The organism is Acidovorax sp. 59 (assembly GCF_002754175.1).
Taxonomy (GTDB): Bacteria; Pseudomonadota; Gammaproteobacteria; order Burkholderiales; family Burkholderiaceae_C; genus Acidovorax; species Acidovorax delafieldii.
Window position 1 is genome coordinate 3,129,470 of sequence record NZ_PEET01000001.1, and the last position, 57,671, is coordinate 3,187,140.

The 57,671-nt window shown below is 66.4% G+C and carries 43 protein-coding genes (2 of these 43 running past the window's edge); 23 read left to right on the forward strand and 20 right to left on the reverse strand.

Translation table 11 applies throughout. The features are described from left to right. A protein-coding gene (locus CLU87_RS14220) for an inositol monophosphatase family protein (RefSeq protein WP_099730859.1) crosses the window boundary here: on the forward strand, nucleotides 1-583 show its 3' portion. The gene continues 374 nt to the left of window position 1, outside the view; 583 of the gene's 957 nt are visible here — the last part of the coding sequence; its start codon lies beyond the left edge, outside the window; the stop codon is at nucleotides 581-583. Nucleotides 584-788: 205 nt separating this feature from the next. Here CLU87_RS14220 and CLU87_RS14225 read toward each other — a convergent pair whose 3' ends face one another. From CLU87_RS14225 to CLU87_RS14235, 3 genes are read right to left on the reverse strand one after another with little or no spacing between them, the layout of a single operon-like run. Next, complete coding sequence (locus tag CLU87_RS14225; protein ID WP_099730860.1) at nucleotides 789-1,919, reverse strand: two-component system response regulator; 1,131 nt, start codon at nucleotides 1,917-1,919, stop codon at nucleotides 789-791. A 24-nt stretch (nucleotides 1,920-1,943) separates the two neighbouring features. Continuing rightward, the gene (locus CLU87_RS14230; RefSeq protein ID WP_099730861.1) at nucleotides 1,944-6,812 is read right to left on the reverse strand and encodes a PAS domain S-box protein; all 4,869 of its coding nucleotides are present in this window, start codon (nucleotides 6,810-6,812) and stop codon (nucleotides 1,944-1,946) included. A 45-nt stretch (nucleotides 6,813-6,857) separates the two neighbouring features. Next, nucleotides 6,858-9,404: a bifunctional diguanylate cyclase/phosphodiesterase gene (locus CLU87_RS14235; RefSeq protein WP_233193789.1), complete on the reverse strand. Its 2,547-nt coding sequence runs from the start codon at nucleotides 9,402-9,404 to the stop codon at nucleotides 6,858-6,860. 199 nt (nucleotides 9,405-9,603) lie between these two features. On the opposite strand from CLU87_RS14235, the gene mutS reads away from it, so the two are divergent. The 9 genes from mutS (at nucleotide 9,604) to CLU87_RS14280 (ending at nucleotide 23,708) form a co-directional block, all read left to right on the forward strand. Then, complete coding sequence (gene mutS, locus CLU87_RS14240) at nucleotides 9,604-12,222, forward strand: DNA mismatch repair protein MutS (protein WP_099730862.1); 2,619 nt, start codon at nucleotides 9,604-9,606, stop codon at nucleotides 12,220-12,222. A 233-nt stretch (nucleotides 12,223-12,455) separates the two neighbouring features. Beyond that, entirely contained in the window at nucleotides 12,456-13,283 is an 828-nt protein-coding gene (locus CLU87_RS14245; RefSeq protein WP_056067065.1) for a proteasome-type protease, read from the forward strand. 81 nt (nucleotides 13,284-13,364) lie between these two features. After that, the gene (locus tag CLU87_RS14250) at nucleotides 13,365-14,186 is read left to right on the forward strand and encodes an alpha/beta fold hydrolase (protein WP_099732185.1); all 822 of its coding nucleotides are present in this window, start codon (nucleotides 13,365-13,367) and stop codon (nucleotides 14,184-14,186) included. A 174-nt stretch (nucleotides 14,187-14,360) separates the two neighbouring features. Next, nucleotides 14,361-15,182, forward strand: a complete 822-nt coding sequence (locus CLU87_RS14255) for a carotenoid biosynthesis protein (protein WP_099730863.1) — start codon at nucleotides 14,361-14,363, stop codon at nucleotides 15,180-15,182. Further along, the gene (locus CLU87_RS14260) at nucleotides 15,179-16,702 is read left to right on the forward strand and encodes an oxygenase MpaB family protein (RefSeq protein WP_099730864.1); all 1,524 of its coding nucleotides are present in this window, start codon (nucleotides 15,179-15,181) and stop codon (nucleotides 16,700-16,702) included. Before CLU87_RS14255 ends, CLU87_RS14260 begins: the two co-directional genes overlap by 4 nt. 38 nt (nucleotides 16,703-16,740) lie before the next feature. Beyond that, nucleotides 16,741-18,501, forward strand: a complete 1,761-nt coding sequence (locus CLU87_RS14265; RefSeq protein ID WP_099730865.1) for a diguanylate cyclase — start codon at nucleotides 16,741-16,743, stop codon at nucleotides 18,499-18,501. Between the two features lie 5 nt (nucleotides 18,502-18,506). Further along, the gene (locus CLU87_RS14270) at nucleotides 18,507-20,297 is read left to right on the forward strand and encodes a diguanylate cyclase (RefSeq protein ID WP_099730866.1); all 1,791 of its coding nucleotides are present in this window, start codon (nucleotides 18,507-18,509) and stop codon (nucleotides 20,295-20,297) included. Further along, entirely contained in the window at nucleotides 20,294-22,090 is a 1,797-nt protein-coding gene (locus CLU87_RS14275; RefSeq protein ID WP_099730867.1) for a diguanylate cyclase, read from the forward strand. Before CLU87_RS14270 ends, CLU87_RS14275 begins: the two co-directional genes overlap by 4 nt. Nucleotides 22,091-22,220: 130 nt before the next feature. Further along, the gene (locus CLU87_RS14280) at nucleotides 22,221-23,708 is read left to right on the forward strand and encodes an FAD-binding oxidoreductase (protein ID WP_099730868.1); all 1,488 of its coding nucleotides are present in this window, start codon (nucleotides 22,221-22,223) and stop codon (nucleotides 23,706-23,708) included. Between the two features lie 44 nt (nucleotides 23,709-23,752). Here the strand turns inward: CLU87_RS14280 and CLU87_RS14285 are convergent, their stop codons facing one another. The 3 genes from CLU87_RS14285 to CLU87_RS14295 all read right to left on the reverse strand — a co-directional run bounded on the left by CLU87_RS14285 (nucleotide 23,753) and on the right by CLU87_RS14295 (nucleotide 26,976). Then, a complete protein-coding gene (locus tag CLU87_RS14285) occupies nucleotides 23,753-25,078 on the reverse strand; it encodes a diguanylate cyclase domain-containing protein (protein WP_099730869.1) in 1,326 nt (441 codons plus the stop codon). A gap of 169 nt (nucleotides 25,079-25,247) precedes the next feature. Next, entirely contained in the window at nucleotides 25,248-26,141 is an 894-nt protein-coding gene (locus CLU87_RS14290; protein ID WP_056748128.1) for a MipA/OmpV family protein, read from the reverse strand. A gap of 10 nt (nucleotides 26,142-26,151) precedes the next feature. Continuing rightward, nucleotides 26,152-26,976, reverse strand: a complete 825-nt coding sequence (locus CLU87_RS14295; protein ID WP_056067100.1) for an undecaprenyl-diphosphate phosphatase — start codon at nucleotides 26,974-26,976, stop codon at nucleotides 26,152-26,154. 216 nt (nucleotides 26,977-27,192) lie between these two features. Here CLU87_RS14295 and CLU87_RS14300 point away from each other — a divergent pair, with 216 nt between their 5' ends. Genes CLU87_RS14300 through CLU87_RS14330 form a run of 7 tightly spaced genes read left to right on the forward strand, consistent with a single transcriptional unit; the run spans nucleotide 27,193 to nucleotide 31,963 of the window. Continuing rightward, complete coding sequence (locus CLU87_RS14300; protein ID WP_056067036.1) at nucleotides 27,193-27,603, forward strand: DUF2306 domain-containing protein; 411 nt, start codon at nucleotides 27,193-27,195, stop codon at nucleotides 27,601-27,603. Between the two features lie 40 nt (nucleotides 27,604-27,643). Next, nucleotides 27,644-28,213 (forward strand): DUF6622 family protein, encoded by a 570-nt coding sequence (locus CLU87_RS14305; RefSeq protein WP_099730870.1) that lies wholly within the window; start codon nucleotides 27,644-27,646, stop codon nucleotides 28,211-28,213. A 37-nt stretch (nucleotides 28,214-28,250) separates the two neighbouring features. Next, nucleotides 28,251-28,544 (forward strand): 2TM domain-containing protein, encoded by a 294-nt coding sequence (locus CLU87_RS14310; protein WP_099730871.1) that lies wholly within the window; start codon nucleotides 28,251-28,253, stop codon nucleotides 28,542-28,544. A 37-nt stretch (nucleotides 28,545-28,581) separates the two neighbouring features. Further along, the gene (locus tag CLU87_RS14315) at nucleotides 28,582-29,658 is read left to right on the forward strand and encodes an alpha/beta hydrolase family protein (RefSeq protein WP_369804320.1); all 1,077 of its coding nucleotides are present in this window, start codon (nucleotides 28,582-28,584) and stop codon (nucleotides 29,656-29,658) included. Nucleotides 29,659-29,715: 57 nt separating this feature from the next. After that, nucleotides 29,716-30,006 (forward strand): 2TM domain-containing protein, encoded by a 291-nt coding sequence (locus tag CLU87_RS14320; protein ID WP_056748347.1) that lies wholly within the window; start codon nucleotides 29,716-29,718, stop codon nucleotides 30,004-30,006. After that, a complete protein-coding gene (locus CLU87_RS14325; RefSeq protein ID WP_056748135.1) occupies nucleotides 30,003-31,091 on the forward strand; it encodes a sensor histidine kinase in 1,089 nt (362 codons plus the stop codon). The genes CLU87_RS14320 and CLU87_RS14325 overlap by 4 nt, the downstream gene beginning before the upstream one ends. Beyond that, nucleotides 31,088-31,963 carry a LytTR family DNA-binding domain-containing protein gene (locus CLU87_RS14330; RefSeq protein WP_099730873.1) on the forward strand — a complete coding sequence of 292 codons (876 nt, stop codon included), beginning with the start codon at nucleotides 31,088-31,090 and terminating at the stop codon, nucleotides 31,961-31,963. Before CLU87_RS14325 ends, CLU87_RS14330 begins: the two co-directional genes overlap by 4 nt. A 16-nt stretch (nucleotides 31,964-31,979) precedes the next feature. On the opposite strand, the gene CLU87_RS14335 is transcribed toward CLU87_RS14330, so the two are convergent. From CLU87_RS14335 to CLU87_RS14390, 11 genes are all read right to left on the reverse strand, one after another. Then, the gene (locus CLU87_RS14335; protein ID WP_099730874.1) at nucleotides 31,980-33,443 is read right to left on the reverse strand and encodes an efflux transporter outer membrane subunit; all 1,464 of its coding nucleotides are present in this window, start codon (nucleotides 33,441-33,443) and stop codon (nucleotides 31,980-31,982) included. Further along, nucleotides 33,440-36,613 carry an efflux RND transporter permease subunit gene (locus tag CLU87_RS14340; RefSeq protein WP_099730875.1) on the reverse strand — a complete coding sequence of 1,058 codons (3,174 nt, stop codon included), beginning with the start codon at nucleotides 36,611-36,613 and terminating at the stop codon, nucleotides 33,440-33,442. Before CLU87_RS14340 ends, CLU87_RS14335 begins: the two co-directional genes overlap by 4 nt. 838 nt (nucleotides 36,614-37,451) lie before the next feature. Then, nucleotides 37,452-40,562, reverse strand: a complete 3,111-nt coding sequence (locus CLU87_RS14350) for an MdtB/MuxB family multidrug efflux RND transporter permease subunit (protein ID WP_099730877.1) — start codon at nucleotides 40,560-40,562, stop codon at nucleotides 37,452-37,454. Between the two features lie 54 nt (nucleotides 40,563-40,616). Then, complete coding sequence (locus tag CLU87_RS14355) at nucleotides 40,617-42,392, reverse strand: efflux RND transporter periplasmic adaptor subunit (RefSeq protein ID WP_099730878.1); 1,776 nt, start codon at nucleotides 42,390-42,392, stop codon at nucleotides 40,617-40,619. 150 nt (nucleotides 42,393-42,542) lie between these two features. After that, nucleotides 42,543-43,184: a LysE family translocator gene (locus CLU87_RS14360; RefSeq protein WP_099730879.1), complete on the reverse strand. Its 642-nt coding sequence runs from the start codon at nucleotides 43,182-43,184 to the stop codon at nucleotides 42,543-42,545. Nucleotides 43,185-43,327: 143 nt separating this feature from the next. Beyond that, a complete protein-coding gene (locus tag CLU87_RS14365; RefSeq protein WP_099730880.1) occupies nucleotides 43,328-43,948 on the reverse strand; it encodes an ABC transporter ATP-binding protein in 621 nt (206 codons plus the stop codon). A 30-nt stretch (nucleotides 43,949-43,978) separates the two neighbouring features. Further along, nucleotides 43,979-44,896 carry an EamA family transporter gene (locus CLU87_RS14370; protein WP_056748148.1) on the reverse strand — a complete coding sequence of 306 codons (918 nt, stop codon included), beginning with the start codon at nucleotides 44,894-44,896 and terminating at the stop codon, nucleotides 43,979-43,981. Further along, complete coding sequence (locus CLU87_RS14375; RefSeq protein ID WP_099730881.1) at nucleotides 44,893-45,903, reverse strand: SDR family oxidoreductase; 1,011 nt, start codon at nucleotides 45,901-45,903, stop codon at nucleotides 44,893-44,895. The genes CLU87_RS14370 and CLU87_RS14375 overlap by 4 nt, the downstream gene beginning before the upstream one ends. Next, a complete protein-coding gene (locus tag CLU87_RS14380; protein WP_082565127.1) occupies nucleotides 45,900-46,835 on the reverse strand; it encodes a bile acid:sodium symporter family protein in 936 nt (311 codons plus the stop codon). Before CLU87_RS14380 ends, CLU87_RS14375 begins: the two co-directional genes overlap by 4 nt. Before the next feature lie 4 nt (nucleotides 46,836-46,839). Beyond that, nucleotides 46,840-48,189, reverse strand: a complete 1,350-nt coding sequence (locus tag CLU87_RS14385; RefSeq protein ID WP_099730882.1) for an NAD(P)/FAD-dependent oxidoreductase — start codon at nucleotides 48,187-48,189, stop codon at nucleotides 46,840-46,842. A gap of 33 nt (nucleotides 48,190-48,222) precedes the next feature. After that, nucleotides 48,223-49,053 carry an SDR family oxidoreductase gene (locus CLU87_RS14390; protein WP_099730883.1) on the reverse strand — a complete coding sequence of 277 codons (831 nt, stop codon included), beginning with the start codon at nucleotides 49,051-49,053 and terminating at the stop codon, nucleotides 48,223-48,225. 89 nt (nucleotides 49,054-49,142) lie between these two features. On the opposite strand from CLU87_RS14390, the gene CLU87_RS14395 reads away from it, so the two are divergent. The 6 genes from CLU87_RS14395 to CLU87_RS23350 all read left to right on the forward strand — a co-directional run bounded on the left by CLU87_RS14395 (nucleotide 49,143) and on the right by CLU87_RS23350 (nucleotide 53,594). Beyond that, a complete protein-coding gene (locus CLU87_RS14395; RefSeq protein ID WP_099730884.1) occupies nucleotides 49,143-49,895 on the forward strand; it encodes an IclR family transcriptional regulator in 753 nt (250 codons plus the stop codon). Between the two features lie 45 nt (nucleotides 49,896-49,940). After that, a complete protein-coding gene (locus CLU87_RS14400; RefSeq protein WP_099730885.1) occupies nucleotides 49,941-50,309 on the forward strand; it encodes a hypothetical protein in 369 nt (122 codons plus the stop codon). A 162-nt stretch (nucleotides 50,310-50,471) separates the two neighbouring features. Next, on the forward strand, nucleotides 50,472-51,440 hold the full coding sequence (locus tag CLU87_RS14405) for an MBL fold metallo-hydrolase (RefSeq protein WP_099730886.1): 969 nt from the start codon (nucleotides 50,472-50,474) through the stop codon (nucleotides 51,438-51,440). Further along, entirely contained in the window at nucleotides 51,418-52,086 is a 669-nt protein-coding gene (locus CLU87_RS14410) for a histidine phosphatase family protein (RefSeq protein ID WP_099730887.1), read from the forward strand. The genes CLU87_RS14405 and CLU87_RS14410 overlap by 23 nt, the downstream gene beginning before the upstream one ends. A gap of 333 nt (nucleotides 52,087-52,419) precedes the next feature. Further along, entirely contained in the window at nucleotides 52,420-53,316 is an 897-nt protein-coding gene (locus tag CLU87_RS14415) for a transglutaminase family protein (RefSeq protein WP_099730888.1), read from the forward strand. A gap of 107 nt (nucleotides 53,317-53,423) precedes the next feature. After that, nucleotides 53,424-53,594: a hypothetical protein gene (locus CLU87_RS23350; protein WP_008902830.1), complete on the forward strand. Its 171-nt coding sequence runs from the start codon at nucleotides 53,424-53,426 to the stop codon at nucleotides 53,592-53,594. A gap of 87 nt (nucleotides 53,595-53,681) precedes the next feature. On the opposite strand, the gene CLU87_RS14420 is transcribed toward CLU87_RS23350, so the two are convergent. From CLU87_RS14420 to CLU87_RS14430, 3 genes are all read right to left on the reverse strand, one after another. Further along, nucleotides 53,682-56,219: a PAS domain S-box protein gene (locus tag CLU87_RS14420; protein ID WP_099730889.1), complete on the reverse strand. Its 2,538-nt coding sequence runs from the start codon at nucleotides 56,217-56,219 to the stop codon at nucleotides 53,682-53,684. Between the two features lies 1 nt (nucleotide 56,220). Next, nucleotides 56,221-57,033, reverse strand: coding sequence for an ABC transporter substrate-binding protein (locus CLU87_RS14425; protein ID WP_099730890.1), 813 nt, complete (start codon nucleotides 57,031-57,033; stop codon nucleotides 56,221-56,223). 70 nt (nucleotides 57,034-57,103) lie between these two features. After that, on the reverse strand, nucleotides 57,104-57,671 hold the 3' portion of the coding sequence (locus CLU87_RS14430; RefSeq protein ID WP_233193875.1) for an HD-GYP domain-containing protein. It continues 128 nt past the right edge of the window; the window shows 568 of its 696 coding nt (coding positions 129-696); its start codon lies beyond the right edge, outside the window — the gene reads right to left on this strand; it ends in the stop codon at nucleotides 57,104-57,106.

Genomic DNA, 57,671 nt, shown 5'->3' on the forward strand with positions numbered 1-57,671 from the left:
CCGCAACGACCTGTTCACCGCCACCAAGGGCCGCGGCGCCTACCTGAACGAGCGCCGCATCCGCGTCTCCAAGCGCGCCCAGCTCAAGGACTGCCTGATCTCCACCGGCTTCCCCTTCCGCCCGGGCGACAACTTCAAGAGCTACCTGAACATGATGGCCGACGTGATGCAGCGCACCGCCGGCCTGCGCCGCCCCGGCGCCGCTGCGTTGGACCTGGCCTACGTGGCTGCGGGCTTCACCGACGGCTTCTTTGAAACGGGTCTGTCGATCTGGGACGTGGCAGCGGGCTCGCTGCTGGTGACCGAGGCCGGCGGCCTGGTGGGCAACTTCACGGGCGAGGCTGAATTTCTGGAGCAGCGGGAATGCTTGGCAGGCAACCCCCGCATCTACGGCCAGCTGGTGCCCATCCTGGGCAAGTACAGCAAGTTTGCGAGTGCTGGCGACAAGGCGGCCGTGCGCCAGGCGGCGACTCCCGACACGCCCGAAGCCAACAACATTCCAGAGACAGAAGGCGCTGCGGACGCAGCCGAATCGGCGGCGCTCCAGGCCGACTCAGCCAAGGGTGAAGACGCGCCGTTCTGAACATCTCAACTACCGCGCCTCACCGTCAAGCCAGCACACGATGACCGCTGAAAATATCTGGTAGCAGGACCGCGCAGTAGGCGCGCTCGTTACCAGAGTAGCCGTGCAAGGGCCGCCCCGCCGCACTGGCTGCGTCCCCCTTCCCGAATTGCGCAGCAATTCGAGAGAAGGGGGAAGGCGCGAAGCGACTAAGGGGGATGCCTCCCTACACCGGGTCTGGATACTTCTGCGCGATGCTGCGGAAGTCTTCTGCAATGTCCACAAACGCGTCCACCATGTCGGGGTCAAAGTGCGTGCCCTTGCCCCGCACGATGGTGTTACAGGCCTGGTCGTGCGAAAACGCAGGCTTGTACACGCGTTTGCTGATGAGCGCGTCGTACACGTCGGCCACCGCCATCAGGCGCGCCGACACCGGGATGGTGTCGCCCGCCAGGCCCTGCGGGTAGCCAGAGCCGTCCCACTTCTCCTGGTGGCTGTAGGCGATCTCCTTGGACACGCTCAAAAAGGCCACGCGCATGCCCAGGCGCCGCTCGGCCTCGTCAATGGCATTGCGGCCCAGCGTGGTGTGGGTCTTCATCACCTCGAACTCCTCCACCGTGAGCTTGCCGGGCTTGAGCAGAATGCTGTCGGGGATGCCGATCTTGCCGATGTCGTGCAACGGGGCCGACTTGTACAGCAGCTCGATCATGCGGTCGTTCAGCACATGCTCAAAACGCGGGTGGTGGCGCAGGCGTTCGGCCAGGGTCTTCACATACAACTGGGTGCGGCGGATGTGATTGCCCGTCTCGTTGTCGCGCGTTTCGGCCAGGGAGGTCATGGCCATGATGGTCACGTCCTGGATGGCCTGCACCTCCAGCGTGCGCATGGCGACCTCCCGTTCCAGGTAGGCGCTTTTGTCGCGCAGAAAATCGGCCGTGGCCTTGAGCGCCAGGTGCGTGTTGACGCGCGCGAGCAGTATCGGCGGACTGATGGGTTTGGTGATGTAGTCCACAGCACCCAGGGCCAGTCCCATGCGCTCGTCGTCGGTGTCGGAACGCGCCGTCAGGAAGATCACCGGGATGTCGCGGGTGGCAGGCGCCTCCTTGAGGCGACGACAGACCTCGTAGCCATCCACCTCGGGCATCATGATGTCCAGCAGGATCAGATCGGGCGGCGTGGCCGACTGGGCAATTTTGAGGGCCTTCTCCCCATGGTTGGCCACCTTCACCACATAGTGCTCCCGCAGCAGACTGCCCATGAGCGTGAGGTTCTCGGGCGTGTCGTCCACCACGAGCACGGTGGCAATCGGCTTGTCAACCAAGGTCGTCGGGCTGGAGGCAAAAGGCGCGTTGTCCATGCAAATGTCCTGCGTGAATGCCGTTCAGGGGGTTTCGAGGGCCGGGGATTCAGAGCCCGGCACCGCAGCCAGGGCTTCCAGCGCCTGCTCGAAATCGAAATTCAGGGTGTGCTTTTCAACGACCTGGAAGGCGCTGCCCAGCGCCGCTTTGAGCACCACACCATTGTGTTGGAAAAATTCAGTGGCTGCAGGATCGTCCTGCTCCAGCAGGCGGCGCAAGTGCTGCCCTGCCTCGGCGGGCGTCATGCCGGCCCCCGGCGCCCTCGCATTGGGCGCCAAACCTGACTCAGGTGTCGTGCCCGCCTGCACGGCCTGCAGCACCCAGTCCTGCAGCCCGTGCAGCAGGGGCTGCAGCGCAGCCCGCAGCTCGGCCAGCAGCGGCACGATGGCCTCGTTGCCATGGCGAAAGCGCAGCGCGTGCTCCAGCGCCTGTGCGCGGTCCGACACGGCCTGCGCGCCAATGTTGGCTGCCACCGACCGCAGCGTGTGGGCCAGGCGCTCGGCCAGTGCAACATCGTGCACCGCGAGCGCACGCTGCAGCTCTGGCAACACCGGAGCCTGCCCTTGCACAAAGCGGCGCAGCATCTCGGCGTACAGCCCTGTCTTGCCCAGCGCGCGCTGCAGGCCCAGTTGGGTGTCCAGCCCCGGCAGATCAGGGACATCCACCGGCAGCCACCCTGCGGCCGCTGCACTGGAGGCCGCTACCGGCGCGGCCACTGGAGCCGCACTGCTGCGAGCGGGCACAACCGCCGCACCGAGACCCTGGCGGGGGCGGATCCAGCGTGCCAGCGCGGCCCACAGGGCCGCAGGTTCGATGGGCTTGGCAACATGGTCGTTCATGCCCGCCGCAAAGCAGCGCTGGCGGTCCGCCTCCATGGCGTTGGCCGTCATGGCGATGATGGGCAACTGCGCGTAGCGCGGGTTGCCGCGCAGCAGTCGTGTGGCCGTCTCGCCATCCATGATGGGCATCTGCATGTCCATCAGCACGGCGTCGTAGTGCTTGCGCTCGATGTGGTCGATGGCGATCTGCCCGTTCTCGGCCACGTCGACGGCGAAGCCCGCGTCCAGCAGCAGCTCCATGGCCACCATCTGGTTGAGTTCGTTGTCCTCGACCAGCAGCACGCTGGCGCCCCGGATGTCCAGCGGCAGCTCGTCAGCAGCGGGAGCGGGAGTGGCCGCACGGCGCCCCTCCGTGCCCGATGCCTCCAGCGGCTGCATCAGGGTGTCGAACAGCAGCGAGGCATTCACCGGCTTGATGAGCACGGTTTCGATGCCCTGCGCACGCGCGGCCCGCATCACGTCTTCGCGCCCGTAGGCCGTGACCATCAGCATCTGCGGCACCTTGGGCATGCCCAGGCTGCGAATGTGGCCCGCCAGCTCCACGCCGTCCATGCCTGGCATGTGCCAGTCCAGCAGCAACAGGCCAAACGGCTGGTGCTGTGCCATGGACTCGCGCAGCCGGTCCAGCGCCTCCAGGCCCGAATGCGCCTGCTCCACCACAAAGCCCATCGCCTGCAGCATGTCGGACAGCACCGTGGCTGCGGTATGGTTGTCGTCCACCACCAGCACCCGGGTGCCCCGCAGGTCGGGCGGAGGTAGCAGCACACGCGCCGCTGCCCCACGCTCCAGCGGCACCGACACCCAGAAGGTGGAGCCCTTGCCGAAACGGCTCTCCACGCCCACCTCTCCGCCCATCAGCTCTGCCAGGCTCTTGCAGATCGCCAGCCCCAGGCCCGTGCCACCATAACGGCGCGTGGTCGAGGTGTCGGCTTGCTGGAAGCTCTGGAACAGGCGCCCCATCTGCTCGTCCGTGAGCCCGATGCCGGTGTCGCGCACCTCGAAACGCAGCCGGACCTGGTTGCCCATCTCCTCCAGCAAGCGCACGGCAATGCTGATCTCTCCGGATTCGGTGAACTTGATGGCGTTGTTGGCGTAGTTGATGAGGATCTGGCCCAGGCGCAGCGCATCGCCCACGAGGTTAGGGGGCACATCGCTGGCCACGTCGCAGACCAGCTCCAGGCCCTTGGCACCGGCCTTGTAGCCCACCACATCGGACACGCTCTCCAGCATGCGGTCGAGCAGAAACGGCTGACGCTCCACCACCAGCTTGCCCGCCTCGATCTTGGAGAAGTCCAGTATGTCGTTGATGACCCCCAGCAGGTGCTGGCCTGCCTGCTGGATCTTGCTCACGTAATCGTGCTGGCGTGGACTCAGGCCCGACTTGAGTGCCAGGTGCGACATGCCGATGATCGCGTTCATGGGCGTGCGGATCTCGTGGCTCATGTTGGCCAGGAAGTTGGACTTGAGCGCGGTGGACTCCTCAGCCAACTCCTTGGCACGGCGCAACTCCTGTTCAGCACGCTGGCGGTCGGTGATGTCCACGAACGTGCCAATGGTGCCGCCGGGTGTGCCATCGGGGCGTGCAAAGCCATGCAGCCAGAACAGCGTGTGGTGCAGCTCGCCGTCGGCATAAGGCAAATCGACCTCGCGGTGCACCTTGCGCTCGCCCTCCATGGCCTTTATCGCGTCCTGCTCGAAGCGCGTGCGGGTTTCCTGCGGCAGATAGTCCAGATCCATCACTGTCTTGCCGATGAGCGCCTCGCGCGAAACGCCAAAGGCGTGCTCATAAGCGCGGTTCACGCCGATGTAGCGCCCGTCCGCGCCCTTGTAGAAAAGGGGCACAGGGATGGCGTCGATCAACGCCTGCTGGAAATCGAGCTGCCCGGCCACCTGCTCCTCCAGGAGCTTCTGGTCGTGGATGTCCACATTGACGCCCACCACCCGCACCGGCTGGCCCTGGGCGTTGCGGAAAATGCGCGCGGCCTCCAGAAACCAGCGCACCTCGCCATCGGGGCGCACGATGCGCCAGGAGTCGCGCAGGTAGTCCTCGGTGCCTGCAAGGCAACTGTCGAAATAAGCGCTTGCCTGGTCGCGGTCTTCCGGGTGCAGGCAGTTGAGCCAGAAGTCGCGCCCGTCAGGCTGGGTTCCAGGGGGCAGGCCCATCATCTGGGCCAGCTTGTCCGACCAGAGGATCTCGCCGGTGACCAGGTTCAGGTCGAACACCCCGATCTTGCCCGCTTCCTGCGCCAGCTCCAGGCGTTCTTGGGCCTGCTGGATCACGCGCTCGGCACGCCGCTGCTCGCTGACATCTTCAATGACCCAGATCGAGGCAGTGCCAAAGTCGTCCATCTTGACGCTGCGGCCCGCCAGGCGCGCCTCGAACTGGCTGCCATCCAGCCTGCACAGGGTAGCGGTCTCGCGCAAGGCCTGGCCCGAGGCCAGTGCCGGCGTGACGCGGGCAGTGAACAAGTCGGCATGGCCCGTCCCGCCAAACAGCACCGACACCCCCAGACCCAGCAGCTGTGATGCGGTGCCGCCCATGAGATCCACAAATGCCGGGTTGAACTGGCGGAACTGTCCGTCGCACACCATCACGATGGGCGGTGCGTTGTCGAAGATGGCGGTTTGCTGTTCCAGCAGTTCGTTGAGCAGGCGTTCGCGACGCTCCAGCTCCTTTTGCGCCTGGATGCGTTCGGACACGTCCTCGTGCAGGCCCACGATGCCGATGCGCTTGCCCCGCCCATCAAACACTGGCGATAGCGTGGCCTCGTCGTGGTAGATGCTCCCGTCCTTGCGCCGGTTGACGAACTGGCCCTGCCAGGACTTGCCCGACAGCAGCGCGGACCACATCAGCTGGTAGGTCTGTGCGGGCGTCTGTCCGCTGGCCACCAGCGATGGCTTTTTGCCACGCACCTCGTCCAGCGAATAGCCCGTGTTGCGCTCGTACTGGGGGTTGACCCAGTCGATACGGCCGTCGCCATCGGTGATGACCACGGACACCGGGCTGCTCTCCAGCGCCGTACCCAGCACCCTGAATCGCTCCAGTGCACTGGCCACCCGGGCACGACTGCGCAGCAAGTCCAGCAGCAGCAGGCCCAGCAGGCACAGCAGCACAAAGGCCACCGCCCCAATGCGCGCGCGCTGCGTCGACGACATCAAGGCGCTGATATCGTCCAGCGCCACCAGCTGCCACTCGCCCCCCGGGTCGTGCCAGTCAATGGCCCGGCGTTCGACAGCGTAGGTCACGCCGTTGATCTGGACATCTCCGGTATCGGCCGCAAAGGGCAACGCTGAAGCCACGCCATTGTCGAAATGCCGGCCGAACTGGCGTGTGGCGCGGATGGCATCGATACGCGCCTGCGTGAGCGGCGGCGCTACCGCGAACTGCCATTCGGGGCGCGTGGCGGCAAACGCCACGCCCTGCGGCGATAGCAGCACCATGGGCAGGCCCGCGCGCTTGAGCAGCAGGTCCACCGGCTCAAAACCCACCTTGAACATCACCACACCGATGATGTTGCTCGATGGCGTGTCGCTTTCATAGAGTGGCGCTGCGTAGTACAGCCCACGCTCCTGGGTATTGCTGCCAATGGCGGCATACACACTGTTGGCGCCCTGGATGGCCTGCTGGAAGTACGGGCGGAATGCAAGGTTCAAGCCCGTGGATCGTTCGCCAGGCGTCTCGTGCGCTACCACGGTGCCATCGGCAGACATTACGTACACGCCTTGCACCAGAAAGCGCCCGCGCGCCACGGCCAGGCGGGACAGTGCCTCGGGGTGGTCAGGGGGCAAACGGCCCAGCGCCATGTCCTTGAGCAAAGGCTCGCTCAGGCCCATCAGCGATACCGCCCCGAGCATGGAGCCGCCAGTGGTCTGGGCTTGCAGGGCATCTGCCGTCTGGTGCAACACGCGTGAACGCTCGGTCGCCCGCTCGCCCGCTCGCCAGTGCTGTGCACCCTGCACCACCAGCACTGCGCCGATCAATGCCAGGGCCACCACCACCAGCAGGCCACGGATGCCGGGGGCGTTACGGTCCACAAGCTTGTCAAACCACATGCCTACGCCCTTGCCACGCAGGCCAGCCACACCGCAGACGTACCGTCAACCATCGGGATACAGCAATGCATCGATAGCCTCCGCCGGCCCAGGCCTTCCAAACAGATACCCCTGGAACCCCTCGCACCCGTGCAGCCTCAGGAACGACAGCTGCCCCGTCGTCTCCACCCCCTCCGCCACCACCTCCAAATCCAGGCTCTTGGCCAGCGCCAGGATCGTCCGCACGATCGCCGCGTCGTTCGGGTCCGTCAGCACGTCCCGCACGAAGCTCTGGTCGATCTTCACTTGGTCCAGCGGCAGGCGCTTGAGGTAGGACAGGGACGAGTAGCCGGTGCCGAAGTCATCGAGCGCAAACCCCACGCCTTCGCTCTTGAGCTGCACCATGCGCGCGATGGTGTCTTCGATGTCGCCCAGCAGCAGGCTTTCGGTGAGTTCGAGCTTGAGTTGCCGGGGGTCTGCGTTGTGGTTCTTCAAGGTTTGCAGCACTTCGGCCACGAAGCCAGGTTGCCGGAATTGGCGGGCGCTGACGTTGACGGAGATGGACAGGTGGGCGGTGTCCGGGTGCTGGCTCCAGCGCTGCAGTTGTTCGCAGGCGGTCTGGAGCACGTATTGGCCCAGGGGGAGGATGAGGCCGGTCTGTTCTGCCAGGGGGATGAAGTCGCCGGGGCTGATCATGCCGCGCTGGGGGTGGCGCCAGCGCACCAGGGCTTCTGCGCCCAGCAGGCGGGCGTGGTGGTCCACGACGGGCTGGTAGTGCACGAGCAATTCGCCCCGGGCCAGGCCCTGGCGCAGGTCGGCTTCGAGGTTGGAGCGGGCGTTGACGGCTGCCTGCATGTCGGGGTCGAAGAAGCGCTGGGTGTTGCGTCCTGCGGCTTTGGCCTGGTACATGGCCAGGTCGGCGCGCTTGAGGAGTTCGTCCACGGTGAGGCGTTCGTCGCCAAAGAGGGTGATGCCGATGCTGGGGGTGCTGTAGTGCTGGGCGCCGTCCAGGTCAAAGGGCTGGTTCAGGCTGGCCAGGAGTTTTTCGGCGACGGTTTCTGCCTGGGTGGCGGCGTTTTGCAGGTCGGGGGCCAGGGCTTCGAGCATGACGACGAATTCGTCTCCGCCGAAGCGGGCGACAGTGTCGGCTTCGCGCACGCTGCCCACCAGGCGGGCAGCAACCTGGGCCAGGAGCTGGTCGCCCATGTCGTGGCCCAGGGTGTCGTTGAGGTCTTTGAAGTTATCGAGGTCGATGAACAGCAGGGCCCCGAGGTTCCTGGTGCGCTGGCAGGCGGCGATGGAGCGTTGCAGGCGGTCCAGCAGCAGGCGGCGGTTGGGCAGACCCGTAAGCGCGTCGTAGAACGCCAGGCGTTCGATCTCCTGTTCGGCCAGCTTGCGATCGGTGATATCCATGGTGAACCCATGCGACACCACCGAGCCATCGGATTCGCGGTGCGGAATGGCATTGGTCATGTGCCAACGCACGCTGCCGTCCGGCATGCGCACGCGATACTCACACTGCCAAGGCACCAGCTTGCGCACCGACATCATGGCCGAGCGCTGAACCAATGGCAGGTCTTCAGGCACCACGCGGTGCATAAGCACGCCATGGTTGGCCGTGACCTCGTGCGGCTCCACACCCATGAACTCGCGCACGGCATCGCTGATGTACTGCACGCTGGTGCCACCATCGGTATGCAGCCGGTATTCGTAGATGAAGCCGGGGATGCGGCTGGCAATGCGCTGAATGAACAAGAGTTGTTCGCGCAATTGCTCCGCAGCGCGGTGCTCGTCCGTCACATCCTGCACCACCCCCATGACGACCTGCACGCCATCGCGCGGCAGCGTGCGTTGAACCCGCGAACGCATCCAGCGCACCTCGCCATCTGGTCGTCGCCAGCGGTACTCCACATCCAGGCCAGATCCCCGTTCTCGGATCTTGTCGAACACGTGCCGGTCTTCCGGCAGGATGCCACTGACCGCGCGCTCGGGGTCCACCCATTCCTGCTGCTCAAACCCGGCGATGTTGCACAGCCCTGGCGACCAGAGCAGCACCGTTTCGCCCGGGTCTTCAATGCGCCGCCAATGGCCAGTGCGCGCCAGGCTCTCCATGGTGTTGAACACGTCGGTCTGCTCGCGCAACTCGCGCCGCACTTCTTCCAGCGCACGCTCGGATGCGGCCAGTGATACCCGCAGATTTTCGGCTTCAGAGGCATCGCGCACCGTGACCACGATGCAGTCATTGGTCACGCGGCGGGCCGACAAGTCCCAGGCCAGCAACAGCCGACCTGGCTCGCGCACCACCTGGCGGCACTCCAGCGGAGCCCCCACGCGCACCACGCCGAGCAACTGGTCCAGCAGCGGCGTGTTGGCCAGCAGGTCAAACACCTCCGACGCATCCACGCCCGGATGCCGTACCGCTCCCAGCCCTGGCATGCGCCGTGCCGCCGCGTTGGCGGCCAGCAGCAGCAGGCGGCCGTCTTGCAGACGAAACTCCATGAGCGCCACCGGCACCGCGTCCACCAGCGCTTGAAGGCGCGCCTGCGCCATGGGCTCGATGAGGCCTTCCCCGGTAGGGGCGAGGAGGTCGGTCAACAGTTCGGACGAAATCACGGTCGCTCTGAAGCCTCTGAATCCTGGGGTTGAAACACCAACTCTCGACGGAGGGTGGCTCCGTTCAGGGTCAAGCTGCCAGCATACAGCCAAGAGTATGTCAAAACGTAACATCTTGGCAGAACGCAGTGGAATTGCCCAGGGGGAAACCCGATGATCGAACTGCTACAGTCCACGCCTCATTCCTGCCACCCCCTGCATGTCCGACACGCTCGAACACCACACACCCATGATGCAGCAGTACCTGGCCCTCAAGGCCGGGTACCCCGAGACGCTTCTGTTCTACCGCATGGGCGACTTCTACGAGGTCTTCTGGCAGGACGCCGAGAAGGCCGCGCGCCTGCTCGACATCACGCTCACACAGCGCGGCCAGTCGGGCGGCCAGCCGGTGGTGATGGCCGGTGTGCCCTTCCACGCTCTGGAGAACTATCTGGCGCGCCTGATCAAGATGGGCGAGTCGGTGGCGATTGCCGAGCAGGTGGGCGAGGTGGGCGCCAACAAGGGCCCGGTGGAGCGCAAGGTGGTGCGCGTGGTCACACCCGGCACGCTGACCGACACCGAACTGCTGTCCGACAAATCCGAATCGCTGCTGATGGCCGTGCACCAGGCGCCCCGCGCGCGCTGTGGTTTGGCGTGGCTGAGCGTGACGCAGGGCCGCGTGTACCTGGCCGAATGTGCGCACGACGAACTGGGCGCCTGGCTGGCCCGCGTGGCGCCCAGCGAACTGATCTACAGCGCAGGCGTGACCGAGCGCTTTGAACAACAACTGCAGGTGCTGCGCCAAGGCGGCGCCTTCACCTGCCCCATGAGCCTGCGACCCGACTGGCAGTTCGACAGTGCCCTGGGCGAGCGCAAGCTGCTCGAAAACCTGGGCGCGGCCAGCCTCCAGGCCTGGGGTGCACACGAATTGGGCGAGGCCCACGCCGCCGCCGCCGGGCTGCTGACCTACGTCGAGCACACGCAGGGCCGCACCCTCACCCACGTGCACAGCGTGCAGGTGCAGCGCAACGACGACCTCATCGACCTGCCCGCCACCACGCGCCGCAACCTGGAGCTGGTCAAGACCCTGCGTGGTGACGATGCACCCACGCTGTTCTCGCTGCTCGACACCTGCATGACCGGCATGGGCAGCCGACTGCTCAAGACCTGGCTGCTGGAGCCGCGCCGCGACCGCGCCGAGGCACGCCAGCGCCTCTCGGCCACCACGGCCTTGCGTGGCGCGGGCGGTGCAGGCGGCGGCGCGGGCCCCTGGTCCACGCTGCGCGGCGAACTCAAGGGCGTGAGTGATGTGGAACGCATCACCGCCCGCATTGCGCTGCGTCAGGTGCGCCCGCGCGAGCTGGTCGCGCTGGGCAAAACGCTACAAAAATCAGAGCTGCTTGCGCTGAACGGAAGGGCACCAGAGCCCTTTTTGATGCAAATTTTCAGCCACCTGCAACCACCCGAGGGTTGCATGGCACTGCTGCAGACCGCGATTGCCGAAGAGCCCGCCGCCCTGGTGCGCGACGGCGGCGTGATCGCCAACGGCTTCGACACCGAGCTGGACGAGTTGCGCGCCATCCAGACCAACTGCGACGCCTTCCTGCTGGACCTGGAAACCCGTGAGAAAGCCCGCACCGGCATCCCCAACCTGCGCGTGCAGTTCAACAAGGTGCACGGCTTCTACATCGAGGTCACCAGCAGCCATGTCGAGAAGGTGCCTGATGACTACCGCCGCCGCCAGACGCTGAAGAACGCCGAGCGCTTCATCACACCCGAACTCAAGGCGTTTGAAGACAAGGCCCTGTCGGCTAACGAGCGCGCCCTGGCCCGCGAGAAATGGCTGTACGAGCAGATCCTGGACCAGCTGCAGCCCCACATTCCGCAGCTGACCCGGCTGGCGCAGGCGCTGGCCACGCTCGATGTGCTGTGCACGCTGGCTGAGCGATCCCTCACCCTGAACTGGTGCGCGCCGCAGTTTGTGCCCGAGCCCTGCATCGAGATTGAAGGCGGACGCCACCCGGTGGTGGAGGCGCGACTGGCCGAGACATCGAGCGGCAGCTTCATTGCCAACCACACGCGGCTCAACGCCAACACGCGCATGCAGGTCATCACCGGCCCCAACATGGGCGGTAAATCGACCTACATGCGCCAGGTCGCGCTCATCGTGCTGCTCGCCAGCATGGGCAGCCATGTGCCAGCCGCCAGTTGCCGCCTGGGGCCCATCGACGCCATCCACACCCGCATCGGCGCGGCCGACGATCTGGCCAACGCGCAGTCCACCTTCATGCTGGAGATGACCGAGGCTGCGCAGATATTGCACGCCGCCACGCCCCACAGCCTGGTGCTGATGGACGAGATCGGCCGGGGCACCAGCACGTTCGACGGCCTGGCGCTGGCCAGCGGTATTGCCACCCATCTGCACGACAAGACCCGCGCCTTCACGCTGTTTGCCACGCACTATTTCGAGTTGACCGAGCTGCCAGCAAAAGCGCGCCACGCGATCAACATGCATGTGAGCGCCACCGAGTCCGGCACCGACATCGTGTTCCTGCACGAGATCCAGCCCGGCCCGGCCAGTCGCAGCTACGGGATTCAGGTGGCCAAGCTGGCGGGCATGCCATCGCCCGTGCTGCACCACGCCCGCCATGCGCTGGCCGCGCTCGAAGAGCGCGCGGGCGAGGATGAGTTGCAAGTGGACCTGTTCGCCGCGCCCGAGGTGCCCGAGAGCGCGGGCGCCAGCCCTCTCGAGGCCGCGCTTGCAGGCATCAACCCCGACGCCCTGAGCCCCCGCGAAGCGCTGGATGCGCTGTACCAGCTCAAGAAGATGGCAGGCTGAAGCGACGCCCACCCCAGCTGCGCTGCAGGCTGCTGACCGGGCTCTGGGCACACCGCCAGCGCATTTTTGAGTCCCAGGGGCATCAGGCGCTAGTGCTATATGTCCTGATTGCTATCAATTTTGAATATCCGCACCCCGCAACAGCTGGGAGCCGCCTGCAGGGCACACAGGCCGCCCATGCCACAGGCGACTAAACTCGCGGGTTACCTCCAAACAACAACCCCCATTGCTCCATGACGTACTGCGTCGCCATCAAACTCAACGCCGGGCTGGTTTTCCTGTCCGATTCCCGCACCAATGCCGGCCTGGACCAGATCAGCTCATTTCGCAAGATGATGGTCTACGAGAAGGCGGGTGACCGCTTCATGGTGCTGCTGTCGGCGGGCAACCTGTCCATCTCGCAATCGGTGCGAGAGATCTTGCAGACCGAGCAGATCAAGGACGGCGAGTCGGGCGAAGCCATCACCATCTGGAATGCCAAAAGCATGTTCGACGCCGCCCGCGTGCTGGGCGCCGCCGTGCGCCACGTGCACGAGCGCGACGGCGCGGCGCTCAAGCGCTCGGGCGTGGACTTCAATGTGTCCATGGTGTTTGGCGGCCAGATCAAGGGCGAGGGCATGCGCCTGTTCCAGGTGTACTCGGCAGGCAACTTCATCGAGGCCACGTCCGAAACACCATACTTCCAGGTTGGCGAATCCAAATACGGCAAACCCGTGCTCGACCGCGTGCTCACGCCCGAGACCCCACTGGACGAGGCTGCCAAGTGCGCACTGGTGTCGATGGACAGCACGCTCAAGTCCAACCTGTCGGTGGGCCTGCCGCTGGACCTGGTGGTGTACGAGGTGGACCGCTTTGCCACCGACAAGGTCATCTGCATCGACGAGAACAACCCGTACTTTCGGATGCTGCACGACAGCTGGGGACAAAAGCTGCGCCAGGTGTTCGACAGCATCGAGGACCCCGCCTGGACCGGCGGCGCTACCGAGGTGCCGATCATGGTCAGCCCGGCGCGCAGCAAGCCACTCAAGAAGATCACCAACCATACCGACCGGCTGATCTGACGCCCTGCAGGCCAGCGCACCCCACGGCACCCGGCCGCGTGCGCGCCTGCACCCCGGCCCTGCCACCCCGCCATGCCCCCCATGCTCCCCATCGTTTTCTCCCACGCCAACAGCTTTCCGGCCAGCACCTACCGCGTGCTGTTCAAGCACCTCAAGACCCGGGGTTTTGAAGTCAGCGCGGTCGAACGCTATGGCCACGACCCGCAGTACCCGGTGACCAGCAACTGGCCACACCTGGTGCAGCAGCTGGCCGACTTTGCAACGGTGCAGGTGCAGCGCCTGGGCCAGCCGGTGTTTCTGGTGGGACATTCGCTGGGCGGCTTTTTGAGCGTGATGGCCGCCGCCCGCCACCCCGAACTGGTGCGCGGGGTACTGCTGATCGACTCGCCCCTTATTGGCGGCTGGAAGGCCAACGTGGTCAGCGTGGCCAAGCGCACCCAGGTGGTGGGTTCGATATCGCCGGGCCGGGTGAGCCGCCAGCGGCGGTTCAGCTGGGCCAGCAACGAAGAGGCGCTGGAGCACTTTCGCAAGAAGAAGGCTTTTGCACGCTGGCACCCCGATGTGTTGCACGATTACATCACCCACGGCCTGCAAGACCAGGACGGCAAGCGGGTGCTGGGCTTTGACCGCGCGGTGGAAACCGCCATCTACAACACCCTACCGCACAACCTGGGCCGCCTGCTCAGCAAGCACCCGCTGCAGTGCCCGGCCGCCTTCATCGGCGGACGCGATTCCGAAGAGATGAAGCAGGTCGGCATGGCCATGACGCTGCGTGTCACCGAGGGCCGCACCATGATGCTGGACGGCAGCCACCTGTTTCCCATGGAGCAGCCCGTGGCCACTGCAGCCGCCATTGAAGCAGCGCTGCTCAACCTGGCCATGCTCACGCCCCGCCAGACTTAAGTCGTACTGGCAGATCCCCGCGCAGGGTCGCCTGCGTTCCGCCATACCACCAAATTCGGACCGCAGGGCGCGAAAAAACGCCCCACACCGCCCCCGGATCAGGGCAAACAGGGGACACACACGCCGCGCCAATCCCCTACACTGGCGAGATTGTTACAGCGTGATACACCCGACATGTCTGCACAGCCCCCGACGGCCGGGCGCCTGCCCGCGCTCAGCTTTGCCTTGCTGGCCGCCTTTGTGATCGCAACAGCGGTGCGCACCCACAATGACACCACCATCGCCATCGTCATCGCCTCGGTGCTGATGTTTGCCTGCTGCTGGACCAGTGCAGCGCATCTGCTGGGCACCCGCGCTGCCCTGCAGTTTGTGTTGATCGCGGTCAGCCTGGGCTGGTTTGCCGAACAGATGGGCTCCAGCCGGGGCTGGTTCTTCGGGCACTACACCTACACCGATGTGCTGGGCCCCCGTCTGCTGGACGTGCCACTGGTCATTCCGATGATGTGGTTTGCACTGACGTATGCGGGCTATGTGATCAGCAACCTCATCGTCTGGCAATCGGCGGTGGACGGCGCTCCTGGCCTGGGCAATGCCGCCATGCTGTCATTTCTGGCAGCCATGATCGTGACCGCGTTCGACCTGGGCGCAGACCCCTACTTTGTGTACACCCTCAAGGCGTGGATCATGGCCAAGACCGATGGGGCCTGGTTTGGCGAAACCGTGCAGGGCTTTTTCGGCTGGGTGTTCGTGGCCTTTGTGATCATCTTCAGCTTTCGCATGTCGGTGCGCCAGCTCCCCTTGCAACCCGCCAGCCCCTTCCTGCGACGCCACGCCATGGTGCCGCTGACCATCTACGCGGCTGGCATGGTGTTCCAGATGATTCTGGGCAGCCCGGTGGAAATCCGGACCATTGCAGCCTTTGCCATGGGGATTCCGCTGCTCTGCGCGCTGGCGGGCTTCCAACGCTGGCGCGCACCGGGTAAGGTCGCGGCATGACCAGCAAGCCCCACAACCCTCTGCTGCCAGCTGCCGATCTGGCACCCATGCAGCACCACGCCGACCCTCTGGCCGACGCTACGATTGCCAGGATCCTTGGGCCCTGGCCCCCCGGCGACGTCGCCGCCGACGCTCCGCAATGGGCGCACATCAACACGGTGAACCTGCTGTTCAGCCAGTGGACCGACAACGCCACGCTGGCCACCTGGCAGGCAACCGAAGGCCCGGTGCAGGTGGGGGATGGTGACAAGGCCGCCAAAGGCTATGTGACCGCCGAGATGGCCAAGGCGCTCAACGACTATGTGCAGGCGGCGCAGGTGCTGCCGCCCTGGGCCGATGCCCGCAAGATCGAGCGCGCCGAAAAACTCTTCATGGACCACGGTGCGCTGTCTTGCATCCTGCTGTTCTGTGCCAGCCTGCCCGAGTGTTATGTGGTCCCGGACCTGTCGAGCGTGTTGCACACGACCGGCCAGCTGGAACAGAACACCGAATACCGCATCCGTTCCACAGCGGCCATGATCTTCCCGGTGATGCTGCACGGAGGCCTCAGCCCACGGGGTGCCGGTGTGGCACAGGTGCTCAAGGTGCGATTGATCCACGCCACGGTGCGCAATCTCATCCTGCACGGCAGCCCCGAACATGCAATCGCGCAATGGAAGGCCGGCGGAGACGGCCTGGTCGTGCCACGCGCAGCCCCCGCTGGTGGCGGCCGGTCCGTGATGTACCAGACCCTGTATGCACGTGGCTGGAACCTGGCCGCCAAAGGTCTGCCCTGCAACCAGGAGGAGCTGGCCTACACGCTGCTGACCTTCGGCTACGTGTTCCTGCGCAGCATGCGTCGGCTGGGTCTCGGTCTGCCGCCCGGGGACGAAGAAGCCTACCTGCACGCCTGGAACGTGGTGGGTCACGTGCTTGGCATCGACCGCTCCCTGATGGTGGAAACGATGGCGCAGGGCGATGCACTGATGGCACTGATGCAGGCCCGTGGCCGCGCAGAGCCGGTCACGCCCGACCCGCGCCCGGCCCTGGGGCAGGCCCTGATGCAGACCATGGCCAACGCGCTGCCCTGGCGCGTCGTCAAGCCCTTCCCGCAGCTCATGACCCGCTACCTGTGCGGGCGAGAAACCGCCGAGGACCTGGGGTTGAACCAGCCCGTGCCCTGGCTGTCGGCCCTGCTGTTCTGGTGCGTTCTGCTGCTGGCCCGCGCCATCGATGCGGTGGTGGGTTTGCTGCTGCCGCGTTTTTCGATCGTGCGCATGCTCACGCGGGCGCTTGGCTACCACTTCATGAGCCGGGTGCTGATGAGCCAGACGCGCCCGCTGCAACTGCCCACCGAACTGCTCAACCAGGTGGACACCGTGGTGCACAGCTGGAGCGACGACCCCCATGCCCCCGGCTGGCTCAACCGCATCGAGGATCGGCTGACCACCTCTGGCAGCTGGAGCCGGGGCCTGGCTGGCAAGGCAAAGCCCGCGCAGGCGGGCCAGACAGGCCAGGCACAGCAAGCCACATCGCCCTAGCCACCACGCCAATGCAACCGCTGCCGCGCAACCTTCCGATGCTGGCCCGCTTGCGGTGCATGTGTTGCGGCGTGGCAACGTGGGTGCTGTGTCTGCTGGTACTCCTGGCTGCAACCTTGCCCCGGAGCGCACAGGCGGGCGAACCCTTGGTGCTCGCACAGGACAGGCCGCAGGTGGATGCCTGGGAGGCCATCACCCTCAAGGCCGACCCCACCTACGAGCTCTCGGTACAGGACATGCTGGACCGCCTGGACGAGTTCAAGACTCCAGCACGGAGCAACAACTCGCTGGGCGTACACAAGGCGGCCATGTGGCTGCATATCCCCCTGGTTGCGCCCGAGGCGCCGCGCACCCCGTGGGTGGTCAACATTGGCTACAGCTCGCTCAGGGCCGATTTGTACCTGGCCCGGGGTGGCAAGCTGCTCCAGCAGGCCCGAGCACGCCAGTCCGATCCAGCGCAGCTGACTGGCCGCACGCCTGCGATGGCCTTTGACCTGCAGCCGGGGCAACGTTACGACCTGCTGATACGGGTCCAGGCCACCGGCCCGCTGATTCTGCCCATCACGGTCAGCGAAATGCCCATTCACCTGCGCCAGGCCCTGCGCGAGCAGATGCTGCAGGGCCTGCTCAACGGGCTGGCCTTCTGCCTCTTCGCGTACAGCCTGATCCAGTGGGCCACGCAGCGTGATCGCATGTTCGGCTTTTATGCGTTGGTGGTGCTGGGCAGTGCGGGCTTTTCGCTGCAGTTCTTTGGCGTCGGCCCGCAGTATCTGTGGCCCGATAACCCGTGGATGGACCGGTATTCGGGACCGGCAGCAGGGCTGATGGCGCTGGCGGGATCGTTTCTATTCCTGGGCCACACGCTGGCCGGCGACACTCCTGGCAGCCGGTATGCGCGCACCATGCGGTTGGGCGCGGCAGTCACCGCAGCGGTCTGTATCGCGTTGGTAGTGGGCTGGTTGACCGTGCCCCTTGCCATTGCCTTCATGAGTCTGGCGGGGGCACTGCCCTCGCTCATCAGCCTGCCTGCCGCCATGGCGCGAATGCGGCACAAAGACCCCATTGGCGCCACCCTGCTGGTGGCGTGGATCGCCTTTGGCGTGGCCGCCGGAACGATGGTGTGCCTGGTGCAAGGCTGGATTCCTGCCAATTTCTGGACACTGCACTCGTTCCAGATTGGCGCCACGCTGGACATGCTGCTGTTCTTCCGCGTGATGGGCCTGCGCGCCCGCGCGGCCCAGGCGCAGGCCCAGGAGGCCATGCGCGAGCGGGATCTGATGCAGTCACTGGCCAACACCGATCCGCTCACCGGCCTGAGCAACCGGCGCGGCCTGCAGCACGCATTGCACGCCGCGCTGGCCCACTGTTCACCCCAAAGGCTGGTAGCGGTCTACTTGATGGACCTGGATGGGTTCAAGCCTGTCAACGACGCGCACGGCCACGATGTGGGCGACGACCTGCTGGTGGCCGTGGGCCACCGCCTCCTGGCCAATGTGCGGCACCAGACCGACCTGGTCGCCCGGCTCGGCGGTGACGAATTCATCATCATGGCCCGCGACCTGGCCACGCCCGAGCAGGCGGAGGACCTGGGCCGCTCGCTCCTGCGGGCCTTTGAGCACCCTTTTACGCTGAGCCATCTGCGCATCCAGGTGGGCCTGACCATCGGGTACGCGCTGGCCCCCCTCGACAGTGACGACCCGCAGGGCTTGCTGCGGCATGCAGACGCCGCGATGTACGCGGGCAAACAAGGCGGCAAGCACTCCGTGCGGCGCATCCCCCCCAGGGCAGCACTGGCATGACGACGATGCATCGCAACGCCCTGCTCCCCGGCCGGCCGACACCCTGGCGCCCCCTGCTGTGGCTGCTGGTGCTGGCACTGTGGCAGGTGCTGGCTCTGCCCACCGCGCGGGCCGCTGAACCCAGCCCACTCGTGCTGCCAGACGACGCCCGCCCGGTGAACGTGTGGTCGGTGGCCACGTTGCTGGCCGACCCATCTTTGCAATGGGGCGTGCAAGACGCACTGGAACGGTTGCCTGACTTTGCAGAGCCCCCCAGCCGTGGCGGCAGCCTGGGTGTGCGCAAGGAGGCCATCTGGCTTCGCGTGCCGCTGATGTCGCGCGTGGCGTCGGGCAATGAATGGATCGTGAACATCGATTTTGCGGTGCTCAACGAAGTCGACATCTACCTGACCCAGCAAGGCCGGCTGACTCAACACGCTGCGCTGGGCAACCTGCGCCCCTATTCCGAGCGCCCGCTGCGGGGCCGCACCCCAGCGATGACGCTGGACCTGGCGGCCGACACTCCCTATGAACTGCTGATCCGGGTACAAACCTCGGGCGCGATGATCGTGCCCATCACCCTGAGCAAGGCACCCTACCTGGTGCACCGGTCGCTGCGTGAGCAGATGTTCCAGGGCGTGCTGGCCGGGCTAGCCCTGTGCCTGGTGGTCTACAGCTTCACCCAGTGGGTCAGCCAGCGCGAAAAGCTGTTTCTCTACTACTGCATGCTGGTGGTGGGCAGTGCCGGGTTCTCGCTGCAGTTCTTCGGTGTGGGGACCCAGTTCCTCTGGAGCGACCGGCTCTGGATCGAAGTTCACGCAGCAGGGGCGGCGGGGCTGCTGGCCATTGCGGGCTCGTTCCTGTTCATGGGCCATGCGCTGATGGGCCACATGCCACACAGCCGGTTCCTGAGGGTGATGCAGGCGGGAGCAGTGCTGAGCCTGGTGCTGCTCGCGGCCTTCCTGGTCGATCTGATCAACACCCGGACCACCACCGCCATCATCAGCGTCCTGGGCCCCCTACCCTCTCTCATCAGCCTGCCCATCGCCGTAGCGCGGGCACGCCGGGGGGATTCCGTCAGCACCACGTTGCTCGCGGCCTGGGTTGCGTACTTCACGGCGGCCGTGACCATGGTGTGCCTGGTGCAAGGCCTGCTGCCGGTCAACTTCTGGACGCTGCACTCCTTCCAGCTCGGCGCTGCGGCGGACATGCTGCTGTTCCTGCGGGTGCTGGGTCAACGCTCCGCCGCCTTGCGCCACGCGGCCTCTGAAGCGCTGCGCGAGCGCGACACCATGCGCTCGCTGGCCTACACCGACTCACTGACCGGGCTGTGCAACCGCCGCGGCATGCAAATGGCGCTGCAATCGGCGCTGGCGCAGGCCAGCCCCCAACGCCTGGTAGCGCTCTACCTGATGGACCTGGACGGTTTCAAACCGGTCAACGACACCTACGGCCACGATGTGGGCGACGACCTGCTGGTGGCGGTGGGCCACCGGCTGGAGGCCAATGTGCGACAGCACACCGACCTGGTGGCAAGGCTGGGCGGGGACGAATTCATTGTCATGGCGCGCGAGCTGGCCACCCCCGAACAAGCCCAGGAATTGGGGCGGGCCTTGCTGCATGCATTTGAAAAGCCGTTCCGGCTGAGCCACCTCTCCATCCAGGTGGGCCTGACCATCGGCTACGCGCTGGCACCGCTGGACAGTGACGATGCACAGCACCTGGTCCGGCTCGCGGATGCAGCCATGTATACAGGCAAGGAGAGTGGCAAACACTGCATCCGCCGCAACCCGGGCGAACTGGCGCTGGCCTCATGACGTACACGCGCTTGAGTGGGTTTGTGCATCGCCCGGTTCTTGCCAGCTGGTGGCGAGTGGCCTGCCTGCTGTCGGCACTGTGTCTTCTGCTGGCAGCCCTACCGACCAGTGCGCGGGCCGCCCCCCTCGATCTGCGGGATAACCTGCTTTCCATCGAGGCCTGGCCCGCCGTCACTGTGCTGCCAGACCCCTCCGGCACCCTGCTCGTGAATGATGTCCTTGCGGAGTTGTCACGCTTTCAGGCCCCACCTGGCACCAGCGGCACCCTGGGCGTGCGGGCCGAGCCGGTGTGGGTACGCATCCCGGTCACCGTGCCCGTGACATCCAACGGCCTGTGGGTGCTGGACATCGACTATCCCGTGCTGCAACGCATCGAGGTGTACCTGGCTGCAGACGGCCATGTGACCCAGCAGGCCACGCTGGGCAGCCTGCAGCCTTACACCCAGCGCCCGCTGCGCAGCCGCACCCATGCTCTGCCCCTGGCCATGTTGCCCGGACACACCTACGACCTGCTGCTGCGCGTGGAGACCCGGGGTGCAATGGTGCTGCCCATCACACTGAACAAGCCCACCACCTGGCACAGCAAGGCTCTGAACGAGCAGATGCTGCAAGGCATTCTCACGGGGCTGGCGCTTTGCCTGCTGATCTACAGCCTGGCGCAGTGGCTCAATCTGCGCGACGTGCTGTTCATCCAGTACGCACTGCTCATTGCGGGGAGCCTGCTGTTTTCGCTGCACCTGTTCGGCCTGGGCACGCAGTACCTGTGGCGCGATATGCCGTGGGTGGAGTTGCATGCAGCCAGTCTGGCTGCGCTCACGGCCACCTGCGGCTCCTTTCTCTTCATCAGCCAGGCCTTGGCGGGTGACAGACCCCGCAGCTGGCTGCTGCGCAGCATGCGTGGCGGCGCGGTGCTGTGCGTGGTGCTGGCGGCGCTGTATGCACTGGACCTGCTCAGCACCCGAGCAGTGACAGGCATCGTCAGCATCCTGGGGCTGGTGCCAGCGCTCATGGGCATTCCGGGGGCGGTGCGCCGCGCAAGGCTGGGCGACCCGGTGGGCTCCACCCTGCTGCTCGCCTGGCTGTTGTATTTTTTGGCCACCGCCACGGTCATTGGCGTGATCCAGGGTTGGGTGCCGGTGAACTTCTGGACCTTGCACTCGTTCCAGTTTGGCGCCACGCTGGACATGCTGCTGTTCATGCGCGTGCTGGGCTTGCGCACCAAGGCATTGCGGCTGGAGGCGCTGGACGCCAACCGCGAGCGCGACGTGATGCGCTCACTCGCCCACACCGATCCGCTCACCGGCCTGCCCAACCGGCGCGGGCTCAATATCTCGCTCGCATCGGCCCTGTCGCGCTGTAGCGCAGAAAAAATGCTCGCGGTGTACGTGATGGACCTCGACGGATTCAAGCCCGTCAACGATCAGCATGGCCACGACGTGGGCGACGAGCTGCTCGTGGCCGTGACCCGGCGCCTGCAAGGCCATGTGCGCCAAAGTGACCTGGTGGCTCGCCTGGGTGGCGACGAGTTCGTGGTGATGGCTGGACAGCTGCACAGCCTGCAGCAGGCGCAAGAGCTGGGCCACAAACTGCTGGATGCATTCCGCTCACCGTTTTCGCTGAACAACGTGCAGGTGGAGATCGGTCTGACCATTGGGTATGCCATCGCGCCGCACGACAGCACCGACGCCATTGGCCTGCTCAAGCTGGCCGATGCCGCCATGTACAGCGGCAAACAGGGCGGCAAGTTCTGCCTGCGGCGCAACACGGGCGACCTCGCGCTGTCGTCGTCCTGAGATCGTTTTCACGATCCGGAGGTGGTTGCCCAGCAGCGGGCTGAAAGACACGCCTGCCATTTCCCTCTGGTCAAAGCGCTCCTGCTCCGGTACACCCGGGGCTTCGCAACTTCCTGAAGGATCGCTCGCCATGGCCCATCGCAAAAGTTCGGCCCGCCTTGCCAAAGACGCACGCGTCGCACACTTTTTATCTTTGGCGGCAAAACAGCCGGCGTTGAGCGCTGCGCAGGCCAGCACGCCGGTGCTCACATGGGAGGCGGTGGCCGCTCTGGAGGCGCGCATCGTAGGGCGCATCGTGCTGCCATCCAGCCCCGACTACAACGCAGCGCGGCAGGAGTCAAACCCAGCCTTCCAGTCGTATCCGGAGATCATCGTCTTTTGCGCCTGCGAGAACGATGTGCTGGAGTGCATGGCCGTAGCCCGCACCTATGGCGTGTGGGTGGCCGTGCGTTGTGGTGGCCACAGCACCGCGGGCTACTCGGTCAACAGCGGCATGGTGGTGGACCTGAGCGACTTGCAGGGCGTGGTGCTGGACCCTGCACGTGAACGCGTGCACGTGCTGCCGGGCACCGACTTCGACCACTTTAACGGCGCCATGAACCACACGGGCTGGCACGTGCCCACGGGCGCCTGTGGCAGCGTGTGCGTGGGGGGCTTTGTACAAGGTGGCGGCTACGGCTACACATCGCGCGCGTTCGGCATCCAGAGTGACCTGGTCGATTCCTTCCGTGTGGCGCTGGCCGACGGCACCATCGTCACCGCCAGCGCGCAGGAGCATTCCGACCTTTACTGGGCCCTGCGCGGCGGCACCGGCGGCAACTTTGGCGTGGTGCTGCAGGTGACCTACCGCATGCAGCGGCTGGACCAGGTCTGGGCCTGGGCCATCAGCTGGGACGCCATTCACGCGGCCCAGGTGCTCACGCTGATGCAGGCCGGCTACATGAAGACCGGTGCGCCCGACGCATTGGGCTACATGATGAACCTGGGCTTCCAGAACGGTGTGCCGGTGTACATGGTGCAGGGCATGTTCTGCGGCAGCCGCGAGGACGGGCTGGCAGCCATTGCACCGCTGATGGCCATCCCCAGCGCGCAGCTGCTGGTGGACAAGACCGGCACCTATCCGGACATGAACGTGTGGCTGGAAGACCACCCCTACACCCTGCCCGACAACCTGCCGGACGGGATCGCCGAAACCAAGGCCAGCGGATACATCAACACCCGGCTCTCGCCCGCCGACTGGCAGCGCATCATCGACTACTTCAAGACGTCACCCAACCCCTGGTCGTTGGCCTATCTGGAGCCCTATGGCGGCGCCATCAACCGCTACCCGGTGGCCGACAGCGCCTTTGTGCATCGCAATGTCGACGCCGACCTGGTGGTGGATGTGTTCTGGCGCAACCCGGCGGAGCGCGCCCAGATGGAAGCCTGGCTCGACGGCTTCATGCAGCTCGTGCGGCCCTTCCTGAACGGCCACGTGTACCAGAACTACCCGGATGCGCGGCTGGCCGACTTTGCCTCCGCCTACTGGGGCCCGGCCTACCCGCAGCTTCAGCGGATCAAGGCGGCCTACGACCCCGGCAACTTCTTCCACTTCCAGCAAAGCATCCGGCTGCCGTGATGCCGTGCCCCTGCTCTGCGGGGGCGCCGAGGGAGGAAAAGGGCTCAGGCTGTCAACGCGTAATGCAGACGGCCCTTACCCGCCCGTTTGGCAGCGTACATGGCCTGGTCGGCACGGTTCATCAGCGCGTCGATGTCTCCCTCCAGCGGAGGGTACACCGCCACACCAATGCTGGCGCCAATGCGCAGCTCGCGCCCGTCCACCGTCATGCCCTGCTGCAGGGCGTCGATGATGCGGTGGCCGATGGTGTCGGTCACTTCGCGGGTCACCTCGTGGTCCAGCATCACCAGAAACTCATCACCGCCCAGCCGCGCCATGGTGTCACCCGCGCGCACCGTGCTGGCGATGCGCTGGGCCACGATGCGCAGCACCTCGTCGCCCGCGCGGTGGCCTTCGGCGTCATTCACGTGCTTGAACCCGTCCAGGTCAATGAACAACAGCGCCACCGACCCCTCGGTGTGCCGCGCATGCAGCAGCGACTGCTCCAGCCGCCCCTGGAACGCGGCCCGGTTGAGCAGCCCGGTCAGTGAGTCGTGGTTGGCCAGGTAGTGCTGCTGCCGCGCGATCTGGATCTTGGCGGAAACATCCTGAACCAGCGCCATGATGGAGGTCACCTGGCCGTCGGCGTCCGTCAGGGCAGAGTTGAACCACTCGCAGTGCACCTCGGTGCCATCGCTGCGCACAAAACAGGTTTCGGCCCGGTTCTGGGACTCCTGGCCGGACTGCAGCCGCTGCAGCGCCTGCTGCAGGCTGTCGTCCATCGAGGCAGGTGCCAGCAGGTCCGTCAGCAGCCGCCCTTCCAGTCCCGCCACATGCAGCCATCCCAGCAGCTGCACCGCGCGCTGCGAGCAATGCAGCAGCTGCAGCTGGTGGTCCATCTCCACCACGGCCAGGGGGCTGTTCTCCATGTGGGAAGACAGGCGCTGGTTGGCCGCGCGCAGCGCATTCATGGTGACCTGCAGCTCGTGCACGTCCAGCGCCGTGGTGATGAAACCGTCAATCGCGCCTTGCGGGTTGTGCCAGGGCGTCAGGCAGATGGTGCGCCACTCGTCAAAGCCGTAGGGCGTGCGCAGCATGCGCTGGTACTGCACCCGCTCGCCGTTGAGCACGCGGTTCACAAACGGCATGAACCGGGCGCAATCCTGCTCGCCATAGACCTCCACCAGTGTCTTGCCGACCAGCTCCTCCGGCACGGTGCCGAACCAGCGCGCGTATTCGTCGTTCACATAGATCATCGACAGGCTGCGGTCGATCACGGCCATGGTGGCGCCTGCGCTGCGGGTGATCACATCAAGCAGGTCTGCCTTGGACCACACCTTTTGGCGGGCGGTCTCCGGGTGCGTGGACAACTCGGGCGCTTCTGGCGTCATGCGGCAATACCCCAGTGGGGGAGAGGATCAGCGGAGGGGCAGCTTCACACACCACGACAGGGTGATGGCACGGGGTGCGGCCGCCTGGGCGTAACTGTCTGTGAGCGGCAGCTTAGCACTTTCGCCAGGCACAACCGCTCCCGTTGAACCCTCGCTACAGCGGATGTGCCTAGCGGCAGCACCGGTAGGCCAGCCCCACGGAGACCGAATAGCCCACCGGCTGCACGGTCAACGGGCTGCGGCGCGCGTCACCCTGCAGCTGCGACACGCGGGCCGCGCCCAGCACCACCCAGTGCCGGTTGAGCGCCGTCATCACCTCCACCCCGGCATCCACGCTGTACAGCCCGCCGCGTGGCTCGAACGCAGGCAAGGGGCTGCTGCCACCGGCCGGCACCCCAAAATGCCCCCGCACGTAGGTGCGGTCCCCAAAGCTCGCGCCCGCCCCGAAGCTGACCTTGGTCTGCTCCGTCACGGGCCAGGTGTAGCCAATGCTGGTAGACCATTGCGCACCACCGTCGCGGCCCAGGATGTCTTGCGAAACCCCGGCCCCCACGGCCCAGCGGTCGGTGAGGGCATAGCCCGCGCTGATCCGTGCCCGCAGGGTGGACCGCACTGACGGCAACCCCACCAGGATGGGGGCATCCGAGCCGTCACGGCCCTTGTCAATGCGCAAGGCTGCACTCAGGCTGAAGCGGTCGCTTTGCGCCAGCGTGGCGCTGGCGCCGGACTCGCGGGGCCCCAGGCCGTGGCCCATGAAGGCGCTGCCGCGCGAAGTGCTCAGGCGAAACCGGCCGTACTCGATGGCCCAGGCGGGCCGCAGGCTGTTCTTGCGGCCGTCGCCCCCGGCGTAGTCGGGGCTGCTGCCCACGATGGCCCCGATCGCGTAGTTGAATTTGGGCGCTGCGGCCTGCTGGCTCTCTGCCTTGTCGGACACCGTGGTTTCGGTGCTGGCCGCCTCTGGCAAGCCCTGGGCGCCCACCCAGGGGCTGACCGACAAGCCGGCGAGCGCCAGCGCCCGCAAGGAAATCAAGGGAAAGGAGACCCGACCGGTAATGAAACGCATGGCCTGATTATCAGTCGGCCCACTGCACCCAGCCGGTCCACGCGGTCACCAGAACGATGACGCCGAACACGATTCGGTAGTAGGCAAACGGCACAAAACTGTGACTGCTGATGTAGCGCAACAACCAGCGCACACACAGCCACGCGCTGAGGAAGGAGAACACCAGCCCCGTGGCAAACAGCGGAATGTCGGCCGCCGACAGCAGCGCGCGCTCTTTGTACAGGCTGTATACCCCGGCGCCAATCAACGTGGGGATGGCCAGGAAGAACGAAAAGTCCGTCGCCGCCTGGCGCGACAGGCCCAGCAGCATGCCTCCGATGATGGTCGCGCCGCTGCGGCTGGTGCCAGGAATCATGGCCAGGCACTGCACGAGGCCGACCTTGATGGCATCGAGCGGCGTCATCGCGTCCACGCTGTGGATGCGGGTGGCCGAGGGCGGCCGCCGCTCGGCCCACAGGATGATGAAGCCACCAATGATGAAGGTGCTGGCCACGACCACCGGTGTGAACAGGTGTGCCTTGATGGCCTTGCCAAACAGCAGCCCCAGCACCACGGCAGGCACGAAGGCGATGAACACGTTGAGCGCAAACCGCTGGGCCTGGCGCTCGGTGGGCAAAGCGACCAGCGTGGAGCGGATCTTGGCCCAATACACCAGGATCACCGCAAAAATGGCGCCTGTCTGGATGGCAATGTCAAACACCTTGGCCTTGGCATCGTCAAACCCCAGCAGCGACCCGGCCAGGATCAGGTGCCCGGTGGAAGAGATGGGCAAAAACTCCGTCAACCCCTCGACGACCCCCATGATGGCGGCCTTGACCAGCAATACAACGTCCACGCGCACTCCTTGCAAATAGGTGCGGGATTATCCGCCGTGGGCTCCAGCCCCCTGGCAAAACGCCCGCCGCGTTGCTTCTGGCGGCCCAATCCGCCCACCACTCACTCCGCGTGGCGGCATTTCACGCCCGGTGGGCTGCATTTCGTCGCAGGGCTGTGGCGCCCCGGGAAGGGCATCGGCACAGTTCGTTCCATCGAACCCGCCAGGAGCCCCGCCATGCAAATCACCCCCGTCATCGCCATCCATCTTGCAGCCGCGCTGGCGGCCGTTGCCATCGGCCCCATTGCCCTGTGGGCCCGCCAAGGGGCCACGCAGCGCCCCCGCTTGCACCGCGCGGCCGGCTACGCCTGGGTCACGCTGATGGTTGCCACCGCCGTGTCAGCCCTCTTCATTACCGGCGGCCCCGGCCCGCGCTGGGGCAGCTTCGGTCTGATTCACCTGCTGATTCCCGTCACCCTGGGCATGCTGGCCATGGCCTTTGTGTTCCTCGCCCGCCGCAACATCGTCGGCCACCGCAAGATGATGCAACGCACCTACATCGGCGCCTGTGTGGTGGCTGGTGGCTTCACGCTGCTGCCCGACCGTTTTCTGGGCCACACGGTCTGGTCCGCACTCGGACTGATCTGACTCCACCCCTCCATTCATTGTTTACAACAGGACGACCACCATGCTGCTCAACCTCCTTGTCCAACAACCCCAGATGCTGGGTCGCATCATCGAAAACACGCCCTACTGGGTCTGGGCCCTGCTGGCCGGTCTGCTCTGGCTGGGCGGCAGCCAGCTGCTGGCCCGCAACGTGAGTCTGGTGCGGGCCATGGTCATGCCGGTGGCGATGACCGGCCTGTCGGTGTACGGCATCGCCTCGGCCTTTGGCGCTGCGGGCCAGGCCCTGCTGCCGGTGGGCGCCTGGCTGGCCGCCGCCGTGCTGATTGCCAGCGTGGCGCTGTGGCTGCAACCAGCGGCGCCCCAGGGCACGCTGTACGAAAGCAAGTCGCGCTGCTTCTACATTCCAGGCAGCGCCATGCCGCTGGCCCTGATCCTGGGCATCTTCCTCACCAAATACCTCGTGGGTGTGGAGCTGGCCCTGCAACCCGCCCTGGCACGCGACAGTGGCTTTGCACTGCAGATCGCTGCGCTGTATGGCGTGTTCAACGGTCTGTTTGCGGCCCGCGCGCTGCGGCTGTGGAAACTGGTGCAACGCAGCGCCCCCTTGGCCACATCACCCGCCACCGCCTGAGCCCCCCCGTAACGATCCCTCAGCACAGGAGCCTCCCATGCGCCACCACACCTTCACTTCCGATCCCCTCGAACGTCTGGCACGCCGCCGTGCCGGGGCCAAAATGGGCTGGTACATCCATGCCAGCGTGTACCTGCTCGTCAACCTGCTGCTGGTCGCACTGTCGGTGGGCAGCGGGGGGCACTGGGCGGTGTTCCCGGCCCTGGGCTGGGGCATCGGCCTGGCCATCCATGGCGTGGTGGTGTTCGTTCTTGCGGGTGGCAGCGACCTGCACGAGCGCATGGTGCAGGCGGAACGCGACCGACTGGCTGCTGCGCAAAACCCCCGCTGATCGGCTGATGATGACTCCTCCCAACAAAAACACGGCCATGACAAAAACCTGGATGGCCTGGTGCCTGGCCTTGCTGGCCGCAGCCGTCATCACAGCCAGCCCCGCCCATGCAGGCGTGGGTCTCGCAGAGTTGCCAGGGCAACAGGGGGACGGGCCCGTCACGGTGTTCTATCCGGCACAAGAGGCCGACCAGCCCGTGCAGCGCGGCCCTTTTGCGCTGCAGCAGGCCTGGGAGGGCACACCCGTGGCGGGCAACGGCCGTCTGGTGGTGGTGTCGCACGGCTCTGGCGGCAGCCCCTGGGTGCACACAGACCTGGCCCGTGCACTGGTGCAGGCCGGGTTTGTGGTGGCCCTGCCCGAGCATGCCGGCGACAACTACAAAGACCACTCCACCCCCGGCCCGGAGAGCTGGAAGCGCCGCCCCGCCGAGGTCTCCCGCGCAGTAGATGCCGTCGCACAGGATGCGCGCCTGGCGCCGCTGCTGGCGCTGGACAAGGTGGGCGTGTTCGGTGGTTCGGCCGGGGGCCACACCGCCCTGGTGTTTGCCGGGGGGCAATGGTCTCCCGCCCGCTTCAAGCAGCACTGCGAGGCCCATCTGGCGGAGGATTTTTCGTCCTGCGTCGGCTTCACCACCCGCCTGCACGGCAACTGGCTGGACGGCATCAAGAAGGCCGTGGCCATCACCATCATCCGCCACCGCTTTGGCGACGAGACGCTGTATGCACACACCGACCCGCGCGTGGCGGCCACGGTGGCCGTGGTGCCGTTTGCGGCCGACTTCGACATGGACAGCCTGGCCACCCCCCGCATCGCGCTGGGGCTCATCACCGCGGGCAAGGACGTCAACCAGATTCCACGCTTTCACAGCAGCGCCGTGCTGGCCGCGTGCCAGGACCGCTGCACCCACCTTGCCGACCTGCAGTACGGCAGCCACGGCATCATGCTGTCGCCCATGCCGCCCCTGGACCGCATGAACGACCTGACCCGTGCGCTGCTGGGCGACCCGCCCGGCTTTGACCGCAGCGTGCTGCCGCAGGTGGATGCAAGCACCGTGGCATTCTTTGCCAAGCACCTGCAGCCGCTCAAGCCGGTCTCACTCACGCCACGCCCATGACAGCACCCGTGCGGACGCGTTGCTGCGCCCATTGAGCCGCCTAGAATGCAAAGCTCCATGCCAATGACACCCGAAGACCTCGACCAACTCGCCCGCCGCCGCGCCAACGCCAAGCTGGGCTGGTACCTGCATGCGATGGCCTTCGTGCTGGTCAACGCCCTCATCTTTGCCATGTCGCGCTATGCGTTTGGCACACGCCCGTGGTCGGTGTACCCGCTGCTGGGCTGGGGGCTGGGGCTGGTGCTGCATGGGGTGTCGGTGTTTTTGCTGGGCTCTGGCAGCGGCCTGCGCGAGCGCATGGTGCAGCGCGAGCGCGAGGCCCTGCAGCGCCGCCAAGACCGGCCATGAAGCTGCGCCACGAGTTCAACGGGGTCAGCAAGCTGCGGCACTACCTGCAGGTGGTGGCCTTCACACTGGTCGTGGCCACCATCCAGTGCACGTTCATGCCCGACAAGCCCTATGGGCCGCCCGTGGTGTATTCGGTGCTGATCGGCACCTTCACCTGGGCCATCATCGACCTGGGGCGGGAGTTGATACCGTCCGCCGCCGAAACGGGCTGGCCACACGGCTGGCAGGGCATTGCGCTGGTCCTGGTGGGCATTGTCGTGGGTTACCTGGCGGGCACCTTGCTGGCCGACGCGCTGTGCGTGCACTACTTTCACTTCTACCCGCCGGGGGCGTTGATCTCCGGAGCAGACCAGCGCACGTCCATCCTCATCACGGCCATTGCGGGGCTGGTGGGCACGTTCTACTTCTACGCCGTCAACAAGTCGGCCTACCTGGAGAGCAAGATGGCCGAGGCGCGCATGCACGCCAGCGAATCGCGCCTGAAGCTGCTGGAGACCCAGCTGGAACCCCACATGCTGTTCAACACCCTGGCCAACCTGCGCGTGCTCATCGGCACCGACCCGGCCCGGGCGCAGCACATGCTGGACCGCATGATTGCCTACCTGCGCGCCACGCTCAGCGCATCGCGCAGCACCCAGCACCCGCTGGCGCTGGAGTTTGAGCGCCTGCGCGACTATCTGGAGCTGATGGCCGTGCGCATGGGCCCACGCATGGCCTACACACTGGACCTGCCCGACACGCTGCGCGACGTGCCCGTGCCACCGCTGCTGCTGCAGCCGCTGGTGGAAAACGCCATCCGCCACGGGCTGGAGCCCCAGGTGGAAGGCGGCCACATCACCGTGCGTGCAAGCACCCAGGCAAGCCCCCAAGGCCTGTTGCTGGTCATCGAGGTGCAAGACACCGGGGCGGGCCTGCCCGCCACCCTGCCCGTCCCAGGCCCCGGCCAGAGCTTTGGCCTGGCCCAGGTGCGCGAGCGGCTGGCCACGCTGCACGGTGCTGCAGGCGCTCTTGAATTGATAGCAATAGAACCAAATGGTACTAGCGCTACCGTCACATTTCCCTTGAAATCTGCCGCCACGACATGACAGAGCGAGCCCCGCGTGCCCTGATTGCCGAAGACGAACCGCTGCTGGCCGCTGCCCTGCAGCAAGACCTGGCACGCGCATGGCCAGAGCTGCAAGTGGTGGCCCTGGTGGGCGACGGCCACTCGGCGGTGCGGCAGGCGCTGGATTTGCGGCCCGACGTGCTGTTCTTCGACATCCGTATGCCCGGCCAGAGCGGCATCGAGGCTGCCGCCGAACTGGCCGACGCCTGGCCGGATGACCTGCCCTTTCCGGCGCTGGTGTTTGCCACGGCCTACGACCAGTACGCCGTGCAGGCGTTTGAAGCGCAGGCGGTGGACTACCTGCTCAAACCCATCCAGGCCGACCGGCTGGCGCGCACCGTGGCCAAGGTGCAGGGCCTGCTGGCCCAGCGTGTCTCAGCCGTTGCAGCAACCGGTGCACCACCCGCTGCACCTTCGGCGGCGTTGCCCTCACCCGAACTCGAAGCCACCATGGCCCAGCTGCGCGCGCTGCTGGGCGCGCCCGGCGTGGGCACTGCACCCGCCGCCGCGCCTGCCACCGCCGCAACGCGGCTGAACGTGATCCAGGCCAGCCACGGCACGCAGATCCACATGGTGCCGGTGGCGGACGTTGTGTACTTTGAGGCGGCCGACAAGTACGTGCGCGTGCTCACGGCCGAGCGTGAATACCTGATCCGCACCGCGCTCAAGGAGCTGATCGAGCAGCTCGACCCGCAGGAGTTCTGGCAGGTGCACCGCAGCACCCTGGTGCGCGCCACGGCCATTGCCACCGTCACGCGCGACGAGGCGGGCAAGCAGCACATCAGCCTGCGCGGGCGGCCCGAGCGGCTGCCGGTGAGCCGCCTCTACGCGCACCTGTTCAAGGCCATGTAGGGGCCTGACGCGGGCTTCAAGCGGGTGGCAGCGCCTCCCAGCGCCCAGCCACATTCTTCAGCAGCGCATTCACCGCCGTCAGGCGGCGGCTTTTCACGTCGATCAGGCTGCGCTGCGATGACAGCACGGTGGTCTGGGCCGCCAGCACATTCAGGTAGCCCACGGTGCCCGCACGGTACTGGTTCTCCACCACGTCCAGCGCACGCTGGGCGGCAGCGGTGGCCTCGCGCTGCAGTTGCTCCTCCTGCGCCAGCGCGGCAGCGGCCGTGAGGTTGTCCTCCACCTCCTGCAGCGCGGTCAACACCGTCTGGCGGTAGGCGGCCGTGACCTGCGCGTGGTTGGCACGGGCCGTCTCTACGGCAGCACTGCGCGCACCTCCATCAAAAATCGACGCCGCCAGCGCCGGCCCCAGCGACCAGAACAGGTTGGGCGCGCTGAACAGGTCGGCCAGGGGCGATCCCCGGAAGCCCCCCGCTGCCGACAGCGTGAGCGTGGGGAAATACGCAGCGCGCGCCACGCCGATCTGCGCATTGGCCGCCGCCACGCGGCGTTCTGCAGCAGCGATGTCCGGACGGCGCTGCAGCAGGTCGGACGGCAGGGCCTGGGGCACATCGGCCGGTGCGGGCAGCGCGGCGGTGGGCTCCAGCGCAAAGGCGGCAGGCGCCTGCCCCAGCAGCGCCGCCAGCGCGTGCTCCAGCTGGCTGCGCGTGGTTTGGGCCTCCAGCAGCTGCACCTGGGTGGACTTGTACTGCGCCTCGGCCTGCGCCACATCGGCGCTGGACGCCACACCGGCCGCCTGGCGGTTGCGCGTCAGCTCCCAGCTGCGGTCGTAGGCCTTGAGCGTCTCGCCCAGCAGCGCAGCCTGGGCCTCGGCCGCGCGCAGCGAAAAATATGTCTGCGCCACGGCAGCCTGCAGCGACAGGCGCGCAGCGGCCAGGTCGTCGGCGCTGGCCTGGCCGCTGGCCTGCGCCGCACTCACCCCGGCAGAGATGCGGCCCCACAGGTCCAGCTCCCAGCTGGCAGACAGGCCCAGCGAATGGCTGGTGCTGATGCGCGCGGTGCTGCTGCCATCCGCCTGGTTGCCCAGCTGCGTGCCGCTGCGCGCGCGGCTGCTGCTGGCATTGGCCCCCACGGTGGGCAAGGCCGCAGCGCCACTGCTGGTCACAGCCGCCTGGGCCGCACGCAGGCGGGCAGCGCTCTGCGCCAGGGTGGGGCTGTTGGCCTCGGCCTGCTGCTGCAGGCGGTCCAGCACGGCGTCGCCGTACACGGTCCACCAAGTCTCGGGCAAGGCGGTGGAGGCCTGTGGCTGCGCGGGCTTCCAGATGCCCTGGGCCTGGGCGGCGGCCTGCTCTTTGTAAGCGGCAGGAATGTCCATGGTGGGCCGCTCGTACGGCGGCGTCTGCGCGCAGCCCGCCAGCCACAGGCCGCTGGCCACGAGCGCAGGCCAGGCGACCCGACGTGAAAAAGTGAAAGAGGTCATCCGTCGTTTCCTTGCAATACCACCGGGGCCGCAGGCGCGGCGCCCGCTGGCTTGCGGCGCCGCCCCACCGCGCGCAGCACGCGCGCACGTAGCCGGTCGAGCGCCACGTAGACCACCGGCGTGGTGTAGAGCGTGAGCCACTGGCTTACCAGCAGGCCGCCCACAATCGCAATGCCCAGCGGCTGGCGCAGCTCGGCACCATCGCCCCGCCCCAGGGCCAGTGGCAGGGCCCCAAAGATGGCGGCCACGGTGGTCATCAAAATGGGGCGCAGCCGCAGGTTGCATGCGCGGTAGATGGCCTGCGCTGCGGTGACGGGCGCCCGCCCATACTCGCCCTGCTGGCGTTGCCGCGTGAGGGCAAAGTCGATCATCATGATCGCGTTCTTCTTCACGATGCCGATCAGCAGGATCACGCCAATGAGTGCGATGAGTGAGAACTCGGTCTTGAACAGCATGAGCGCCAGCAACGCGCCCACCCCCGCAGACGGCAGCGTGGACAGGATGGTGATGGGGTGCACCAAGCTCTCGTACAACATGCCCAGCACCAGGTAGATGGTGATGATGGCTGCCAGGATCAGCAGCGGCTGGCCCGCCAGCGCGTCCTGGAACGCCCCTGCCGTGCCGCTGAACGAGCCGCGCACCGACACCGGCACGCCCAGCTCGGCCACCGCATTGTTCACCGCCTCGGTGGCCTGCGACAGCGATACCCCCGGCGCCAGGCTGAAGCTGATGCTGCTGGCGGGTGTGCCCCGGTCGTGGTTGACCGACAGCGGTGTGTTGGTGGTGGTGATGCGCGCAAACGCCGTGAGCGGAATCTGCTGCCCCTGGCTGTTGACGAAAAAGAAGCCGCGCAGCGTCTCGGGGTTCTGCAGGTAGCGCGGCGCGGCCTCCATGACCACGCGGTACTGGTTGAGCGGGTTGTAGATCACGCCCACCTGGCGCTGGCCGAAGGCGTTGTTGAGTGTGGCGTCGATCTGCGCCATGGTCAGGCCCATCCGGGTCACGGCATCGCGGTCGATGACCAGCGAGGTCTGCAGGCCAAAGTCCTGCACGTCGCTGTTCACGTCCTCCAGCTCGGGCAGCTGGCTCAGCACCTGGCGGATGCGTGGCTCCCAGGTGCGCAGGTCGCCAATGTCGTCGGCCTGCAGGGTGTAGTCGAACGAGGCACCGCTCTGCCGCCCGCCAATGCGGATGTCGCGCTGCGGCACCATGAAAAGGCGCGCGCCCGGCTCGTTCTTGAGTTGCTCGCGCAGCCGCGTTATCACGGCCTCCGAACTCTCCTGCCCGGGCCCGCGCTTGAGGGTCATGAACATCTGCGCCGCATTGCGCTGCCAGCCCCCCGTGAAGCCGGTCACATGCTCCACGGCCGGGTCGGCCTGCACGATGGACAGGAAACGCTGAAGCCGCTGCTCCATGGCCTGGTAGGACGTGGCCTGGTCGGCCCGAATGAAGCCCGAGATGCGCCCGGTGTCCTGCTCGGGCATGAAGCCCTTGTCGATGGCGGTGTAGAGGTACACGTTGAGCCCCACCACACACACCAGTGCCAGCAGGGCCACGGGCTGGTGGCGCAGGCACCAGGCCAGGCTGCGGCGGTACAGGCGCATGCCCCGCACCTGCATACGATCCACCCAGCGACCGATCCGATGGCTGAAGGCCGCAGCCCAGCCCCTGCGCCGCGCCGTTGCCGGACTGTGGGGCTTGAGCAGCGCGGCGCACATCATGGGCGTGGTGGTGAGCGACACCACCATCGACACCAGGATGGCCGAGGACATGACGATGGCGAACTCGCGGAAAAACCGCCCCACGATGCCGCCCATGAACAGGATGGGCACGAACACCGCAATCAGCGAGATGCTCATCGACACCACGGTGAAGCCAATCTCGCGCGCACCGTCGAGCGACGCCCGCAGCGCGGTCTTGCCCCGCTCCATGTGGCGCATGATGTTCTCCAGCACCACGATGGCGTCGTCCACCACAAAGCCCGTGGCCACCGTGAGCGCCATGAGCGAGAGGTTGTCGAGCGTGTAGCCTGCCAGGTACATCACACCAAACGTGCCTGCCAGCGACACCGGCACCGCCACGCTGGGGATGAGCGTGGCACGCCCGTTGCGCAAGAACAGGAACACCACCAGCACCACCAGCGCCACGGCGATCAGCAGCGCGCGCTCCACCTCCTTGACCGAAGCCCGCAGCGTGGGTGTGCGGTCGGACACCACCTCGATGTCGATGGCCGCCGGGATGGACGCCTGCAGCGCAGGCAGCAGCGAGCGCACGCGCTCCACGGCTTCGAGGATGTTGGCGCCGGGCTGCTTGTACACCTGCAGCAGCACCGCCGGCTTGCCATTGGCCACGCCGAAGTTGCGCACGTCCTGCACCGAGTCCACCACGTCGGCCACGTCCTGCAGGCGCACGGCCTGCCCGTTCTTCCAGCGCAGCACCAGGGGCGCGTAGTCGGCCGCCACACGGGCCTGGTCGTTGGTGGCCACCTGCCAGTAGTGGTCTTCCCGCTCCACCGCGCCCAGCGGGCGGTTGGCGTTGGTGCTGACGATGGCGCTGCGCACCTGCTCCAGCGAGATGCCATTGGACGCGAGCCGCACCGGGTCCAGCTCCACACGCACAGCAGGCAACGCGCCGCCGCTCACCGTGGCCTGGCCCACGCCCTCGACCTGCGAAAGCTTTTGCGCCAGCACGGTGGAGGCCGCGTCGTACATCTGCCCGCGTGTGAGCAGGTCCGACGTGAGCGCCAGGATCATGATGGGCGAGTCGGCCGGGTTGACCTTGCGGTAGGTCGGATTGCTGGGCATGCCCGTGGGCAGCAGCGTGCGCGCGGCGTTGATGGCGGCCTGCACATCGCGCGCTGCGCTGTCCACGTTGCGGTCCAGGTCGAACTGCAGCGTGATGGAAGTGCTGCCCAGGATAGAGCGCGAAGTGATCTCGGTCACGCCCGCAATGGCGCCCAGCGACCGCTCCAGCGGCGTAGCGACGGTGGCGGCCATGGTGTCGGGGCTGGCCCCGGGAAGGCTGGCGCTGACCGAGATGGTGGGGTAGTCCACCTGCGGCAGCGGCGCCACGGGCAACAGGAAGAACGACACCGCACCCGCCAGGGCCAGGCCCAGGGTGAGGAGCATGGTGCCGATGGGGCGGTGGATGAAGGGGGTGGAGAGGCTCATGGGTGGGCTCTCCGGGCGGTTTTTGGGTGTTTTTGGCTGGATGCGCTAGTGGGATATGCGCTCGCTGCTATTGTTTTTGTAGTTTCTGGCTGCGTGCGCTGATTGGGCAGCATGCCTTGGTCGAGGGCGGAGGCCGGGAGTCGCCCGGCAGGCGAGGCACTTTTCTTTGCTTCGCCAAAGAAAAGTACCCAAAAGAAAGGCGACCCCACTGTCTGCGTCCCCTGCGCTTCGCTCCGGGGCAACCTGCGGTGCTCGGGTTTGGCGGGGTCTCGCTCGAACTCGCTTCGCTCAGACAATCGCGAGCCCTGATCCGCCAAACCCTGCGCTCCTCTGCGCATCCAGAGGGGCAAAGGGGGCAGAACATCCACACGGGCCTTTGCTTCGCTCGGCCCCAACTCGCCGGCGCAGGCGCCGCGCGCTGCGCAGGCCGGGCCGAGCGCAGCGATGGCCCGAATGGATGTTCGGCTGTCCCCCCCCTGCTGGCTGCGCCTGCGGCGGGGCGGTTGCGGGGTAAGCATGGGCGTCGAAGCGCCCATGCCTCGTGAACTGACTCGCCGTGGATGTCTGAACGAAGCTGCAACGCAGCGCAGTGAGTTCCACGGCGCACCCCGCAACCGCCCCGACGCGGGTTTGCCCCTTCGCCCAGCGAAGGGGTCGCAGACTGGGGGTCGCCTTTTCTTTGGTGACTTTCTTTTGGCGAAGCAAAAGAAAGTTACTCGCACGCCGGGCGACTCCCGGCCTCCGCCCTGAACCCAAGCACGCTTGTCAAACCAGCGCGCCAAACCTTCAACAGGCTCAGCCCGAACGGCCAGCGACCAAGCGACGTTCACGAACGCCATCACGCCACCTCACCCTGCCGCCCACGCCACCGCTGCGCCCACCCCTCAAACGTGAGGTAAATCACCGGGGTCGTAAACAGCGTGAGCAACTGACTCAGGATCAGCCCGCCCACCATCGTCACCCCCAGCGGATGCCGCAACTCGCTGCCCACCCCTGTCCCCAGCATCATCGGCAAGGCACCCAGCAAGGCCGCCAACGTTGTCATCAAGATGGGCCGGAACCGCAACAGACACGCCTGGTAGATCGCATCGCGCGCACTCAGGCCTTCATCCCGCTGCGCCTCTAGCGCAAAGTCGATCATCATGATCGCGTTCTTCTTCACGATGCCGATCAGCAGCACGATGCCGATGATGGCAATGATGTCCAGGTCCAGCCGCGCTGCCATCAACGCCAGCAACGCCCCTACCCCGGCCGAGGGCAGCGTGGACAGGATCGTGACCGGGTGCACCGTGCTCTCATACAGCACGCCCAGCACGATGTACATGGTGACCACCGCCGCCAGGATCAGCAGCAGCGTGTTCGACAGCGACGCCTGGAACGCCAGCGCCGCCCCCTGAAAGCTCGTCTCCACCGACAGCGGCAACTGCCCCTCGGCCTGCACGGCGGCCTTCTCGCGCTCGATGGCCGCCACTGCGTTGCCCAGCGACACCCCCGGCGCGGTGTTGAACGAAATGGTGGCGGCGGGCAACTGGCCCACGTGGTTGACCACCAGCGGCATGTTGCGCTCCTCGATGCGCGCCACCGATGACAGTGGCACCGGCGCACCAGTGCTCGACGGCACATAGATGCTCTGCAACGCCTCGGGCCCCACTTTGAACTGTGGCGCCACCTCCAGCACCACGCGGTACTGGTTGGACTGCGTGAAGATGGTCGAAATCAGCCGCTGGCCAAAGGCGTTGTACAGCGCGGCATCGATGCCCGCCACCGTCACCCCCAGGCGGCTGGCCTGGGCGCGGTCGATCTGCACATAGGCCTGGCGGCCCTGGTCCTGCAGGTCGCTGGCCACATCCGTCAGCTCGGGCAAGGCGCGCAGGCGGCGCAGCAGCTCGGTGGTGCTGGTGGTCAGCTGCTGCATGTCGGGCGATGACAGCAGCCACTGGTACTGCGTGCGCGCCACCCGGTCTTCAATGGTCAGGTCCTGCACGGGTTGGATGAACAGGCGGATGCCCGGCAGGTTCTGCACGCGCTCGGCCAGGCGCTGCTGCACCACACCGGCCTTGTCGCGCTGTGCATGCGGCTGCAGGTCGATCAGCAGGCGGCCGGTGTTGAGCGTGGTGTTGGCGCCATCGACGCCAATGAACGACGAGACGCTGCGCACGGCGGGGTCTTGCAGCAGACGTTCGGCCACGGCCTGCTGGCGCTCGGCCATGCCGGCAAACGAGATCGACTGGTCCGCCTCGGTAGTGGCCTGCAGCGTGCCAGTGTCCTGCACTGGAAAGAAGCCCTTGGGGATGAACAGATACAGCACCACGGTGAGCGCCAGCGTGGCCGCAAACACCAGCCAGGTGGTGCCCCGGTGGTTCAGCACCCAGCCCAGCATGCGGCCATAGCCTGCGATGGTGCGATCAAAAAAATGTCCCGTGGCGCGGTACAGGCGGCCATGGCTCTCCTCGGGCGTGTGGCGCAGCAGGCGCGCGCACAGCATCGGCGTGAGCGTGAGCGACACCACGGCCGAGATCAGGATGGACACGGCCAGCGTGATCGCGAACTCGTGGAACAGCCGGCCCACCACATCGCCCATGAACAGCAGCGGGATCAACACGGCGATCAGCGAGATGGTGAGCGAGATGATGGTGAAGCCGATCTGCTGCGAGCCCTTGAGCGCAGCCGCGAGGGGTGCCTCGCCCTCTTCCACATAGCGGGCAATGTTCTCGATCATCACGATGGCATCGTCCACCACAAAGCCGGTGGAGATGGTCAGCGCCATCAGCGTGAGGTTGTTGATGGAGAACCCCGCGAGGTACATCACCCCACAGGTGCCGATGAGCGACAGCGGCACGGCCACGCTCGGGATCAGCGTGGCCGAGGGGCTGCGCAGGAAGACAAAGATCACCGCCACCACCAGCAGCACGGCCAGGCCCAGCTCCACCTGCATGTCGCGCACCGAGGCGCGCACCGTCACCGTGCGGTCGGTCAGCACCTGCACATCCAGCGACGCGGGCAAGGTGCTTTGCAGCTGCGGCAGCAGGGCCTTGATGCGGTCCACCGTGTCGATCACGTTGGCGCCGGGCTGGCGGCGGATGTTGAGGATCACGCCGGGTTTGGCCCCGGTGTCTGCCGTGCCCGCCCAGGCGGCGAGGCGGGTGTTCTCGGCATCGTCCACCGTTTCGGCGACGTCCTTCAGGCGCACGGGGGCGCCATTCTTGAAGGCAATGATGAGGTCGCGGTATTCGGCCGCCGACTGCAGCTGGTCGTTGGCATCGATGGTGGAGGCACGGGCCGGGCCGTCGAAGCCTCCCTTGGCCTGCTTGACGTTGGCGGCTGCGATGGAGGTGCGCACGTCCTCCAGCGTGAAGCCCAGCTGCGCCAATGCCGTGGGGTTGGCCTGGATGCGCACGGCTGGGCGGCGGCCGCCCGCAATCGCCACCAGGCCCACGCCCTGCACCTGCGAGAGTTTGGGTGCCAGGCGGTTTTCCACCAGGTCGTTCACGCGGATCACGGGCAGCGAGGGCGAGGTGATGGCCAGGGTCAGGATGGGCGCATCGGCGGGGTTGACCTTGCTGTACAGCGGCGGCATGGGCAGGTCGCTGGGCAGCAGGTTGCTGCCCGCGTTGATGGCCGCCTGCACCTGCTGCTCGGCCACGTCCAGCGCCATGTCGAGCGCAAAACGCAGCGTAATCACCGAAGCCCCGCCCGAGCTGGTGGACGACATTTGCGACAGCCCCGGCATCTGGCCGAACTGCCGCTCCAGCGGGGCCGTGACGTTGGAGGTCATCACGTCCGGGCTCGCGCCCGGGTACAGCGTGGTGACCTGGATGGTGGGGTAGTCCACCTCGGGCAGGGCCGAGGTGGGCAGCAGCCGGTAGGCCATCAGCCCCGCGATCAGGATCGCCACCATCAGCAGCGCGGTGGCAATGGGGCGCAGGATGAAAAGGCGCGACAGGTTCATGGCGGCGGGTGCGCTGGCAAGACAGGCAGGGGAGAAACCGGGGTGCCGCTGCGCTCAGCGCGCCGGGCTGGCTGCGCCACCCTGGGACGGCGGCTGCTGTTGCAGCCGCTCGCGGATGTAGGCACGGCGCTCCTCCTGCGGCATTGCCATCACGCGGGCGCGCTCGTCGGCGGGCATCTGGTCCAGCAGTGCCTTCACCTGCGGAGGGATGCCCCGCGGGGGTTCAGAGCTACGGTCTGCAGGCGCTGCGGGGGCGGCGGGCGGTGCAGCGCCTGGGGATGCTTGCGGTGCAGCTGCTCTGGGTGGTGCTTCGCTGCGCTGCTGTTGTGGCGCAGCAGAGGCCTGCGGGGCAGACGCCGGGGCAGCGGCGGGAGCACCCACACCCGACGCCGAAGAGGCTGCAGCAGACGCCGCCGACGCTGGAGCCGCTGCGCCGCTCGCGCCCATCTGCGCTCGCCGCTCGCGCAAGAAGGCGCGACGCTCTTCGGGGCTCATCTTCTGCAGCTTTTCACGTACATCGGCGGGCAGGGATGCCATGAAGGCGCGGCGCTGCGCGGCCTGGTCCTGGGCTGCCTGGTCGGCACGGGTGACGGCACCGGCATCGATGACGGCGACCTTGGCGCCTTCGCGCAGGCGGTCGATGCCGTCCGTGACCACCTGCTCGCCCTCGCGCAGCTCGCCTTCGACGCTCACACGGTCGCCATCGGTGACGCCCACGCGGATGCGGCGCTGGGTCACGGTACTGTCTTCCTGCACCAAGTAGACATAGCTGTTCTGCACGGCCGTGGCCGGTACGGTCAGCACGCCCTGGAGCAGGTTGACCTGCAGGCGCACGTTGACGAACTGGTTGGGGTACAGGGCGCCGTCTTCATTCGCAAAAGCGGCCTTCACCTTGATGGTGCCGGTGGCGCTGTCGATGGCGTTGTCCAGCGCCACCACGCGGCCCTTGGCCAGCTGGCGGCGGCTGTCGCGGTCCCACAGCTCCACGCTCAGCTCTTCGCCTGCGGCCATGCGGCGACGCATCTGGGGCAGGTGCGCCTCGGGCACGGAGAACGCTGCGTCGATGGGCCGCACCTGGTTGATGGTGACGATGCCGTTCGCGTCGCTCGGCCCCACCACGTTGCCCCGGTCGGCCTGGCGCAAGCCCAGGCGGCCGGCAAATGGTGCGGTGACCTGGGTGTAGCTCAGTTGCAGGCGCGCGGCATCCACCTGCGCCTGGTCCGAGGCCACGGTGCCTTCCAGCTGCCGCACCAGTGCGGCCTGGGTGTCTACCTGCTGGCTGGCGATGGAGTCGCGTGCCAGCAGGTCTTGATAACGCTTGAGGTCGAGCTGCGCATTCTTGAGCAGCGCCTGGTCACGCTGCAGCGTGCCCTGTGCCTGCGACAGCGCAGCCTGGTAGCTGCGCGCATCGATCTCGGCCAGCACCTGGCCTGCACGCACCTCGTCACCTTCCTTGAAGCGCACCGACGTCAGCTCGCCGCCGACCTTGGCGCGCACCACGGCGGTGGCGCGGGCGCTCATGGTGCCGATGGCGCTCACCACCACCCGCACATCGCCCCGCTGTACGGTGCCTACCGACACGGGCTGTACGTTGCCGCCACCAAAGCGCCCGGGCCCACTGCCGGGCTTGCGCGCCGCGTTAGGCCCCGTGGCGGCACCACCAGCGCTGGCAGCGGCCGCTGCATCCTGGCGCTGTTTCCACCACCAGGCACCAGCTCCCACCGCAGCCAGCGCCACGGAGGCCAGTAACAACGCGGAGATCCAGCGCAGCTTGCCGGACTGCAATCTTGCGGGCCTCTGTGGACGGGTCAACGAACGGTTCAGGGGCATGGTGGGGCGCAACGAGGAATGAGCGAACGGGTATGGTAGCCAGCGCACCCCCCGGGGCTGCCGCCCGGCGGGTCCCCTTTACCGGGGATTTACGCGCGCTTTGGGCGGGGTTTACCGATGCATCGGCTCAGCCCCTTCAGGGGGCATTAATCAGCGGTTGGTGGCCAGCAGAAGGCCGCCAGCACCCATGAAGAAACCGCCGGTGGCCTTGTTCAGGCGGGCCACACCGCGCGAGGTGCGGATGAAGCGGCGGATCTGGCGCCCGAAGCTGGCGTACACGGCCGTCGAGACGAATTCGCTGCCCAGATAGATGGAGCCCAGCACCAGAAACTGGCGCGCTGCAGGCTGCGCGGGGTCGATGAACTGCGGAAAGATCGCCGCGAACAGGATGATCGCCTTGGGGTTGGTGATGCCCAGCAAAAACTCCTGCGCAATGAGAGCACGCAGATGGAACTGGACCGGTTGACCCGATGCCTGGCCACTGCCAGGTGCATCCTCCAGCGCCAGGCCGCTGAACTCGCGGCTGTGCCAGGCCTTCCAGCCCAGCCAGAACAGGTAGGCAGCACCCACCCACTTCACAGCCGTGAACGCCGCTTCGGACGCCAGCAGCATCGCCCCCAGCCCCACCGCAGACACCGTCAGAAAGATCGCGAACGCCGCTGCCCGGCCCACCGTGGCGATCATCGCGGGGCCCACGCCTGCGCGGATGCCGTTGTTGAGGCCACAGAAGTTGTTGGGCCCCGGGGTGAGCGAGATGGCGATGGCAACCGGAACAAATAGCAGCGCATCCATGGGACAGTCCTTGCAGGGTGAGGCGTGTGGGAGGGGGAACGGTCAGCACTGCAGTCTACGGCAGACCCTGCCAACACGGCCGACCACAGGGCACATGCCCCCAAGGCGCCCTCTACCACCTCACAACGCCTTAGGACAGGTTCTTACAGATCCAGCACCGAGCCCCAGGTCACATCGGGCAGGGCTTCGTAATGCGCCACCACGGTCAGGCGGTCTGGTCTGGCCGCTTGGGATGCCAGGGCCTGCGCCAGATAGCGAATGGAGGGCTTGTCCAGCCCGCCCACAGGCTCGTCGATCAAGGTCAGTGGTGCATTCGAGGCCAAGGCCCCTGCCATGAGTACCTTGCGCTTGCTGCCGGTGGACAGGGCGTAGAAAGGCTTGTCCAGATGCTCGTGCAGGCTGAACCCGTCGATGTGCTCCACCAAGGCTGCCACATCCCATTGGGGGTAGCGTGCGGGCAGGCTGTCGAGCCAACCCCTGGCAGTGAGCGGGTCCCACTCGCTGGATCGCGGGTCCGCCCAGAAGACCCGTGGTGCCGAGGCCTTGGCGGCCTGGTTCAGGTCCACCCCTTGCAGCGTGATGCTGCCAGCCTGCGCCGTCAGCTCGCCAGCCAGCAGACGCAGCAACGTGGTCTTGCCGGTGCTTTCATCACCGCGCACCAGAGCCAGACCCGGGGGCCAGGCCAGCGACAGGTTGTCCAGCACCGCACACTCCGGGTACGCAAACCGCAACCCCTTCACCCACAAAAACACGCTCTCAGCCACCCTGTCTCCTCGATGCGGAAAGCGAACATTCTAGGAAGCTGCAGCACGCCGGGCCCACCACAAGCCTCCCACCTGGTTCACCACCAGCCCGCAGAGCACTGCGGCTGCGCCCAACCACTGCAGAGGCGCCGGGGTTTCGCCCAGAAAGGCATAAGCCGCCCACAGCCCCACCACCGGTACCAGCAGCGAAAACGGCGTGACCCGCCCCGCCGCATGGCGTTGCAACAGCTGCGTCCACAGCGTGTAGGCCAGCAGCGTGGCCAAGAAGGCCAGGTAGGCCACGGCCAAGAGCCCCGTGCCACTCAAAGACTGCAGCTGTGCCCACACGGCGGTGGAGCCCTCGCTCCACAACGCCAGCGCAAAGAACGGCCCAATAGGCACCACACTGCTCCACACGATGAACGGAAACGGCGCATACGCCCCGGCCTGTGCCGCGCGGCGCGCCACCAGATTGGACACCGCCCACATGAATGCGGCGCCGAGGGTGAGCACAAACCCCGCCAGCGTCATCTGGCCCGGCCCCTCGCCATGCGCGAGGCCGATGGTCATCAAGCCGCCGAACGCCAGCAATAAGCCCCCCCACTGCCAGGGCTTGGCACGCTCTCCCAGCAACGGCGCGGCCAGCAGCAAAGTGAAGAACGCCTGGGTCTGCATCACCACCGAGGCCATGCCCGCCGTCATGCCCAGCTGCAGTCCCAGAAACAGAAAGCCGAATTGTCCCAACCCCTGCGCCATCCCGTAGCCCACCACAAAGCGCCAGGGCAAGGCCGGACGCGGTACGAACAACAAGAAGGGCAGCGATGCCGCCGTAAAGCGCAGCGCGCCCAGCAGCATGGGACTCAGGCCCTGCAGACCGAGCTTCATCACCACAAAGTTCAGCCCCCAGATGACCACCACCGCCAGGGCACGCAACAGGTCGCCACGGCTCAAGGCCGCTGGCGTACTCATGCGGCCGCCACGGACACGCCCGCAGCTACGGGGCGGCCCTGCCGCGCCCGGGCAGCGACGAAGGCGTCAAAAGCCTGGGCGCTGGTTTTGCCCGGCACATAGCCCAGCACCTCCTTGAGCGCGGTATTCAGCAAAACAGGCCGGTAGCGCAGAAAGTCGAGCTGTTCGGGGCCGTAGCGGCTCACGCCGAGCGCGGAACCCACGGCCAGCGCGGTGCGCAGCAGCCCTGCAGGTAGCTCCAGCACGGGCTTGCCCAAGCGCTGGGCGATCTCGCGCAAGGGCAAGGCACCGTCGCCCGCCAGGTTGAAGCAGCCTGCCCGCTGCGTGCGCAGCGCATGCAGGATGGCACCAGTCACGTCTTCGTCCCAGATGAACACAAACGGGCTCTCGCTACCCCGGATGGCGAGCAGGCGCGGCTTTTCAAACAAGGCGGTGATCTGGTTGTCCACCCGCTCTCCCAGGATGGTGCCTATGCGCAGCACCGTCTGCGCCAACGCCGGGTGCTGCGTGCGGTATTGCGCCAGCATCCCTTCCACCAGCCGCTTGTGGTGCGAATAGGCAAAGACCTCGTTGCCCCGCAGCGCGTCCGTCTCGCGCAACCACTCGGGGTTGTCGGCGTGGTAGCCGTACGCCGCGCCACTGGAGCTGACGACCAACTGCGTCACGCCGGTGGCCACACAGGCATCCAGCACGTTCTGGCTGCCCAGCACGTCCACCGAATATTCAAACTCGCGGCTGGAACCCTTGCCGGGCGTGACGATGGAAGCGAGGTGCACCACGCTGTCGATGGCGGTGTCTGCCAGCGTCTGCGCTAGACCGGGGTCGCGCACGTCTTGGACCCGGTAGGTCACACCGGGCAGGCGGCGCTCGACGGGCACATCGCGCACATCGGTCGCCACAATGGTCCCGACCCCTTCACGCGCCAGTGCAGCCACCACGCTGCGGCCCAGAAAACCGTCGGCGCCTGTGACCAGAATGCGGCGGCTTATCCACCCCATGCCGGTCATGTGCGCTGCTCCTTGCGGGCATCGGCCGCCGGTAGTTCGGCGGGCCTGCGCCCCCACCAGCCTGCCAGCGCCAGCCCCGCGATGATGTCCCAGAAGCCCCACACGCCCGCCACCACGGCCATACCGCCTAGCCCGCCAAAGAAGCTGAAGATCAGCACGAGGCCCAGGCCTGCATTGCGGATACCCACCTCGATGCTCACCGCGCGCCGGTCGTAGTCCGGCAAGCCGCTGAGCCGCGCGCAGGCGTAGCCGGTGCCGAAGGCGAGCGCATCGTGCAACGCTACGGCCAGCAGCACCAGGCCCACGTAGTCCAGAAAGTAACGCCAGTTGCCCGCCACCGCGCCCACGATGAAACCGATGAGACACAGAAAGCTGAGGATGCGCACGGGCTTGTTCACGCGCTGTGTGAAGCGCGGCAGCTTTTCTGCGCACAGGATGCCCAGCACAAAAGGCAGCCCGATGATCACCACGATGTGACCCGCCATCTCCAACGGGTCAAGCGCAATGCTGCGCAGCAGCGGCGCCGCCGTGGGGTGCATGCCGCCCCAGAACGCGAAGTTGAGCGGCATGAGCACGATGGCCAGCGCGTTGGAGATGGCCGTCATCGACACCGACAGCGCCACATTGCCTCCTGCGCGGTGCGTGAGGATGTTGCTCACATTGCCGGGCGGGCAGCAGGCGACCAGAATCATGCCCAGCGCGATGCTGGGCCCGGGCTTGAGTAGCAGCGTGAGCACAAAGGTCACCGCAGGCAATACGATGAACTGCGCGGCAATGCCCACCGCCATGGCACCGGGCATGCGCAGCACGCGCTTGAAGTCCGCCACGCGCGTATCCAGCGCAATGCCGAACATGAGAAAACCCAGCACCACATTGAGCACCACCAGCGACGCGGGGTTGAAGTTGAGGCGTATTTCGTCCACAGGCAGCATGGGGTCAGTCCTTTCTGGCGAGGGCTGCGGCGGCAGCGCGCACCGCGTTGCGGTAGGTGTCCTTGTGCACGTAATACGCCATGCGTTCGAGCTGGAGGTACTTGAAGCCACCCGACAGATCGGGCGGCGGCCCGGCCTTGGCCTGTCGTAGCGCCTCGGCGCGCGGCGATCCCTCGGCCTGCGCCTTGAAAAAGCGCGCCACCAGCTCCGCTTGTTCATAGCGGCCCTGCCAGCCGATGCCACTGGCCTCGATCATGCCCATCACGGCCAGGTTGTCGAAACGGGGTGACAGGATGTTGAGATAGAGCTGCGGCGCCATGCCCTGCCAGTTGAGCAGGCTGTGGTCGATGAAGGGGTAGTGCAGCTTGTAGCCCGTGGCACAGAGCACCAGGTCATAGTCCTGCGCGCTGCCGTCCTTGAAGTGCACCGTATGGCCTTCAAAACGCGCGATGTCGGGCTTGACGTGAATATCGCCATGGCCCAGGTGGTGCAGCACCAGCGAGTTGACCACCGGGTGCGACTCGTACATCTTGTAGTCGGGCTTGGGCAGGCCAAAGCGCGCGGGGTCGCCAGTGAACCATTGCAGTACCACGCTGTCCACCTTTTGCTTGAGCCAGGGCGGCATCTTGAACTTGCCGCCCAGCGTGTCTGCGGGCTTGCCGAACACATACTTGGGGACAAAGTAATAGCCGCGGCGCACCGAGATGTCCACGCTGCGCGCGTAGTGCACCGCATCCACCGCAATGTCGCAGCCCGAGTTGCCCGCGCCCACCACCAGCACGCGCTTGCCCTTGAACAGCTCGGCACTTTTGTAGGCGCTGGTGTGCAGTAGCTCCCCGTCAAAGTGCCCCTCGAAGCGCGGCATGCTGGGTTCGGCCAATGTGCCGTTGGCAATCACCACGCCCCTGAACTCTGCCGTTTGCGCCGGCCCACCGTACTGCGTCCACGTCACGCGCCACAGCGGCGCAGTGCCCTCGCCTACCGGCTCGACCCGGAGCACGCGCGTGCCAAACCAGAAGTGCTGGCGCAGGCCAAAGTGCTCTGCAAAGTCGACGAAATACTGGCGCATGTCCCGGTGGCTCGGATAGTCGGCCACTTCGGGGCGCATGGGGAACTCGGTGAACTCCGTGGTGTGCTTGCTGGAGATCAGGTGCGCCGATTCATAGACGGTGCTGCGCGGGTTGTCGATGTTCCACAAACCACCCACATCGGTGTGTGCTTCAAAGCCCTGGAAAGGCACGCCCAGCTTCTGCAGATTGCGCGCCGCGGCCAGCCCGCTGGGGCCGGCGCCGATGAGGGCGATGTGGCCGAGCATGTCCTGTGCGAGGGGCGTCGAAGGGCTTGTCTCCGTCATCGTTGTTGTTGTCGTCATTCGGTTTTTTCTCTCTCAGGTGTCGATGTTCTTGTCTGCGCGCACTGGCAACCCCGGAATGGCGGTGGCCCCCGCTTCGCCCACGCGCGGCTTGCGCGGCTGGCCCAGCAGCAGCCGGTCTTGCAGAGCGTCAGGCAACAGGTTCAACAGGCGCGCCAGCCAACCGATGCGCGCGGGCAGCACGATGTGGGTGCGCCCCCGGGCCACAGCGGCCAGCAGGGCACGCGCGGCGTCCTCGGGCTCCATCAGGCCGGGCATGGCAAAACGGTTGCCTGCCGTGAGCGCGGTGCGCAGGTAGCCAGGGCTGACCGTGCTCACAACGATGGAATCGCCGCGCAGCTCGGCACGCAGACTCTCCAGGTAACGGATGAGCCCGCCCTTGCTGGCGCAGTACGCGCCATTGCCCGGCATGCCCCGCCAGCCCGCAATGCTGGCCACCCCCACCAGCGCGCCGCGCCGCTGCGCGCGCAGGGCCGACACAAAGGGCTGGAAGGTGGTGGCGGCGCCCAGCAGGTTGATCTCCAGCATGCGCCGCATCACGACCAGGTCGTCGGCCTGGGCGGAGTCAAAACCCCCGGCCACCCCGGCATTGGCGATGACGAGGTCAGGCGTTCCCCGGCGGCCCATCCAGTCGGCGGCCATGGCCTGCATGGCGGTGGTGTCGGCCACATCGGGCGTGTAGACGGCGCAGCGCTCTGGCGCTAGCGCGGCCAGGGTCTCCAGCACGGGCCGGCTCAGGCCCACCAGCGCCACGACGGCGCCCTGGCCGATCAGCTCGCGCGCCAGCGCCTGGCCCAGCCCGCCACAGGCGCCGGTGAGCACTACGTTCTGGAAAAAGGCGGTCATGAAGCTCCCGGTGAATTGGGTTTGCAGCTTAGCCACAATGCTGAATAATCCCGAAATGTTTTATGAATTCGTCTCGAATTCCGAGATTTATGACCAACACACCGCCCAGCCTGCGCTTGTTTGAACTGCTGGAAACGATGTGCGCCCAGGGCCAGCCCTTCAGCCTGGGCAATGCCATCGAGGCCACCGGCTGGCCCAAGCCCAGCGTGCACCGCATGCTGGGCCAGCTGGAGGCCGGTGGCCTGCTGGCGCGCGAGCCAGACGGGCGGCGCTACACCCCCGCACCACGTCTGCTGCGCCTGGCCGAAAGCACGCTGAGCGCGGGCACCCAGCATGGAGTGCGCCACGCTGTGCTGCGGCAACTGGTGGCGGACATTGGAGAAAGCTGCAACCTCACTGCGTTGAGCGGCGCAGAAGTGATCTACCTGGACCGGGTGGAGTCCGCCTTTCCGCTGCGCATGGAATTGCGGCCCGGCACCCGCGTGCCCATCCACTGTTCGGCCAGCGGCAAGCTGTTTCTGGCTCACCTGTCGTCCGCACGCCGGGCCGCCATCCTGGACGGCCTGCCCCTCACCCGCCACACGGCCACCACCCTGACCGACCGCGCCGCCCTGGAAGCCGAGCTGGAGCAGATCCTGCGGCAAGGCTATGCCACGGACGCCGAGGAATTTGTGGACGGCCTCGTATGTGTGGCCGTGCCCGTGATGGCGGGCGGACGGCGGCAGGTGCGCAGCGCCGTGGCACTGCAGGCACCTGCGGCCCGCATGCCACTGACGCGGGCGCTGCAACTGGTGCCCCGACTGGGAGAAGCCGCACAGGCACTGGGCCGGACCTGGGCTTGAGCCATCACGCAACACCCCCTGACGCATTCACCATCTGCTCTCACCATGCCACTGAACTACCTCGACTTTGACTACAGCGAAGACGCTGACGGCAACGGCACCCTGGATGCCATGGCCAGCGTCTTGCCCGCGCAACTGCCTGCCTTGCAGAACGAGATCGCTGCCGTGCTGGCCTGGGCGCATGCACACTGGCCCGGCGCCTGCGCACCGCAGGAAGACGGCGGCTCGTGGCACTATGACCTGCACGGCGTGCAAGAGGTGCAGAGCCCCTTGACCTTGTCCTTTGACGATGCGATGGGGCAACTGCACATGACCACAGGCAGTGCCGCGCCACCGCGCACCACGCTGACCCTCACCCTCAGTGGCAGCAGCGACTTCTGTACCGCTTTGCGCGAAGCCTTCGATATGGAATGAGCCTCCTCCTCATGGCCTCTTCCCCAGCCAATTCAAAGGGTTAACCCCAATTAGCGACCAAAAGCCCCACGTTGCAAACAGGTTAGTGCGCCAGCCCACGCTTTCCTGAGGTCCGGCGCTACAGTTGCGACTCATTAGTTCAACCCGAGACTGGAGAGTTTCATGCTGTCACGCCGTCACTTCCTGGGCGCAAGCCTGGCCACCACCGTTTACGCAGCGGGCTCGTTCGTGCCCGTGTGGGCGCAGAACGCACCCAATTTCGGCACGCCCACCTTGCCCAGTCCTGGTTTCCGTCGCATGAAGGTGGGGGACGTGGAGGTGATCGCGCTGAACGATGGCATCACTCGCCGCCCTTTGGGGGAAGAATTTGTGAAGAACGCACCGCTGGCCGAAGTGCGTGCGCTGCTTGCATCGCAAGGCCTGCCCACCGACTACATCGATGTGCCATACACCCCCTTCCTGGTGGTGACGGGCGCACGCAAGATCCTGATCGATACCGGCCTGGGCGAGTTTGGTGGTGCCACCACCGGCAAGCTGCTGGACAGTCTGCGCGCTGCTGGCATGCAGGCCTCCGACATCGATACCGTGCTCGTCAGCCACTACCACGGCGATCACATCAATGGAATCCGCAACAAGGCGGGTGAGCTGGTGTTCCCGAAGGCCAAGGTGATGGTGCCTGCAGCCGAACATGCCTTCTGGATGGACGACGCGCGCATGGCCGCCGCCCCCGCAGGCATGAAGGGTGCGTTTGACAATGTGCGTCGCACCTTTGCCACCATGCCCGCCGATGCGCTGGTGCGGTTTGAAGCGGGCACCGAGGTTGCGCCAGGCATCCAGTCGGTGGCCGCCTACGGCCATACGCCGGGTCACACGCTGTTCGAGTTGAAGTCGGCAGGTCAGAACTTCTTCTATGTGGCAGACCTGACCAACGTGCCCGCATTGTTCGCGCGCAATCCCGACTGGGCCGTGACCTTTGACATGGACGCAGAGGCTGCGCGAAAGGTCCGCCGCGAGGTGTTCCAGCGCATCACCACCAGCAATGCCATGCTGGGTGGCTTCCATTTCCCCTTCCCTGCGTTTGGCCGCGTAGCAGCAGCGGGCAATGGCTATGCCTTCCAGCCAGCTGCCTGATGCCGAAGCAGCCGGGGATCAGGCTGCGACGCAAGGTACGCGCGTCACACGGCGAACCTTGCTGGGCAGGGGCGCGGCAGGCGCACTGGGTAGCGGACTGGCCCTCACAGCCCTGCAGACCTGGGCAGCCCAGGAAGCGGGTGCCGAGGTCTTGCTGCGCCAGGGCGGAGTGGTGGCGTTGTTTCGCCACGCGCTGGCCCCCGGCACCTTCGATCCCCCGGGTTTCCGCCTGGGCGACTGCAGCACCCAGCGCAACCTGAACGATGAAGGCCGGGCCCAGGCCCGGCGCATTGGCGAGTGGTTCCAGACGCGGCAATTGCGTCCGGAGAAGGTGCTGTCAAGCCCCTGGTGCCGTTGCATCGACAGTGCCACCCTGGCTTTCGGTGCACCACAGGTGTGGACGGCTCTGGGTTCGCCCAGGGGCTACTCCGAGACCACGGGTGAGAGCCACCTGCGCGAATTGCGCCAGGCGCTGGCCGCAGCGTCTGCACGCAATGGCCGGTTTGAGGTGTGGTTCAGCCACATGTTTGTGCAGTCCGATCTGGCACGCGACAGCACCAGCTCGGGCGATGCGCTGATCTTGCGAGCCCCCCGAAGTGGCGACGTGCAGGTGCTGGCGAAGCTCTCGGTCACCGGATCAACCTGACCAGCGCCTGCTGATGCTGGCGGGAGATCGCGCTCCCGCGCACCCTGGTGCACGGGCCATCGGACTACACGCTGGCGATGCCCTGGGGCGTATCCTGAAGATTCCCAGCCCTGCCAGATACCCCGGCGCGGCGCATACCCCGGAGCCGCCGATGACACCGTCCCACACACTGGGCGAACCCGCAGCCTGCAGACCCCGTCGCTGAGAGCTGCTATGGCCTTCCTCTCCAGCACCCCCCGCCTTACCACCGCGTCCAACGAGCCTGCGCGATGGCCCGCGAATGCCGGCGCGCCCTTAGCGCAGGCAATACCAGGCAGTCAGCGTGGTGTTCGCATGGACCTGCAGATTGACCTGCGCTATGAGATCGACAGCTACGGCGCCGATTTCGTGTTCAACATCCACGCCGCGCAAACACCCCACCAGATCGTCCACAACGAGCGCCTGGTGCTCAGCCAGGACATTCCCCACCAGATCCACACAGACCCTGCGACGGGTAACCGCTATCTCCGGCTGCATGGCGAGCCTGGCATGCTGGAGCTGACCTACAGCGCTACGGTGGACATACGCCACCACCGTGCCGACCCCACCCAACTGGCCGAGGTGCCTGTGCGGCACCTCCCGCCGCATGTGATGGGCTACATCTACCCCAGCCGATATTGCCAGTCTGACCGCCTGCTGCGGCTGGCACTGAACGAGTTCGGCGCCTTGTGGCAGGGCCACAGCCGCGTGCAGGCTATCCGTGACTGGGTGAACCGGCATGTGGCGTTCACGTCCAACACCTCCAACTCCAACACTTCGGCCGTCGACACGCTGGTGGAACAGGTCGGGGTGTGCCGGGATTTCGCCCACCTGATGATTGCACTGTGCCGCGCCGTGAACATTCCGGCCCGCTTCACCACGGGCACCGACTACGGTGCCGACCCAGCGCTGGGCCCGCCGGACTTTCATGCCTACGTGGAGGTGTATCTGGGCGACCGCTGGTATCTGTTCGACCCTTCGGGCACGGCCATCCCCATGGGGCTGCTGCGGTTTGGCACCGGCCGAGATGCCGCCGACGTGGCGTTTGCCACCATCTTTGGCGGAGTGCGGGCACAGCCCCCCACCATCCACACCCGCGCGTTGGAGGACCCTGCCCAGGGGTGGGTGCTGCCGCACCACTGCGCCGAGGCGCTGTCCACCGACCAGGGGACCTCGTACGGGGCGCGTTTCGTCGCGCAATCGGGAGTTTGACCTTCCACCTGCCGCCTCTGGCGGGGGCGGCAGAAAGGCCTGTTGGCCATCCCTGATTGCGGCTGTGGCCTAATATGCCCCTTTCTCCACTTTCTCAGAGACCTACCATGGGCAACAAGATCGTCACCGAAGCAGACCGCAAGCGCACCCCCCAACCCAAGCCAATGCCCGGCGTGACGCTGAACACCCCTGGCCGTGGCCAGCGCGTGAGCCTGGAGCGTGGTGTCGCCACGCGCAGCAAGAAGAACCCTGGCAAGCGCTCGCGCAAGGGCGGCTGATCAGCCCTCCGGGGGCGCTGCGGCGCCCCGCCAGCACCCACAAAAAAAGCCCTCGTCAGAGGGCTTTTTTTGTGGGCGATACAGCCGTTATTGCAACGGGGCCGGCATGGTTTCCACATGGCCTCTGGCGGGCAGGATGATGTGAAACGCTGCACCGCTGGCCGGAACGTTCTCGGCAAAGATCCGCCCCCCCATGGCCTCGACGATCTTGCGGCAGATGGCAAGGCCCAGGCCCGTGCCCCCAGATCCATCCTTGGTCTTACTGGACTGCACAAAGGCCTCAAAAATGCTCTGCAGCTCTGAAGGAGGGATGCCCGGGCCCTCATCCCGTACCACCAGATGCGTCTGGCCCTGCGGGTCCGCGTAGCCCTCCAGGGTGATCGTGCTGCCAGGCGGCGAGAACTTGATGGCGTTGGCCACCACGTTGCGGATCACCTGCTGAAACCGCAACGGGTCGGCCTTGGCCACCAGCGGAAGGTCAGGCATGCGCAAATCCATCATCAGGTGGCTGCGTTCCAGCAAAGGCTCCAGCTCGCGGATCACCGGGCGCACCACGCCGCGCAAGTCGATGCGCTCCATGTGGAATGTGCCCACCGTGCTCTCCAGCTTGGAGACATCTAGCAAGTCGTTCACCAGCGTCAACATGCGCTGGCCAGCGGAATGGATGTCTTCAAACATGCCCGCCAGCTTGGGCTGCGCGCGACCACGCAGCATGCCCAGTTCGGCGTAGCCCAGAATGGACTGCAGCGGCGTGCGCAGCTCGTGGCTCATGTTGGCGACAAACTCCGACTTGGTGCGGGATGCCTCTTCGGCCGCGTCACGCGCCTCCCGGGTGGCGCGCTCGGCCTCTCGGAACTCGCTCACATCCATCAGGATGGTGAGCACACCACTGACCTGTCCATGCTCATCGGCAATGGCTGCCTTGGCCAGGCGCGTGTCGCGGCGCGATCCGTCGCCATGGCGCACCTGGGTCTCGACCAGGGCTCGCCCCCCCCAGCGCAGCAGCTGCTTGTTGGCCGACTTATGTACGTTTGCCTCGTCTGGCGGCAGGCACTCGTCAAAGGCCTTGCCCAACACGGCGGTGCGAGTACGGCCTTTGTATTCCTCCCAGGCCTTGTTCACGCGCACAAAGCGGTTCTGGGCGTCAGTCACAGAGATGGGCAGCGGATTGGTCTCCAGCAGCAGATCCTGAAACGCAATTTGGGCTTGTAGCTGTTGTTGGGCCATCCAGCGCTTGGTTTCATCCACCGCGCTGCCCGCAAAACCAATCACACGCCCGGCAGCCACCAGAGGCACCACTGCCACCTGGAACATCATCTCCTTGCCCTCGGCAGAGCGGGACACCACCTGGCATACCCGCACTCCATCCGGCGACCGGGGGTCGATGGCCCGCGCCACATCATTGCGGCTTTGTGGCTCGACCAGGTCGTGCAGACGTTTGCCAATGGCACGGTCAGGCGCCGTGCCCGTCATCACAGTCCAATGGGCATTCACATAGGTGATCACGCCCTGCGCATCGGTACGAAAAATCAGCTCTTGCACGCTGCGCATCAGCACCGACAGATCCCGCTCGTTGCGGGCAATGCGGGCCTGTGCAGCGTCAATGGCCAGCCGCGCCCGCTCACGGGTGCGCAGGCCACGCCACACGGCAAAGGTCAGGCCCAGCACCAGGGCCACCAGGGCCAGGCCAATACCGATCAGCGCGCGGGCATCCGCCAGCCAGCTCTGCACGGCTGTTCGGTACGAGGTCTCGACCACCACCACCAGCGGCATGGCGGCAGAGGCCCGAAAACTGACGATCTGCCGCTGACCTAGCACACCCACGCCCAGGTAGGTGGCGTGCTCCTGCCGGGGCAGGAACTGGCTGAAGACGGGGATGTTGTTCACCCGCGTACCTGCCAGAGCAGCTGCGGCCCCCGAAGTGGCCAACACCTGGCCGTTGTACGAGGTCACCACCGAGTCAAAAACCTCGGACTCCAGCGTCAGGTGCTGAAAGTTGGACAGCGAGTCGGGATTGACCAAAGCCAACAGCACCAGCGCCTGCCCTGCTTCGTTCTTGTAGCCGTGCATCACAGGAATAAAAGCGACACCCGCAGGAGCCGCCGCCGCTGCGCCTCCCAGCCGCACACTTTGTAGGCTGCGGCCCGGGGTGAGGCCGCCCTGAACCGTCCGCCCCACGGCCACCAGAGGGCCGAGCTTGGCCAGGTCCACAAAACTCTCGGCATCGCCGGGCTGGGTGCTGGCGACCACTCGCCCACCAGCGTCCACCACGGCCAACCCCCGAAGAAATGAAAGCGCTGCCAGCGCCTGGCCCAGGGCATCTTGCATACGCCGGGGTTCCGAGGCCACCGTCGTGAGGGCTGGCGATGTGGCCAGCGACTCCAGCGCCAGTTCGGCCGTCTGCATGGTGCGCGTAGCCTGATCCTCCAGCACCCGAGCCAGCATGGCGGCATGGTTCTGGTGGCTGGTACGCACCGTGCGAAAGTCGTTCACGGCCAACGCGCCGACGGCCACCAGTGCCGCCAATGCCGACAGCCCTCCGGTGATGAGGACCAGATGGCTGGTCTGCGACACCCACGTGCGCAGCCTGGTCCAGACCGAAGGGAGCGCCTGGAGGTCGGCCATATCAGCGCACCACGATGGCGTTCAGGCCATTTTGAGAGGCCGCGCGCTGCAGGCGGCCGTCGGCCTTGATGCGCGCCACAAAGGCATCCACCGTAGCCAGCCAGGCGGCATCGCCGCGCTTGACTGCATAGCCATAGGGCAGCACCGAAAATGGTTCGGGAGACTCGATGAGCCGGGCCCAGTCGGCGTTGTCCATCAGGCGCCGGCTGTAGGGGTAGTCGGTCATGAACACGTCAATGCGCCCGGCAGTCAGTTCGCGCTCGCGGGTGGCGGGCAGTTGGATGCGCACCAGCGTGGCCTGCTTGAGGCGCTGGGCCATGATGGGTTCCATGAACGTGCCTGCCTGCACGCCCACCAACACACCCGGCTTGTCAATGTCGGCCCACTGCTTGATGACCGTATTGGATTTGGTGGTGATGCCGTAAATGTCGCTGCGCATGTAGGGCTGGGTAAAAGCCAGCTTTTCCATCCGCTGGGGCAGCATGCCGATGGCAAACATGGCCACATCGCAACGGTCCTGGTTCAGGTCGTCAATGAGAGTCGGAAAAGAAGAGTCCACATATTCGACCCTGGCCTTGAGGTCTCGAGCCAGCTCGGCAGACAGGTCGATGTCGATACCCCCGAGTTGCTGCGTACGCGGGTGCCTGTAGGTCACGCCGTAGTAGTCCGGCCAGACACACACACGCAACACCGACTGGCTCTGGACACGCTCGGCCACAGGCCCCGCCAGCGCGCTGGTCGCACACACGGCCAGCGCCACGCGGGTGACGGTCAACGCCCACGGTTTCAGCCACTGCATCATCGTCATCATCATTGAGATTCCTTGGATCAATAACACCACCGTGCCCGCAGTGGCCTGCCGCTGAGCGGTCAGAAAAAGGGGATCAGGGCGCGTCGATCAGCGCATCAAAAGACGGACATTCCTGCGTGATCTTGCAACGCAGCGCATCGATGGCTTCAGCATGCGCCAAAAATGTGTCCACGATCACCGGGTCGAAAGCACGGCCGCGCTCGGCCGCCAGCATCTCCAGCGCCACCGGCACCGCAAAGGCGGGGCGGTACACCCGATCCATGGTCAGCGCGTCAAAAAAATCCACCACGGCGGTGATGCGGCCCGACAAAGGAATCGACTCTCCCGACAGGCCCGCCGGGTAGCCTTGGCCGTCGTAGCGCTCGTGGTGCGTGAGCGCCACCTCGGCCGCCATGCGAAACACTGGAATGTGCGAACGCCCCAGGATCTCGGCACCCATCGCGGCGTGGCAGTTCATGGTCTGGCGCTCTTCTGGGGTGAGCTTGCCGGGCTTCTTGAGCACGCTGTCGGGGGTGCCGATCTTGCCGATATCGTGCATGGGCGCGGCCTTGCGCAGCATGCGTGCGTAGCCCACCGTCTGCCCCAGAGCCAGGGCCAGGGCCTCGGCCAGGTAACCAATGCGCACGATGTGCACGCCGGTG

Bases quoted from the DNA above. Each gene is read 5' to 3' on its own strand.
- CLU87_RS14335 (WP_099730874.1), bottom strand. From the start codon at position 33,443: ATGACCTCTTTCACTTTTTCACGTCGGGTCGCCTGGCCTGCGCTCGTG.
- CLU87_RS14270 (WP_099730866.1), top strand. From the start codon at position 18,507: ATGCATCGCAACGCCCTGCTCCCCGGCCGGCCGACACCCTGGCGCCCC.
- CLU87_RS14285 (WP_099730869.1), bottom strand. From the start codon at position 25,078: ATGACGCCAGAAGCGCCCGAGTTGTCCACGCACCCGGAGACCGCCCGC.
- CLU87_RS14260 (WP_099730864.1), top strand. From the start codon at position 15,179: ATGACCAGCAAGCCCCACAACCCTCTGCTGCCAGCTGCCGATCTGGCA.
- CLU87_RS14380 (WP_082565127.1), bottom strand. From the start codon at position 46,835: ATGCTGCCTGTGGACGAAATACGCCTCAACTTCAACCCCGCGTCGCTG.
- CLU87_RS14390 (WP_099730883.1), bottom strand. From the start codon at position 49,053: ATGACCGCCTTTTTCCAGAACGTAGTGCTCACCGGCGCCTGTGGCGGG.
- CLU87_RS14310 (WP_099730871.1), top strand. From the start codon at position 28,251: ATGCGCCACCACACCTTCACTTCCGATCCCCTCGAACGTCTGGCACGC.
- CLU87_RS14410 (WP_099730887.1), top strand. From the start codon at position 51,418: ATGCCTTCCAGCCAGCTGCCTGATGCCGAAGCAGCCGGGGATCAGGCT.
- CLU87_RS14385 (WP_099730882.1), bottom strand. From the start codon at position 48,189: ATGACGGAGACAAGCCCTTCGACGCCCCTCGCACAGGACATGCTCGGC.
- CLU87_RS14230 (WP_099730861.1), bottom strand. From the start codon at position 6,812: ATGTGGTTTGACAAGCTTGTGGACCGTAACGCCCCCGGCATCCGTGGC.
- CLU87_RS14225 (WP_099730860.1), bottom strand. From the start codon at position 1,919: ATGGACAACGCGCCTTTTGCCTCCAGCCCGACGACCTTGGTTGACAAG.
- CLU87_RS14320 (WP_056748347.1), top strand. From the start codon at position 29,716: ATGCCAATGACACCCGAAGACCTCGACCAACTCGCCCGCCGCCGCGCC.
- CLU87_RS14350 (WP_099730877.1), bottom strand. From the start codon at position 40,562: ATGAACCTGTCGCGCCTTTTCATCCTGCGCCCCATTGCCACCGCGCTG.
- CLU87_RS14255 (WP_099730863.1), top strand. From the start codon at position 14,361: ATGTCTGCACAGCCCCCGACGGCCGGGCGCCTGCCCGCGCTCAGCTTT.
- CLU87_RS14405 (WP_099730886.1), top strand. From the start codon at position 50,472: ATGCTGTCACGCCGTCACTTCCTGGGCGCAAGCCTGGCCACCACCGTT.
- CLU87_RS14245 (WP_056067065.1), top strand. From the start codon at position 12,456: ATGACGTACTGCGTCGCCATCAAACTCAACGCCGGGCTGGTTTTCCTG.
- CLU87_RS14360 (WP_099730879.1), bottom strand. From the start codon at position 43,184: ATGGATGCGCTGCTATTTGTTCCGGTTGCCATCGCCATCTCGCTCACC.
- CLU87_RS14275 (WP_099730867.1), top strand. From the start codon at position 20,294: ATGACGTACACGCGCTTGAGTGGGTTTGTGCATCGCCCGGTTCTTGCC.
- CLU87_RS14375 (WP_099730881.1), bottom strand. From the start codon at position 45,903: ATGACCGGCATGGGGTGGATAAGCCGCCGCATTCTGGTCACAGGCGCC.
- CLU87_RS14340 (WP_099730875.1), bottom strand. From the start codon at position 36,613: ATGAGCCTCTCCACCCCCTTCATCCACCGCCCCATCGGCACCATGCTC.
- CLU87_RS14300 (WP_056067036.1), top strand. From the start codon at position 27,193: ATGCAAATCACCCCCGTCATCGCCATCCATCTTGCAGCCGCGCTGGCG.
- CLU87_RS14420 (WP_099730889.1), bottom strand. From the start codon at position 56,219: ATGGCCGACCTCCAGGCGCTCCCTTCGGTCTGGACCAGGCTGCGCACG.
- mutS (WP_099730862.1), top strand. From the start codon at position 9,604: ATGTCCGACACGCTCGAACACCACACACCCATGATGCAGCAGTACCTG.
- CLU87_RS14305 (WP_099730870.1), top strand. From the start codon at position 27,644: ATGCTGCTCAACCTCCTTGTCCAACAACCCCAGATGCTGGGTCGCATC.
- CLU87_RS14330 (WP_099730873.1), top strand. From the start codon at position 31,088: ATGACAGAGCGAGCCCCGCGTGCCCTGATTGCCGAAGACGAACCGCTG.
- CLU87_RS14370 (WP_056748148.1), bottom strand. From the start codon at position 44,896: ATGAGTACGCCAGCGGCCTTGAGCCGTGGCGACCTGTTGCGTGCCCTG.
- CLU87_RS23350 (WP_008902830.1), top strand. From the start codon at position 53,424: ATGGGCAACAAGATCGTCACCGAAGCAGACCGCAAGCGCACCCCCCAA.
- CLU87_RS14355 (WP_099730878.1), bottom strand. From the start codon at position 42,392: ATGCCCCTGAACCGTTCGTTGACCCGTCCACAGAGGCCCGCAAGATTG.
- CLU87_RS14280 (WP_099730868.1), top strand. From the start codon at position 22,221: ATGGCCCATCGCAAAAGTTCGGCCCGCCTTGCCAAAGACGCACGCGTC.
- CLU87_RS14415 (WP_099730888.1), top strand. From the start codon at position 52,420: ATGGACCTGCAGATTGACCTGCGCTATGAGATCGACAGCTACGGCGCC.
- CLU87_RS14250 (WP_099732185.1), top strand. From the start codon at position 13,365: ATGCTCCCCATCGTTTTCTCCCACGCCAACAGCTTTCCGGCCAGCACC.
- CLU87_RS14265 (WP_099730865.1), top strand. From the start codon at position 16,741: ATGCTGGCCCGCTTGCGGTGCATGTGTTGCGGCGTGGCAACGTGGGTG.
- CLU87_RS14395 (WP_099730884.1), top strand. From the start codon at position 49,143: ATGACCAACACACCGCCCAGCCTGCGCTTGTTTGAACTGCTGGAAACG.
- CLU87_RS14315 (WP_369804320.1), top strand. From the start codon at position 28,582: ATGACAAAAACCTGGATGGCCTGGTGCCTGGCCTTGCTGGCCGCAGCC.
- CLU87_RS14325 (WP_056748135.1), top strand. From the start codon at position 30,003: ATGAAGCTGCGCCACGAGTTCAACGGGGTCAGCAAGCTGCGGCACTAC.
- CLU87_RS14400 (WP_099730885.1), top strand. From the start codon at position 49,941: ATGCCACTGAACTACCTCGACTTTGACTACAGCGAAGACGCTGACGGC.
- CLU87_RS14425 (WP_099730890.1), bottom strand. From the start codon at position 57,033: ATGATGATGACGATGATGCAGTGGCTGAAACCGTGGGCGTTGACCGTC.
- CLU87_RS14290 (WP_056748128.1), bottom strand. From the start codon at position 26,141: ATGCGTTTCATTACCGGTCGGGTCTCCTTTCCCTTGATTTCCTTGCGG.